The organism is Dankookia rubra (assembly GCF_004355005.1).
Taxonomy (GTDB): domain Bacteria; phylum Pseudomonadota; class Alphaproteobacteria; order Acetobacterales; family Acetobacteraceae; genus Paracraurococcus; species Paracraurococcus ruber_A.
Window position 1 is genome coordinate 218836 of sequence record NZ_SMSJ01000004.1, and the last position, 55688, is coordinate 274523.

The window sequence follows — 55688 nt, forward strand, 5'->3', positions numbered from 1 at the left end:
CGTCTCCCCGGTCGCCACCACCCTGGCAATGGTGCCGAGGCCGGCGCCAACCCTGGGGCTCGCGGTGTTCACCCAGGCGGGCAGCGGACCGTCGAACATGCCGGGGTCGAGTTCCCAGGGTTCCCGGTTCACGTCGCAGAAGACCCGCGGGAAGGTCGCCGCCAGCAGCGGCGCGCCCAGCTCAGGCGCGGCCGCAAAAAGTTCGTCGACGAAGCCGTCCTCCGACCGTCGCAGGGCGACCGGGTCCAGCCGCGCCGCGGCGACGAAATCCGGCGGATAGGCGCGGCCCGAATGCGGTGAGGCGAAGACCAGCGGCGCGGTCCGCCGCGCCGGCCGCGTCAGCGAATAGGGTAGCGGCTCCGCGGCGCAGGGCGGGGCGGGGGTGATTTCCAGGGGAAGGTCCATCGGCACGCCGGATCAAGCCACAGGCTGCGGCCCGTGTCATCAACCCGCATCATTCACATCAATAAGGCGGTTGTTGGAGGCTTGCCGACCCCGCACCGCCGGGTTAGATACGCGGCCCCGGGCGATGGGCGCATAGCTCAGCGGTAGAGCACTACCTTGACACGGTAGGGGTCACAGGTTCAATCCCTGTTGCGCCCACCATCGCCTCCGGGCTTTCCCGCACATCCACGGCTTTTACGCGGTTGGGACGCGCGTCGGCGCGGGGATTGCCCCCGCGCCGCGCCCTGCTCAGGGCCGCTCGTTCGAAAAGACGATTGTCCCGCTGGCGGAGAACATCCCGCCGACACCGTGGCAGACCGAGACCTTTGCCCCCGGCACCTGGGCCGGCGCGGCGCCGCGCATCTGCCGCACGCTCTCCTGCAGGGCGAACATGCCGTACATGCCGGTATGGGTGTAGGACAGGCCGCCGCCGGTGGTGTTCAGCGGCAGCTTGCCGCCCGGCCGGGTATTGCCCTCGCGGATGAAGCCCGCCGCCTCGCCCGGCTTGCAGAATCCGAGGTCTTCCAGCCCGTACAGCGGCAGGTGCGCGAAGGCGTCGTAGATCATCATATGGTCCACGTCCTTGCGGTCGATCCCCGCAGCCTCGATGGCAGTGGGCCCCGCGACGCGGAAGGCGCGGGATGAGGTGAAGTCCTCCATCTGCGAGACCATGTTGCTCTCGACCGATTCGCCGGTGCCGAGGATGTAGACCGGCTTGGTCGGGAAGTCCTTGGCGCGGTCGGCCTTGGTCAGGATCAGCGCGCCGCCGCCATCCGTCACCAGGCAGCACTGCAGGATGCGGAAGGGATAGGCGATCATCCGGCTGTTCAGCACGTCGTCGACCGTGATCGGGTCGCGGAACATGGCGCGCGGGTTCTTGCCGGCCCATTCGCGCTGCACCACCGCGACCGTCGCCAGGTCCTCATGCGTCACGCCGTACTTCTTCATGTAGCGCAGCACGGGGATGGGGAAGAGCGTCGGCGGGCCGAAGGGGCCGTAGGGCATCTCGAACTGGCCGTTCAGCCCTTCGGGCTCGGCCGGCCGGGGCGTCGCGTTGATGCGCGACTTGCCGCTCTCGCCATGGGTGATGAGGATCGTGTTGGCATAGCCGGCATGGATCGCCGCCGCCGCGTGGCGGACATGCAGCATGAAGGAACAGCCGCCCACGCCGGTGCCATCGACCCATTTCGGGGTGATGCCGAGGTAGTGGGCGATCTGCTGCGGCATCATCGGCCCGACGCAGGCAACGCCGTCGATGTCGGCGGGCTTCAGCCCGGTCTCGGCCATCGCGTTCAGCGCCGCATCCGCATGCAGCATGATCTGGGACATGCCCGGGATGGCGCCGAGCTGCGTGGTTTCCGCAGCGCCGACGATGGCGATCTCACCGCGACCGAGCATCAGACGCCTCCCTTCGCGGGACGGAACAGGGGCAGCGTGATGTCGTCGTCCATCGGCGTGAAGGCGACCTGGAGCGGCATGTCGAGGACCAAGGCCTCGGGCGTCTGCTCGCAGTCCACGATGTTCGTCATCATGCGCGGGCCTTCCTCGAGCTCGACAACCGCGATCGCGTAAGGCGGCGTGAAGCCGGGCACGGGACGGTGGTGGATGACATAGCTGTGCAGCGTGGCGCGGCCCGAGGCCTCGAAGACCGTGACGTTGCGCGTGCCGGTATAGGGACTGAAGGGGCGGGGCGGGAAATACGCCTTTCCGGTATCGCCGCAGCGCTGCAGCAGCAGCTTCCCGTCCTTGGTGCCGTCCCAGAAATGCTTGGTTTCTGGCGTCGGCTTCGGCTTCGCCCTGCCGGGTGCGAGCATGCCCGTTTCCTCCTTGGTTTCCAACGGAGGAAGCCTGCCACGGCGCGCGCGGCAGGGCGAGGGGGGCGGCGCAGGAATGCCCCGCCCCGGGCCGCCGCTACATCGCCGGGTACCAGCCGTCGTTGATCATCGCGTAGCCATCGCCGCGGCGGACCAGGTGCAGGAAGCCGGGAAAGTGCATGTGCATCCCCGCCACCGCCTGGCCGTCCGTGGCCACCATGTCGAAGACCCGGCGCCGCGTCGCCGCGGCCTGACCTGGGTCGATGTCGAAGGCCATGGTCACTTCCGGGCGGGGGATCTGGATCTCCGGCACGTGGATGATGTCGCCCCAGATCAGCAGGCTCTCCTTGCCCGAGTTCACCATGTAGCCGCTGTGCCCCGGGGTGTGGCCGGGGAAGGGCATTGCGGTGACGCCGGGAAAGACCTCGCCGCCGGTATGGGTCCGGGTGCGGGACTTGTAGGGCGCGACCTGCGTCCGCCCGGCCATGAAGTTGCGCGCGCGGCTCATCTCGTCCGCCTTCGCCATCGCCGCGTCGTCGTGCCAGAAGGCCAGCTCAGCCTCGTGCATCACCAGCTCGGCATTCGGGAAGAGCGGCCGGCCCGCGGCATCCGCGAGGCCGTTCGAGTGGTCGGGGTGCATATGCGTCAGCAGCACCGTATCGATCTCGGCCGGTGCGACGCCGATCGCCGCCAGGTTCTCGAACAGCTTGCCGCCGGTCGCTGCCATCGCGGTGCCGCAGCCGGTGTCGATCAGCGCGGTGCGGCCGCCGCTGCGGATGACGAAGGTGTTCACCGCAGTGCGGCGCGGCACCGGGCGGAAGCTGTCGCGCAGCAGCTGCGCCGCCTCCGCTTCCGGGATGTTCTGGATAACGGCCATGGAGCCATCGAGGTAGCCGTCGCTGACGGTGCAGACGGTGATGTCGCCGATCCGGCGGTGATGCACCGCCGGCACCTGCTTCTCCGGAATTGCCATGGCCGTTTCCCCTTGCTTCGTCGGGGGAGCCTAGGCCAGCCCGGCCGGCACCGCCTACCCCCGCCGGACCTGCGCCAGGAACTCCCCGGCCCGGCCGCGCAGCGTCGCCGCATGGCCGGTCAGGTCATTCGCCGCATGCAGCAGGGCGCCAGAGGCCTCCCCCGTTTCCTGCGCCGCGCGCTGCACGTCGCCGATCCGGTGGTTCACCGCCCCGGTGCCCTCGGCCACCTGGGCGGCGCTGCGGGCGATCTCGCGGGTTGCGGTACCCTGTTGCTCGACCGCCGCGGCGATGGCGCCGGTGACCTCGTTCATCCGCTCGACGGTGCCGCCGATGCCGCGCAGCGCCGACACCGCTTCCCCGGTCGCCGCCTGGATGGCGTGGATCTGCGCGCCGATCTCCTCGGTCGCGCGGGCGGTCTGGCTGGCCAGGGTCTTCACCTCGCTCGCCACCACGGCGAAGCCCTTGCCGGCCTCCCCGGCGCGGGCCGCCTCGATCGTCGCGTTCAGCGCCAGCAGGTTGGTCTGCCCGGCGATGTCGCCGATCAGCCGCACCACGTCGCCGATCCGCTGCGCCGCCCGGGCCAAGCCCTGCACCGTGCCGTCGGTGGCCCGCGCCGCTTCGGCCGCCTCCCGCGCCACCGCGGCGCCGTCGGCCACCTGGCGGGTGATCTCGGCGACGCTCGCCGCCAGTTCCTCGGCGCTGGCCGCCACGGCCTGCACGTCAGCCCCGGCCCGGCCGCTCGCCTCCGCCACCACGCCGGCTTCCCGGCCGCTGGTCGCGGCGGTGCCGGACAGCGCCTGGGCCGCGCCGTGCACCTGCGCGGCGGCGGCGGCCACCGCCTCCACCACCCCGCCGATCTCCGCTTCGAAGCTGTCGGCCAGCCTGGCCTGCGCGGTCGCCAGCGACCAGGTGAGCATGGCGGAGACGTAGCGCCCCTGCGCATCCCGGATGGCGCAGACATGCAGGTCGAATACCTCCTCCCCCACCCGGATGCGGCTGCGGTGCGGCAGGCGCGACGGGTCGGACAGCAGGGCGCGCTGGTGTTCCGACTGGCCGTGCAGCACGTCGATGCTCTGGCCGACCAGCGCCTCCGCCTTGACCGGCAGCACGTGTTCGATCCGCCGCAGCAGGTCAATGCTGAAGGGATTGCAATATGTGATGCGGAAGTCGTCCTGCGGGTCGGCGGTCATGATGCCGTTCGACATCTGCTCCAGCATCTGCTGCTGCGCGAAGGCCTGCCGCACGGTGCCGCGCAGCGCCTCCAGCGCCCCGGCAATGGCGCCGATCTCGTCCCGCCGGTCGCGGTCGGGCACCGGGGTTTCGGCATTGCCGCCGGCGATGGTGCGAATGGTCCCCGCCAGGCGCCGCAGCGGCGTGCCGATTGCCCGCGCGGTCAGCCAGCCGGAGGCGACCAGGATCAGCGCCACCGCCAAGCCGATCCAGAGCACCGCCGCAGCGACCCGCTCGGCCGCCGCGGCGCTCGCCGCGATCCGCGCCGCGGCCAGGTCGCCGAGCCGCTCCCTCGCCTCGACCAGCGCCGCTTCCAGCCGCTGGCGCGCCGGGGTGCTGTGCTCTGTCCGCGCCTTCTGCATCGCCTCGGCCAGCCGCACCACCTCGAGCGCCGCCGTCGCGGTGCCCTCGGCGATGTCGGTGATGCGCTTCAGGTCGGCCGCGCCCGGCCCCTTGTCGGTGACCCCGGCCAGGGCGCGGGCATGCACCCGCAGCTGCGCCGAAGCCCGGCGAACCCGGCGCGCCTGGGCCTCGTCACCGGTGGCGAGGTAGCGCTGGCTGCCCAGCCGGATATCGCCCACCGCCTGGTGAAAGGTCATCAGCCGCTGCCGCGCCTCCTCCCGCTGCGCCTCGGGCACGTCGATCTCGACCATGCTCGAGACCGCCTCGAAAGCCTGGTCGTATTCGCCGATGCGCGGAAAGAGGCCGGTGTCGCGCTGGACGATCAGGTCCCGCCGGAAGCGCGCCTGATCGCCAATCGAGGCCGCGTAACCGGCCAATTCGCGCCGGGCGAGGTCCAGCGCCCCGGCCACCGCGGGATCGTCGGCGCGCTCCGCCGCCGCCCGCAGCCGGTCGCCCGCCCGGCCGACCTCCTGCTGCATCCTGGCCGCCAGCGCATCGACCGCCGACGTCGCCTGGGACAGCTGCACGTCGCGCAGCGCCATGGCGGCGCGGGCCACGTGCAGCGCGGCCTCGTGCGCCGCGGCCTGGGCCTGCACCGCCTGGCGCTCGGCCTGCTGCTGCGCCCCGGCCGCCGCCAGCTGCCCCTGGACCAGCAGGACCAGCCCGCCCAGCAGCAGGATGGCCAATATGGCGCTTGCCGCGAGCTTGCGGCCGACCGACAGGTTGCGGAACAGGCGCATGATGGGTCCTCCTGCCCGGGACCCTGCACCGGCCGGGGTTAAGCCGGCGCAAACGCTCCCCTCTCGACAGCACGCGACCGCCGCGCCACCGTCCGCGCCAAGACTGGTCGGGAACCGGGACGATGCTGTTCGACTTCGAGACACTGTCCGCTCAGGACCGCTACAAGCTGGTGGTATCCTCCGTCGTGCCGCGGCCGATCGCCTGGGTTGTGACGCAGGACGCGGCCGGCACGGTCAATGCCGCGCCCTATTCCTTCTTCAACGCCTTCTCCGACGATCCCGTGGTGATCGGCTTCGGCGCCGGGCCGCGTCCCGCCGGCGCGCTGAAGGACACCGCGGACAATATCCGCCAGACCGGCGAGTTCGTGGTGAACCTGGTGCCCGAGAGCGCCATCCACGGCATGAATGCCACCGCCATCGACTTCCCCCCGGGGGTGGACGAGCTGGCCGAAGCGGGGCTGAGCAAGACCGCCTCCAGCAAGGTCAAGCCGCCGCGCATCACCGAAAGCCCGGTCGCGCTGGAATGCGTGACCTTCCAACTGATCCCCGCGGGGCACCACACCATCGTGCTCGGCCGGGTCATCGCCATGCACATCAACGACGACTGCATGCTGGACGCCGCGAAGTTCTACGTCGACACGCCGAAGCTCGGCCTGGTCGGCCGCATGCACGGCCGCGGCTGGTATACCCGCACCACGGACCGGATCGAGGTGCCGCGGATCTCGGTCGCGGAGTGGGAGGCGAAGAAGGCGGCCGAATAGCCCCGCCCGACTCGGGACGGGCCCGGGCGGTTGCGCGTGGCGGCGCCGCCGGGTCAGCGGGTTCGCGGCTCCGGGTGGTTCCGCCCTGCAGCGATCTGCTTTAAGGGGCATTTGAGAACCTTTCGCAAATGACCCCTGCCCCTTCCGTTATCGCCGCCGAGCGCCTTGCCGCGGCCCCGCCGCGCGCCCGTCCTCCCCGCGCCGGCTGGTCCCAACTGGCCCTGCCGCTGGCCGGCCTGGTCGCGGCGCCGTTGCTGGCGGTGCTGGTCTCGGCCGCGGTGCCGGCGGGTGCGGTCTGGCACCACATCGTCAGCACCACCCTGCCGGAGATGCTGGCGAATTCCGCCCTGCTCTTCCTGCTGGTCGGCCTGATGACGGCAACCGCCGGCGCGGTCTCGGCCTGGCTGGTCACCGCCTGCAGATTTCCCGGCCGCGGGGCGCTGGAAGTGGCGCTGCTGCTGCCGATGGCGATGCCGGCCTATGTCTGCGGCTATGCCTATACCTGGCTGCTGGACGTCGCCGGCCCGGTGCAGACGATGCTCCGCAGCGTCACCGGCCTGCGCTGGGGCCAGTACTGGTTTCCCGAGATCCGCAGCCTGCCGGGCGCCGCGCTGATGCTGGCGATGGTGCTCTACCCCTACGTCTACCTGCTCTGCCGCAACGCCTTCCAGCAGCAGAGCGTCTGCCTGCTCGAAGCCTCTCGCACCCTCGGCCATTCGCTGGGATCCTGCTTCCTCCGCCTTGCCTTGCCCATGGCCCGGCCGGCGATCGTCGCCGGGATGGCCCTCGCCCTGATGGAGACCTTGGCGGATTTCGGCACGGTGCAGCATTTCGCGGTCCGCACCTTCACCACCGGAATCTACGAGGCCTGGTTCGGACTCGGCGACCGCGGCGCCGCCAGCCAGCTGGCCGCCTGCCTGATGGGTCTGGTGGCGCTGCTGCTGGCGCTGGAACAGGTCAGCCGCGGTGGCCGCCGCTTCCACCCGACCACCAACCGGAACCCCGTGCTGCGGCCGGTGGCGCTGCGGGGCTGGAAGGCCGCCGGCGCCTTCGTCCTCTGCGCCCTGCCGGTCGGGCTCGGCTTCCTGCTGCCGGCCGGCACCCTGCTGGTGCTGATGCTGCAGGTCGGCGACCCGCTGGAGCCCGCCCGCTTCCTGCCTTTCGCCCGCAACAGCGTGGTGCTGGCCGGGCTCGCCGCGGCCGCCGCGGTCACCCTCGCCGGCTTCCTCGCCTGGGCGGCCCGGCTGCACCCGCAGGCGCCGCAACGCCTGGCGGTGAGGGTCGCCGGGCTCGGCTATGCCATCCCCGGCTCGGTCATCGCGGTCGGCACGCTGGTGCCGCTCGGCCTCTTCGACAATGCGCTCGACGGCTGGATGCGGGCGCGGTTCGGCGTTTCCACCGGGCTGCTGCTCTCGGGCGGGGTATTGGCACTGGTCTTCGCCTACCTGGTCCGGTTCCTGGCGGTGGCGCTCTCGGCGGTCGAATCCGGGCTCGGGCAAGTGAAGCCATCGCTGCGGCATGCGGCGCGGGTGCTAGGCGCCTCGCCGGCCGGGGCGGTCTGGCGGGTGGAGCTGCCGCTGGCCCGCGGCAGCCTCTTCACCGCCTTCCTGCTGGTCTTTGTCGATACGATGAAGGAATTGCCGGCGACGCTGATCGTCCGGCCGTTCGATTTCGATACGCTGGCGGTCAGGGTCCATGGGCTCGCCGCGGACGAAAGGCTGGCGGAGGCCAGCACCGCCGCCCTGCTCATCGTCGTAACCGGCCTGCTGCCTGTGCTCGCCCTGACCAGGGCGATGCGGCGGGCCTGACGAGGACCCGAATGTACTTGACGAGGAATATGTAACGACGTTCACACTATTGTGGGTTGGCAGCGCAACGCCTCGCAACGCTCCCGGCCATGCGGCATTAGTCAAATTCCCGATCCGAACCGGGCGGCCGCCGTCCATTGCGAACCGGGCCCGCTCCCCCTCCCCTTGATCGAACGGCCGTTCCCGATGCCCAGCTTCGCCGCGCTCTTCGACACGGAGGCCCTGGCGCCGCACGGGGTCTGCCTGCTCTGGCGGCCCGAGTTGCTCTGGCTGCACGTGATCTCGGATGCGGTGACTGGCCTTGCCTATTGGTCCATTCCGGTGGTGCTGACCATCATCGCGCTGCGCCGGCGCGACATGATCTATCCTTGGGCGCTCGAGCTCTTCGCGGTGTTCATCCTGGCCTGCGGCGCCACCCATTTCCTGTCCATCTGGACGTTGTGGCGCCCGGATTACGGCTTGCAGGGCGCCGTCAAGGCGGTCACCGCCGTCGTCTCCCTGGTGACCGCCATCGCGCTCTGGCCGCTGCTGCCGAGGCTGCTCGCCCTGCCCTCCAGCGCCTCGCTGGCCAATGCCAATGCCCGGCTGACCCGCGAGGTTGCCGAGCGGCGCGAGGCCGAGCAGCGCGCCCGCGGCAGCGAGGCGCGGCTGGCCGGCTTCTTTGCCCACCAGGCGGATGCGCTCTTCGTTGTCCGGGCCGGGCGCGATGCGGCCGGCGATACGTCTGCGGGCGGCTTCGCCTTCGAGACGGTGAACCCCGCCTTCTGCCGCATGTTCGCGGTCACCCGGGAACGGATCGAGGGCGCCGGGCCGGACCGGCTGCTGGCGAGCGAGGGGGCCGCGCAGCTCGACCGCGAATTCGCCGAATGCTTCCGCACCGGCCAGCCACGCAGCTGGGAAAGTGCCACCACCGGCCCCGACGGCACCCAGCACTGGCACACCGTGCTGGTGCCGCTGCCCGCCGATGCGGATGGCGTGGTGCGGCTGCTCGGCAGCCTGCGCGACGTGACCGAGTTGCGCCGGCTGCAACTCGACCTAGTCGAGACCGCGCGCCGCGCCACCATCGGCGCCATGTGCGCCGGGGTGGCGCATGAGATGAGCCAGCCGGTCAACATCATCGGGCTCTGGGCCGACCGCGCCCGCAGCACGCTGGATGCCGGCCATGTCCGGCCGCGCCGGGCGATGGAGGTGGTGCTCGACCAGACCCGGCGGCTCGGCGCGCTGCTGGAGCGGATGCGCGACCTGGCGCGCAACCCGATCCCGGGGGACGAGCCCTTCGACGCCGCCGCCGCGGTCTCCGCCGCAGTCGAGGTCGCCCGCCGCGCCTGGGCGCTCGACCGGATCGAGGTGGTGCTGGAGCCGCACGCCGAGGCGCCGGTGCGCGGCCGGCCGGCCCAACTGGAACAGGCGGTGCTGCACCTGCTGGAGAATGCCCGCGACGCCGTGCTGCAGCGCCGGCAGCGGGAGGCGGAGGCGCCGGCCCGCATCACCGTGTCCATCATCGGCAACGCGATTCCGGACAGCGTCACCATCGCAGTGCGCGACACCGGCGGCGGGGTGCCGACGACCATGGCCGGCCACATGCTGGAACCCTTCGTCACCTCCAAGGATCCCGGCCAGGGCACCGGGCTCGGCCTGCCGCTGGCAGTGGGCATCGCCCGCGGCATGGGCGGCCGATTGGCCTGGGCCAATGCCGCCGAGGACCGGCCGGATTCGGGTGCGGTCTTCCGGCTGATCCTGCCCCTGGCGATCCCCGGTCCGGCGGCAGGCACGACGGCATGAGCATGGGCGCGGGCCTTAGCGTGCTGATGGCCGAGGACGAGTGGCTGGCCGCCGAGGTGCTGGCCGAGGCGCTGGCGGATGCCGGCTTCACCGTGCTGACCGCGCCCGATGGGCTGGCGGCGCTGGAAATGGCCGCCGGCGGCACGCGCTTCGACCTGCTGCTGACCGATCTGCGGATGCCGCGGATGGACGGGCGGGAGCTGATCGCCCGGCTGCGTGCCGAGCGACCGGACCTGCCGGTCGTGGTGATGACCGGTTTCCCGCCGCCGGACGGCGCAGACGCGCTGCATGGCGGCAAGGCGCCGCTGCGGCTGCTGACCAAGCCGGTCGAGATCGCCCCGCTGGTCGCGGCGCTGCGGGCGGTCGCCGGATTGACCTGAGCCGGCCCGAACCGGCGCGCCGCTGCCGCGCTTGGCTCGCTTGCACCCGCCGGCGTCCCAGGCCAGGGCGGGACCCGAAGCGGGAGCGGGCGTGGCGGCACGGTGGAATTCCTGGAGCGATCGGGCTGCGCGGCGGGCGGGATTGCTGCTCGCGGTGCTGGCCATGCTGCCGGGCTGCGGCGCCCTGCTGCCGCGCCCGATCGGCATCGACCAGCGGCTGGCGGCGCTGCCGCAGCGCGGCCTGGCACTGCAGGCGCCGGTCAGCATCCGCTGGAACGACCACCTGGTCCCCTGGATCGAAGCCGGCAGCGATGCCGACCTCGCCTATGCGCTCGGCCTGGTGCATGGCCACCTGCGCGGGGCGCAGGTCGCGCTGCTGCGGATGGTCAGCCGCGGCCGGCTGGCCGAGATCGCCGGACCATTGGCGACCGATATCGACCACGCGCTTCGCATCCTCGACTTCGGCCGGGCCGCGCCGGCGATCGAGGCGGCTTGGCCGGCGGAGACGCGCGCCTTCGTCGGCCGCTTCGTCGAGGGGCTGAACCACGCCGTGCTGCACGGGCCAAGGCCGCGCGAGTTCAGCCTGCTCGGTCTGCGGCCGGAGCCCTTCACCACCGCCGACATCCTGACGATCGGCCGGCTGGCCGGGGCGGACATCAACTGGCTGTCCTACTTCTCCCTGCTCGCGGAGCGCGGCAGGCCGGGGTTCGGCTGCCGTTGGCAGCGCACGCTGGAGGCCGGCACGGGCACCGCCGGGCCGGCCAATCCCGGGCAGGCGGCGCTCGGCGCGATCTTCGCCGGCCTGTCGCGGGCTGGCAGCAATGCGGTGGCGATCGCGCCGTCGCGCAGCGCCTCGGGCGCGGCGATGCTGGCCTCCGACCCGCATCTCGGCCTGTCGCTGCCCAATCTCTGGATGCTGGTGGGCATGAAGTCGCCCTCCTTCCACCTGGTTGGTATGATGGTGCCGGGCCTGCCGATCATCGGGCTCGGGCGGAACCCGGAGGTCGCCTGGGGCGGCACCAACCTGCGGGCGGCGTCGTCAGACCTGTTCGACGTCTCGCGCCTGCCGCCCGAGGCCTTCGCGGAGCGGCAGGTCACCATTCGGCAGCGGCTCTGGTTCAGCGCGACGCGGCGGGTTCGGGTGACGCCGCAGGGGCCTGTGGTGACGGATGCTGCCGTTGTGCCGGGCCGGCCGGGCGAGCCGATCGCCCTGCGCTGGGCCGGGCAGGAGCCGGCGGACGAGATCACCGCCCTGCTGCGCGCCGCCCGCGCCCGCAGCGGGGCGGAGTTCCGCGCCAGCTTCGCCGGCTTCGCCGTCTCGCCGCAAAACATGCTCTATGCCGACCGGGCCGGGCAGATTGGCCGGGTGACGGCAGCGGTGCTGCCGTCGCGGGCCGGCTTCCCCGCCGGCGACCCGGTGTTGGATGCCGGCGACCCCGCGGCGACGGCGCCCTGGCGAAGGCTGTGGGATGCGAGGGACCTGCCGCGGCTGGAGGACCCGGCGGATGGCGTGCTGGCCTCGGCCAACGAGAACCCGGCGCTCTGGGCAAAGGATGCGCCGCCGATCGGTTATTTCTTCTCCGATGGCGACCGGGTGGCACGGCTGCGGGCCATGGCGCTGGCCAAGCCGAAGCTGACGCCGGCGGACCTCGCGGCGATGCAGGTGGATACCGTGGCGCCCGAGGCAGCGGCGCTGGCGGCGGGGCTGCTGGTAAGGCTGGACGCGCTGCGCGGCGGTGCGCCGAAGCCCGAGATGCTGGCGCCGCTCCGCGGCTGGGACGGCGACTATGCCGCGGATAGTCGCGCGGCGCTGGTCTTCGAGTTGCTGCTGGCGCCACTGGCGCCCGCCCTGCAGCCGGAGGCCGGCGGGCGTGGGCCGGAGTCGAGCTGGAACTTCCTCACCACCTTCCTGCTGCGCGACCTGGATGCGCTCCCGCCGGCACGGCGCGAGGCAGTGCTGCGCGACGCTGTCGCCACCGCCGCGCCGCGCGCCGCCCGCTACCGGACCTGGGGCGAGGTCCACCGCCTGCGCGCGGCGCATTGGCTGGTGAACCTGCCGCTGCTCGGCCGCGCCTTCGTGCTGGACAGCTTCCCCGTCGGAGGCTCGCGCGAGACGCCGATGAAATCGGGCCATGGGCTTGTTGCCGGGCCGCACGAGGTGAGCTTCGGCTCCATGGCACGGCAGGTCTCCGACATGGCCGACCCGGACGCCAATTGGTTCACCTTGTTCGGCGGCCAGGATGGCTGGCTCGGCAGCGCCGCCTTCGCCGATCAGGTGCCGCTCTGGCGCGAGCGCCGCGGCATCCGCCTGCCGCTGCGCCCGGCGACGGTCGCCGCCGAGTTCCCCCGCGTCACGGTGCTGCGCCCATGACCGGAAGAGGGGTTTCGAAGGGAGGCTCCGCACCCTTCGCGGGGTCCGGGGCTGCGCTCCGGGATGCTGCCGTCCCCTTCGACGCGACCCCCCTGCTCCGCGCCGCCGCTGCGCTCCGGCTTCGCCGGGTCGAGCGCCTCGACCCGGCCGCAACCCAGGCCGCGCTGCTCCGCCGCCTGCTGCGCCGCGCGGCGGGTACGCATTTCGGCCGGGCGCATGGCTTCGGGGGGATCCGCGAGGTGGCGAACTACCAGTCCCGCGTCCCGCTGCGCCGCTACGAGGATTTCTGGCGCGATTGGTGGCAGCCGGCCTTCCCGCGGCTCGACAGCGTCACCTGGCCGGGGCCGGTGCCCTATCTCGCGCTCTCCTCCGGCACCACGTCCGGCAGCACCAAATACATCCCGGTCACCCGTCCGATGGTGCGGGCCAACCGCGGCGCGGCGGTAGACGTGCTGGCCTGGCACCTGCGCCACCATCCGCGCAGCCGGGTCTTCGGCGGGCTGTCATTCATGCTCGGCGGTTCGACCGCGCTGGACCGCGTCGCGCCGGGCGTGCGTCAGGGCGACCTCTCGGGCATTGCCGCGGCCGAGGTGCCGCGGCTGCTCCGGCCCTGGGGCTTCCCGCCGCCCGACCTGGCGCTGATCGCCGACTGGGACCGCAAGCTGGAGGTGCTGGCCGAGCGCACGCCGGCGGCGGCGGTGCGGATGCTGTCGGGCACGCCGTCCTGGCTGCTGCTGCTGCTGGAGCGGCTGGCGGCGCGGCTCGGGATGCCGCCGCTGCCGGGACTGGAGTTGCTGGTGCATGGCGGCATTGCTTGGGCGCCCTACCGCGACCGTCTCGCGCCCTTCCTGCCGGCGGGCTGCGCGACGCGGGAGGTCTACCCGGCCAGCGAGGGCTTCTGCGCCATCGCCGACCGCGGCGAGGGCGAGGGTCTGCGGCTGCTGCTGGACCGCGGCGTATTTTGGGAGTTCGTTCCCGTGCGCGAGCTCGATTCGCCGAGCCCGACACGGCACTGGGCGGCGACGATCGAGACCGGGACCGACTATGCGGTGATCGTCACTAGCTGCGCGGGGCTCTGGAGCTACGTGCTGGGCGACACCGTCCGCTTCGTCGAGCGCGCGCCGCCGCGGCTGCTGGTCACGGGGCGTACCTCCTACGGCCTCTCGGCCTTCGGCGAGCACCTGACAGGAGAGGAGATCGATCGGGCGCTGCTGCAGGCTGCGGGCGCGCTCGGGCTCGGCATCGCCGAATACACCGTGGGGCCGGTCTTCGGCGCGACGCGCGGCCGCCATCGCTGGCTGGTCGAGCCGGCGGCGGCGGCCGATCCAGGCCACGGCGCGCGGCTGGCGCGCGCCCTGGACGCGGCGCTGATCCTGGCGAATGACGACTATGCCGTGCACCGCCGCGGCGGGCAGCTCGACACGCCTGAGGTCACGCTGTTGCCGCCTGGCGCCTTCGCGCGATGGATGCGGGCGCAGGGCAAGCTCGGCGGCCAGCACAAGGTTCCGCGGGTGCTGGCCGACCCGGCGCGCTTCGCCGCGGCGGCGAAAGGATTAGGCGGCTAGTCCTTGCCGCCCCCGGCCTGCTCCGGCGCCGAGGCGCTGTTGAGCTGGATGTAGTTCTGGATGCCGATCAGCTTGATTAGGTCGAACTGCCGCTCGAGGAAGTCGACATGCTCCTCCTCGTTGTCGAGGATGCGGCGGAACAGGTCGCGGGAGACGTAGTCGCGCACGCCTTCCATGTAGGCGATGCCCTCCCGCAGGTCCGACATCGCCTTCTCCTCGAGGCGCAGGTCGCATTGCAGGACTTCCTCGACCGTCTGCCCGACCAGCACCTGGTCCAGCCGCTGCAGGTTCGGCAACCCGCCGAGGAAGAGGATGCGCTCGATCAGCCAGTCGGCGTGGTGCATCTCCTCGATCGACTCGTCGTATTCGTGCTTGCCGAGCTTGGTGACGCCCCAATGCCGCAGGATGCGGGCATGCAGGAAGTACTGGTTGATGGCAGTCAGCTCGTTGGTGAGCTGGGTGTTCAGGAACTCGACGACCTTGGGGTCGGACTTCATCACTCGTCTCCCGGCGCGGCATGCATGCAGCGCCTCCACTGCCGGGCTTTACCACGCCAGGCACCTCACGATCAGGGGAGGCCGGCCGGATTGGCCGCCGGCGCGTCCTGCGCCTCGCGGATCATCGACAGGATCATCCGGGTGCAGGTGCCGCACTGCGCCTTGCAGTCGCAGGCGGCGTAGACGTCGCGCGGGCGCCGGGCGCCCTGCGCCACCGCCTCGTTCAGCTTCGTGTCGGTCAGCGCGTTGCAGAGGCAGACGATCACGGTCGCGGCTCCCCTCAGCGCCAGCCGGCACGCTGCAGCAGCTGCAGCGCCGGGGCGGCATTGGCATTGGTCTTGTCGGCATCCACCGGCTCGGCGCGGAAGCGGCCCATCGCCTCCAGCGCCGGGTGCAGCGGCGCGTCCGGCACCGCCGGGTATTCCATGTTGCCCAGGGCCAGCATCGCCTGGGCATGGTCGCCGGTGAGGAAGTCGAGGAAGCGCGCGGCGCTCGCCTTGTTCGGCGCGGTCTTCACCAGGCCGGCGCCGGAGATGTTCACGTGGGTGCCGCGGTCGCCCTCCCCCTGGTTCGGGAAGATGACGCCGATCCGCTTGAACAGCGCCTGGTCGTCCGGCTTCTGCGAGGCGCCGAAGGCGGCGAGGTAGTAGGTATTGGCCAGCGCCAGGGTGCATTGCCCGGCGGGGATGGCGCGGAACTGGTCGCGGTCGCCGCCCTGCGGCGGGCGGGCCAGGTTGGCGGCGATGCCGCGGGCCCAGGCCTCGGTCTTCTCCGGCCCGTCGGCCGCCAGAACCGAGGCGGCAAGGCTGATGTTGTAGGGATGGTTGGAGGAGCGCACGCAGAGCCCGGCGCCGGCCGGGCCGGCCAAGTCCTCGTAGCGCGTCAGGCCTTGTGGCGCGCCCTTCTCCTTGTCGTACATGACGACGCGGGCGCGCTGGGAGATGGCGAACCAGAGTCCCTCCTGCGAGCGCAGCGCCGCGGGTATGCGCTTCCCGACCGCATCCGATCGATAGGGCTGCAGGATGCCGGCGCCGGCGGCGCGGGCCAGGCGCGCGGCGTCCACGGTGATGAAGACGTCGGCCGGGCTATTGGCACCCTCGGACCGGATCCGCTCGATCAGCTGGTCGGCATCGCCCTCGATCAGCCGGACCCGGATGCCGGTTTCCTTGGTGAAGGCCTCGTAGAGCGTCCGGTCGCTGTCGTAGTGGCGGGAGGAATAGAGGTTGACCTCCTCGGCCCGGGCTTGCGCAGCGACGGCGGTGGGAAGCAGGCCGATCACGGCGAGCAGGCCGAGCAAACGGCGCTTCGGACGGGCGGTCATGACGTCACTCCGGGCGGGTCGACGTCGCTGATACAGATAATAAGAACCATTCGCAAGTGCCTCGCGCCGCATCGCGCCTGAAGCTTGCCCATTCGGGTGGGCGCTGCGCCTTGCGCTGGCGCAATTGCGAGGCGATCGCGGCAAAAGGTCCGGCAGGGGCCGTCGGCCGGCCGCTTGACGGCGCGGAAGCCCGGTCGGGAAGCGAAAGGATATGCCCCCCCCCGAACCCCTGCTGCTTCGGAAATGGGCATTCGCCGCGTGGCGAGTGCCCACTCCGAACAATGGTGAGGACCCGGGGAGAATACCTTCTCCCCGGCTTGTCTAGACCTCGCCGCGCGCCATGCGACCGGCAATGTGCTCCGCTTGGCGGATCGCCAGCGCCACGATCGTCAGCGTCGGGTTGCAGGCGGCCCCGGACGTGAACTGGCTGCCGTCCGAAACATAGAGGTTGGGCAGGTCATGCGCCTTGCCCCACTTGTCCACCACGCCGTCCCTCGCGTTCGCGCTCATGCGGTTGGTGCCGAGGTTGTGGGTGCTGGGGTAAGGCGTGGTCTCGAAGGTGCGGGTGGCGCCCACGGCTTCGTACAGCGCGCGACCCTGCTGATAGGCATGGTCGCGCATCGCCAAATCGTTCCTGTGGTCGTCGAAGTGCACGGAGGCGACCGGCATCCCGTTCCTGTCCTTCACCTTGGAATCCAGGGTGATTCGGTTGCGCTCCTGCGGCAGGTCCTCGCCGACGATCCAGAGGCCCGCCATCCGGTCATAAGCATCCATCGCCGAGGTAAAGCCGCGGCCCCAGGCGCCGGGTTCCAGGAACGCCGCCATGAACGGCACGCCGAGCGACAGCGTCTCCAGTTCGTACCCACCGGCGAAGCCGCGCTTCGGGTCGTGCCGCGATTCGTCGCGGATGATGCCGGCCATCGTCGTGCCGCGATACATGTGCACCGGTCGGTCGAAGACCGCGTAGACGCTGCCGGTGGTGTGCCGCATGTAGTTGCGCCCAACCTGGCCGGAGGAATTGGCCATGCCGTCGGGGAATTTGGCCGAGGCGCTGTTCAGCAGCAGGCGGGGACTCTCGATGCTGTTGCCGGCGACCGAGACGACGCGGGCGCGCTGGCGCTGCTGCCGCCCCTCTGCATCGGCATAGACCACGCCGGTCGCCCGGCCCGCGGCGTCGTGCTCGATGCGGATCGCCATGCTGTTCGGCCGCACCTCGAGCCGCCCGGTCTCCTCGCCGGCCGGGATCTCGGTGTAGAGCGTGCTCCACTTCGCCCCCATCTTGCAGCCCTGGAAGCAGAAGCCGAGCTGGTGGCAGGAGGCGCGGTCGGCCCGGGGCTCCGAGTTGATCGCCATGTTGCCGGTGTGGAATTCCTTGTAGCCGAGCTTCTTCGCCCCGGCCGCCAGCACCTTGTAGTTGTTGTTGCCAGGCAGGCGCGGGATGCCGTTCGTCCCGGTCACGCCCATCTTGTCCTCGGCCCGGGCGTAGTAGGGCTCGAGCTCGGCCAGGGTGATCGGCCAGTCCGCGAGGTTGGCGCCCTCGATCGCGCCGTAATGGGTGCGCGTCCTGAACTCGTGCTCGGCGAAGCGCAGCGAGGCGCCGGCCCAATGCGTGGTGCTGCCGCCGACCGCCTTGACGATCCAGGCCGGCAGGTTGGGGAAGTCCTTCGCCACGCGCCAGGACCCGCCCGTCGTGCGGGTGTCGGACCAGGCGAGCTGGGTGAAGCTGGCCCATTCGTCGTTGACGAAATCGGCGATTTCATGCCGGCCGCCGGCCTCCAGCACCACCACCTTGGCGCCGCGCTGCGCGAGCTCGTTGCCGAGCGTGCCGCCGCCCGCGCCGGAGCCGATGATGACGACGACGCTGTCGTCGTTCAGGTCGAATGTCGTCATGGTCAGGCCTCCGGCAGCCAGTCGATGTCGTCGAATCCGCGACGGATGTAGCCGCCGTGCTCGTAGCTCGAGCCCTCGTAGCCGAGCTTCGGCCAGACCTCCTTCTGGTTGTAGAGCGAGACGACGAGGTCGCCGCGGAGCTTCTGGAAGAAGGCCGATTTCTCGACCGCCTGCAGCACCTGCACGCGCTGCTCCTCGGAGCCCACGCGGATGTAGTCGCGGCCGAAGCGCTTCTTCGCCTCGGCATCCAGCTGCGCCGCGCCTTCCTCGAGCAGCGACTTCAGCGCAGCATCCTTCGCCGCTTGGTCGTCATAGGGCAGCACCGCCGCGATGTAGTAGCGGTCGGCCAGCTGGTCATGCGGGTAGATGTCGCGCGCGGCGCGGGCCAGCACGGTCATGGTGTTCGGCTTCACCGCCTTCAGGTCCGCGGCCCAGGCGGCATTCGGCGCGATGGTCATGCCGGCCGCCACGGCGGCAGCCGCTGCCGGGGCGGTGGCGGCGCCGCGCAGGAAGACACGGCGGCGCACCGTGGTGCGCTTGTCGACTTCCCTCATTCCTGGTTCCTCCCTTCGATCTTGTTCTAGTTGAAGCGGCCGAAGCGCTGCAGCACCTCGGTCTTGTAGCCGTCCGGGTCGGTGATGAAGAAGAACTTTGCCATCGGCTTGCCGCCATGCGTCATTTCGCGCATCGGGCCGCACTCGATGTCGGCGGCGGACATGCGGGCATGCTCGGCCGCGAGATCCTCGACCAGCACGGCGAAATGGCCGTAGCCGTTGCCGAGCTCGTAGGGCTCGGCCCGATCGTGGTTGATCGTCAGCTCGAGTTCGAAGGGGCCTTCGGGCGCGCGCAGGTAGACCAGGGTGAAGCTGTCGAAGGCAAGGCGGTCATGGACCTCCAGCCCCAGCGCGCGGCGGTAGAAATCAACCGAGCGTGCCTCGTCGAGCACGCGGATCATCGAGTGGATCGGCTTGGCCATGGTGGCTCCCCGCTATGATGGGGAAAGCCTTGCCCGCGCCGCGCGGCGCGCGGGTAGTAGCGGGCTACTGCGGCGACGGAATCACGCGGCTTCCGGGACCCGCGCCGCCACTTCCTCGGCATGGCGGTCCTGGTTCTCCAGCCAGTGCAGGCAGGTGACCCGCAGCAGCGAGGCGAAATTGCCGACCTCGCCGCGGCGCTCCATCACCTCGTCATGCAGCGCCGCCAGGAAGCGGGCCACCGAGGTTCCCTCCGCCACGGCGATCCGTTCCAGGACCCGCCAGAAGGCCGCTTCCAGGCGGATGCTGGTACAGTGGCCGTGCAGGCGGACCGCGCGGCTCTCGCCGGCATAGGTCGCCGGGTCCTGCGAGACGAAGATGTTGCACATGCACATTATCCTCCCGGCCCGGGGGAAGCCCCCCGGGTCGATGTCGGATGGCTAGCCTGCCGGCTGTAACCCACGCAAGAACTTCGCGCGCGCCGCGGCGCCCGCCATCAGGAAGGACTGGTCGTTGCCGGACAGCAGGAACCGCGCGCCGAGGCCGATATAGGCCGAGGCGTGCACCTCGTCGTAGACCCCGCCCATGCCGAGCGTCTTGCCGTGCGCCTTGCAGGCCTTCGCCACGGCCTCATAGGCCGCCTTCACCCGCGGATGGCCGATCTGACCGCTGATGCCCATGCTGGCCGTCAGATCGCTGGTGCCGATCATCAACGCGTCGATCCCCGGCACGGCAGCGATGCTGTCGGCCGCCTCCACCGCTTCCGGCGTTTCGATCATGACGCAGACCAGGATCGCCTCGTTCAGCTCGGCCTGCGCCTCGGCGTTCGAGGGCGGCAGCATGTTGTAGGCGAAGGGCGGGCCGCCCCAGCTGCGGGTGCCGACCGGCGGGAAGCGATAGGCGGCCGCCACGGCCTTGGCCTCCTCGGCGGTGTCGACATGCGGCACCACGACGCCCATCGCGCCGTTGTCGAGCGCGCGGGTGCCCTCGAACAGCGCGTCCTTGCAGCAGCGCACCACCGGCGTGACGCCCTGGTTCAGCGCGGCGATGGCGATCTGCGTCGCCTCTTGCACCGACATCGCGCCGTGCTCCATGTCGATGAAAAGCCAGTCGAAGCCGGCCGCGGCGGCGATCATGCCGGTGCCGCTGGTGCGCAGGTGGTGCACGCCGAAGCCGAGCGCGAGCTCGTCCTTCGCCAGGCGCTGCTTCAGGCGGTTGGGCGGGAGTGGCATTGGCGTTTCCCCGTTTGCTTGGACGGGGGGCAGCGCACCATGCACGCTCCCGCGGGTCAATCCGGCGAAGCCGGCTAGAGCCGCTCGACCGCCGGCGGCTGCGCGCCGAACCAGCTCCTCCGCAGCATCGCCCGGGCGATGGCGGCGCCCTCGGCATCGCCGCGCATCTCGGCCGCCTGCAGCAGCCCCGCCGCCGCCCAGGCATTGTTCGGCACCCGCTTCAGCGCGGCGCGGAAGGCCGCCTCCGCCTCGGCCGGCTTGCCCTGCGCCAGCAGCGCGGCACCGAGCGACTGGTGCACCGGGTAGTACCAGAAGGGCGGCTCCATGTAGGGCAGCGTGTCCTGGACGGCGGCGGCCTCGGCGAAGAGCGTCGCCGCCGTGGCCTGGTCACCGGCCGCCTGGGCGATGCGGGCATTGACCACGCGCATGGCGATGCCGAGCACGTCCGGCGCCGGGACGCCCTGCGCCGGCAGCGCCTGGATGGCGGGCAGCGCCGCCAGCTCGCCAATCGCCGCCGCCTCGCCGCGCGCCTCGCCGGCGCGGCCTGACTGGGCAAACGCCACGCCCCTGGCGTAGTGCCAATGCGCGCGGATATAGGGGAATTCCTCGGCCGGTGGCGGCAGCGCCAGGATCGTCTCCGGCGCGCTGAACCTGGCATGCGCGACGAAGGGGGCCGAGACCACCGGCTGGGTCAGGCCGGGGAAGGCGCGCTTGGCGTCGTCCGAGACGATCGCCGCCAGCCGCGTCGCCGCCTCCACCGCGCGCGGCCCGTCGCCGCCCATCATGGACGACACCATGACGAAGTGGACGTTGTGCGCGAAATAGCCCTGGGCATAGAGCGCGCTCGCCCCGCCGCGGGCGATCTGCGCCTCGTCCGCCGCCACGGCGCCGAGATTGGCCTCGAGGCTGTCACGCCACTGTCCCAGCCGGTACCAGATATGCGCGGGCATGTGCACGATGTGCCCCGCTCCCGGCATCAACGCCGCGAGGCGTGCCGCATGCGGCGCCGCCCGCTCCGGATGGTCAGAGGCCTCAACCGTGTGGATGTAGAGGTGGATGGCACCGGGATGCAGCGGGTTGGCGGCGATGGCCGAGGGGCGCGTGCCGAGCACGCCTTCCAGCAGCGTCAGGGTCTCCGCCGTCGCGCCCTTCGGCTTGCGGCCGGCATCCTCCCAATAGTCCCAGGGGCTGAGGTTCATCAGCGCATCGGCGGTCAGCATTGCGATTTCCGGGTCGGCCGGCCAGCGCGCCTGCACCTTGCGCATCGCATCGGCGAAGGCCTGGTCGAGCAGCTTGCGCTCCGTCTTCGGGTCGGCCGCGTAGCGCTGCGACAGCGCCTCTATCAGCGCCGCGCGCAGGTCGCCTGCATGCGGCGCCAACTGGCGCGCACGTTCCAGCGCGGCGAAGGCGCGGCGGCCGGCATCCTCCTCCATGATGAAGTTGATGTGCGGGCCGAGCACCCAGGCTTCGCCCCAAAGGCACATGGCGCAATCGGGGTCGGCGGCCTGGGCCATGCGGAAGGCACGCGCGGCCTCGGCATGGTTGAAGCCCCAGGCGTAGCGATAGCCCTGGTCGAACCAGGCCTGCGCCTCCGCATTCGTGGTGCCGGCCGGCCAGGTCAGGGTGCCGAGCCCGGGGTTCGGCACCGGCGGCGCGTCGCTGGTCGGTGCCGCGGCGCCGCGCGGCAGGTCGGGGACGTGGCCGCCGAGCTCGGTGCGGCGCGGCAGCGCGGCCCGGGTGCTCTCGGCCTGGGCTAGGGCAGGATTGATGCGGAAATGGTCGTGCTGCTGCGCCCCGGGCACGGCATGGACGTCATGCTCCGCCTCTGCTCGGGCCGCCATGGGCATTGCGAGGGCGACGGTTGCGAGCAGCAGGGCGCGGCAGGGGCTGAGATGCGGCTTCGACAGCATGATGTCCTCCCCGGCGGTGTATACGGCGAGGCTGGATGCCGCGCGCGATGCACCGCGATGCGCGGCCGCACACCTGCATCGCCAATCTCAGCAGGAGGCGGCATTCCTTGCGGCCGCGCCGGAAGCCTATCCGATCCGGGGCGACAGGCAGTGCACGGCCACGTGATCAGCCGTCCGTCGCATCGTCGGTGGGCGCGCGGCGCTCCACGTAGCCCATCAGGTTCTCCAGGCGATCCGCCTCGCTTGCCGGCTTGTCGGTGCGGATGCGGGCGATGCGCGGGAAGCGCAGCGCGACGCCCGACTTGTGCCGGGTGGAGAGCTGCGCGGCGTCGAAGATCACCTCCAGTACCAGCGCCTTCTCCACCTCCCGCACCGGGCCGAAGCGCCCCGTGGTGTGGTTGCGGATCCACTTGTCGAGCCAGCCGAGCTCCTCGTCCGTATAGCCGGAATAGGCCTTGCCCACCGGCACCAGCTCCTCGCCCCCTGCCCCATCGGGCCGCCACAGGCCAAAGGTGTAGTCGCTGTAGAAGCTACTGCGCTTGCCGTGCCCGCGCTGCGCGTACATCAGCACCGCGTCGATGCTCAGCGGGTCGCGCTTCCACTTCCACCACAGCCCCTTCTGCCGTCCGGCGACATAGGGGCTGTCGGCGCGCTTCAGCATCAGCCCCTCGATGGAAGCGGCGCGCGCGCCGTCACGCACCTCGGAAAGCTGCACGACGGAGGCGAAGGCGATCTGCGCCGAAAGGTCCATCCGCGCCGGCGCGATGCGGGCGACCCAGTCCTCCAGCCGCGCGCGTCGGACGTCGAAGGGCAGCGGGCGCAGGTCCTCGCCGGCTTCGAACAGCAGGTCGTAGAGCCGGACGCCGACCGGATAATCGGCCTGCATCCTCGCCGTCACCCCCTTGCGGTTCAGCCGCTGCTGCAGGTCGGCGAAGGGCGCCACGGCCCCGTCGCGGATCACCAGCAGCTCGCCGTCCAGCACGGCGTGGAAGTTCATCGCCGCGATGATCTCGGGGAAGGCGCCGGAGACATCCTCGCCGCCGCGCGACCATAGCCGGCGCCCACCCGGCCCGGCGGTGAGCTGGACGCGTATGCCGTCCCATTTCCACTCGGCGCGCCATTCCGCCGGCCTCAGCGCCGCGACGTCGGCGTCCTCCAGCGGATGCGCCAGCATCAGCGGGCGGAAGACCGGTGCCTCCTGCGGGTCGGGCTTTTCCGCCGCGCCCTCCAGCCAGCGGAACAGCGGCAGGTAGGGCGGGGCGACGCCATGCCAGACCTCCTCGATCTCCTCCACGGGCTGGCCGGACCATTCGGCGAGCGCGACGCGCGCCAGCCGGCCGGAGACGCCGACGCGCAGGCCGCCGGTGACCAGCTTGATCAGCGCCAGCCGGCCGCTCGAATCCAGCGTGTCGAGCCAGCCCGCGATCAGCAAAGGCAGCTCGGCCTTCGGCGTCAGCTCCAGTGCCTCCACCACCTCGGACAAGGCCGGCGGCGGAGCGTTGACGCCTTCGCGCTGCGGCCAGATCAGCGCCACCGTCTCGGCGAAGTCGCCGACATAGTCATGCGAAAGCGCCAGCAGCACCGGATCGGTCCGCGCCGCCACCAGGTCGCGGATCAGCGCCGGCTTCGCGGCGGTGAAGACCAGCTCCTCCGTCAGCGCCGCCAGCCCGACCCCACGGTCGGGGTCGGGCTGCGTCGCGAACCAGTCGCGCAGCAGCGCCAGCTTGGCGTTGCGGCCCGGGGTGAAGACCAGCCGCTCCAGCAGCGCGGCGAAGGCGGGGACACTCACGCCGCGGCCTCGGGCTGCGGCGCGTCGTCCTCCTCGTCGCCCAGCCCCACTAGGTGCAGCGCCCGGCCGCGGATGCCGCGCAGCGCCATGGCATGCACCAGCGCGTCGTCGCGGCCATGCGTCACCCAGACCTCGGGCGCGCCGACCTCGTCGATCGTGCGGTTCAGGTCGTCCCAGTCGGCATGGTCGGAAATCACCAGCGGCAGCTCGACGCCGCGCGTCTTCGCCCGCTGCCGCACCCGCATCCAGCCGCTGGCCACCGCCACCACCGGCTCCGCCAACCGCCGCGCCCAACGGTCCTGCACCGCGGAAGGCGGCGCCAGCACGATCGCCCCCTTCAGCGCCGCCTTGTTGGCGACCGTCGCCGGCGCCAGCGGGCCGAGCGGCACGCCGAGCGTTTCGTACAGTGTGCAGAGCGTCGCCAGCGCGCCATGCAGGTGGATCGGCGCCTCCCACCCCGCTTCCCGCAGCAGCCGGATTAGCCGCTGGCACTTGCCCAAGGCATAACAGCCGACGACATGCGTGCGGTCCGGGAAGAGCGCCAGGCTCTTCAGCAGCTTGGCCGTCTCCTCCTCCGGCGGCGGATGGCGGAAGACCGGCAGGGCGAAGGTTGCCTCGGTGACGAAGACGTCGCAGTTCACCGGCTCAAAGGGCGCGCAGGTCGTGTCGCGCTGGCGCTTGTAGTCGCCGGACACCACGGCGCGGCTTCCCTGCCAGTCCAGCACCACCTGGGCCGAGCCCAGCACATGGCCCGCCGGCACCAGGCGGATGGCGACGCCGTTCTGCACCAGGGTCTCACCCGGGCGGATCGGCTGCTGCACCGTGCCGGCCCCCGCCTCCCCCATCCGGGCGCGCATGATGGCCAGCGTTGCCGGCGTCGCCAGCACCGCTTCGTGGCCGGGGCGGGCATGGTCGGCGTGGCCATGGGTGATGACGGCGCGATCCACAGGCCGCTGCGGGTCGATGAAGAACCCGCCTGGTTCGCAGTATAGCCCCTGCGGCGTGACGCGAAGCCAGGATTCTGGATGCGGAGGCATGGATAAGGCGGAATCCCCGGCTGCTTCGCCACGCGGCGTCACTGCCCGCCGCTTGGCCCGTCCCAAAATGTGACCGACCGCACGCCAGACAAGCACGATCCTCGAATTCCACGGAACCGCGCGCTGTGTCATGCGTCAGCGAGGATCGGGTACGCAACGGCGCAGGCGACGAATCGGGGAGCGTGTGCCGCATGGCGGCTGAGGATGCCGGGCCGGATGGGTTGGAGGCATTGGGGGACGAGGCGCAGTTCCGCGCGCTCGCCGACCACGCGCCGGTGCTCATCTGGCGCGCCGACCTGTCGATGGGCTGCGACTTCTTCAACAAGCCCTGGCTGGAATTCACCGGCCGTTCGCTCGAGCAGGAGCTCGGCCTCGGCTGGTTCGATGGTGTCCATCCTGACGACCGCGACCGCTGCATGCAGACCTACACCGAGGCCTTCGCGGCCCGGCGGGCCTTTTCCATGGACTATCGCCTGCGCCGGCATGACGGCGCCTGGCGCTGGCTGCTGGACAAGGGCCAGCCCTTCGAGGTGGCCGGCCAGTTCGCCGGCTACATCGGCAGCTGCGTCGACTACACCGACACGCGCCAAGCGCTGGAGGACTTCCGCCTAGCGCTGGAGGAGCGGGAGAACCTGCTGTCCGAGCTGCACCACCGGGTGAAGAACAACGCTCAGGCCACGACCTCCTTCCTCAGCCTGCAGGCCAGCCGGGCGAGCGACCCTTCGGTCGCCGCGGCGCTGCGCGGGGCGGCAATGCGGGTGATGCTGGCGACCCTGGTGCAGGATCGCATGTTCCGCGTGGCGCCCGATGCCGGGGTCGATCTGGGGCCGGAGCTCGAGACCACCGCCCGCACCGCGCTGGAGGTCAATGGCAGGCCGGGCCTGACGCTCGAGCTGCACCTGGAGGATCAGTTGTCGCTGCCGGTGGCGCAGGCGACGCCGCTGGCGCTGATCGTCAGCGAGCTGGTGGTCAATGCCGCCCGGCACGCATTTCCCGGTGGCGGGCCAGGGACGGTCAGCCTGACGGTCCGCCGAGCCGGGCCAGGGCTCGGCGAGGTGGTGATTGCGGATGACGGCATCGGTTTGCCGGAGATTCCCCGCCGGAACACGCCGCAGGGTTGCCTCGGCCTGCACCTGATCCCCCGGCTGGCGCGGCAGGCCCATGCGACGTTGAAGTTCGACGGCACCAATGGCGTCGAGGCCACCCTGCGTTTCGCCTGCAGATAGGCAAAAGGGCCGCTTCACGCCGCGTGCCGGCGCCGCCATATTGCCGGCCGGATGGGAACATTGCCGGAACCTTTTGCCGCCTGGTTCGCCGGGCGCGGCTGGACGCCCCGGGCGCACCAGATTGCCCTGTGGCGCGCGGCGGAGGCGGGGCGATCCGCCCTGCTGGTGGCCCCGACCGGCGGCGGCAAGACCCTGGCAGGGTTCCTGCCCAGCCTGATGGACTTGGCGGCGCGGCCGCGCCCTGGCCTGCATACCCTTTATGTCTCCCCGTTGAAGGCGCTGGCGGTCGACATCGCCCGCAACCTCATGGCCCCGGTCGATGATCTGTCGCTGCCCATCCGGATCGAGACCCGCACCGGCGACACCCCGCAGAACCGGCGGACCAGGCAGCGGGAGGATCCGCCGAACATCCTGCTGACCACGCCGGAGAGCCTGCTGCTGCTGCTGGCGAACCCCGAGGCGAGCGAGTTTTTCGCCGGGCTCGGCGCGGTGGTGGTGGACGAGATCCACGCGCTGGCAGGCAGCAAGCGGGGCGACCAGCTGGCGCTCGGCCTGGCGCGGCTCGGGCGCTTGGCGCCGGCGGCGCGGCGGGTCGGGCTGTCCGCCACGGTGGCGCATCCGGAGCCGCTGCGCGCCTTCCTCTCGCCCAGCGGCGACCCCGCCGATGTCCGGCTGGTGCAGGTCCGCGGCGGCGCCGCGCCGCAGCTGTCCGTGCAGCTGCCGGAGGGGCGGCTGCCCTGGGGCGGCCATATGGGCCTCGCCTCCGCCCCCGACATCTACCGCCGCATCCGCGAAGCTGAGGTCACCATCGTCTTCGTCAACACCCGCGCCCAGGCGGAGCTGGTCTTCCAGGCGCTGTGGCGGCTGAACGACGCGGTGCTGCCAATCGCCCTCCATCACGGCAGCCTGACCGTCGAGCAGCGCCGCAAGGTGGAAGCGGCGATGAGCGACGGGAAGCTGCGCGCGGTGGTCGCCACCGCGTCGCTCGACCTCGGCATCGACTGGGGCGCGGTGGACCAGGTGATCCAGGTCGGCGCACCGAAGGGCGTCGCCCGGCTGCTGCAGCGGGTCGGCCGCGCCAACCACCGGATGGACGAGCCCTCCCAGGCCGTGCTGGTGCCGGCCAACCGCTTCGAGGTGATCGAATGCACCGCGGCGATCCAGGCGGTGCGGCACGAGGAGCTGGACGGCGACCCGCCGCGGCCAGGCGGGCTCGACGTGCTGGCGCAGCACCTGCTGGCCATGGCCTGCGCCGGGCCCTTCCACCCGGACGACCTCTTCGCCGAGGTCACCCGCGCCGCGCCCTATGCCGCGCTGACCCGCCGCGATTTCGACGACACGCTGCGCTTCGTCGAGGACGGCGGCTATGCGCTGCGCGTCTATGAGCGCTTCCGTAAGCTGTTCCGCGATGCGGAAGGCCTGGTGCATGTGCGGGACCAGCGCGTCGCGCGGCAGCTCAGGATGAACCTCGGCACCATCGTCGAGACGCCGATGGTCAAGGTGCGCCTACGCGGCGGCCCGGTGCTGGGCGAGGTCGAGGAATGGTTCGTCTCGACCCTCGAGCCCGGCGACAACTTCATGTTCGCGGGGCAGGCGCTGCGCTTCGAGGCGCTGGACGCGATGAGCGCCGTCGTCTCGCGTGGCGGCGAGTGCGAGCTGCGCGTCCCGACCTATGCCGGCGCGCGCCTGCCGCTCTCCACCTGGCTGGCCGCCCGGGTGCGGGAGATCCTGCACGACCCGCGGAAATGGCGCCTGCTGCCCGACCCCGTGCGCGACTGGCTGCGGCTACAGCAGAAGCGCTCGGCGCTGCCCGATCGCGACGGGCTGCTGGTCGAGACATTCCCGCGCGGCGGCCGCTGGTTCATGGTCGCCTATTGCTTCGAGGGGCGGCTCGCACACCAGACGCTGGGAATGCTGGTGACCAAGCGCATGGAGCGCATGGGCTATGCGCCGATCGGCTATCTGGCCACCGACTATGTCATCGCCACCTGGTCGGCCTTCGAGCCGGCCGAGGTGGAACCCCTGTTCGAGGAGGACATCCTCGGCGAGGACCTCGAGGAATGGATGGCCGAGAGCTCCATGCTCCGCCGCACCTTCCGCAACATCGCCACCATTGCCGGGCTGATCGAGAAGAACCATCCCGGGCAGGAGAAATCCGGCCGCCAGATGACCATGAACTCCGACCTGATCTACGACGTGCTGCGCAAGCACGAACCCGACCACGTGCTGCTGCGCGCGACGCGGCAGGAGGCCGCGGGCGGCCTGACCGACGTCGCCCGCATCGGCTTGGTTCTGGCCCGCGCGAAGGGCCGCATCCGCCATATGCGGCTCGACCGCGTCTCTCCCCTCGCGGTCCCGGCGCTGATCGAGGAAGGCCGCGAATGGGTCGCCGGCGGCGCCGAGGATGCGCTGCTGGCCGAGGCGGCCGCGCTGGTGGACGACGTCACCGATGGCGACGAGGTCTTCGCCGGCCTGCTGGCCGATGTCACCGAGGGCGTGCGGGTGCGTGCCGGCGTGGTGGACAAGCCGCGCCACAAGCGCCCGGACAAGCCCCGCTACAACCGCTTCGTCCGCAGCGCCCCGAAGAGCGTGACTGGCGCATGACCCCCGCCCCGCTGCACGTGGCCGGGGAGCGGCTGATGCTCGACCCCGCCGGGCTGCTCGCCTGGCCGGCGCGGAAGACCCTGGTGGTCGGCGACCTGCACCTGGAGAAGGGCAGCCACTTCGCCCAAGGCGGCCGCATGGTGCCGCCCTACGACACCCGGGAGACGCTGCACAAATTGCAACTGGCGCTGCGCCGCTGGCGGCCGGCCCGGCTGGTCGCGCTCGGCGACAGCTTCCACGATGCCGGCGGCTCCGGTCGCATGGCGGCGGAGGATGCGGCGCTGCTGCACCGGCTGCTGGCGGGGATCGAGATGGTCTGGGTGCTCGGCAACCACGACCCCGTCCCGCCCACCGGCCTGCCCGGCACGGCGGTCGAGGAATTGCAGGACGGCAAGCTGGTCTTCCGGCACGAGGCGCGGCGCGGCCCGGTGAAGCCGACCGAGATCTCCGGCCATTTCCATCCCAAGGCCACCATGCCGACCCGCTGCGGCGGCGTGACCCGGCCCTGCTTCATCGCCGATGCCTGGCGCGTCATGCTGCCGGCCTTCGGCGCCTATACCGGCGGGCTCGATGCCGGCGACCCGGCGATCGCCGGTCTCTTCCCGCGCGGGGCACGGGTGTTCCTGCTGGGCAGCGACCGCTGCTACAGCATGCCGGTCGCGCCGGGCCGGGCTAAGCGGCCGGCGGCGGGCAACGAGGCCGCGGGTACCGCCGCCGGGTGACCGCAGGGCCGCGCCGGCCCATTCGGGTCGGCGCGACGCGGGACCCCTGCGGGGCAACCTGCCGCCGCACCGCCGGCGGAGTGTCGCGTTTCGCGCCGGGCACCCTACATAGGCGCGATGGACAGCCCCGCCTTGCTCTGGTTCCGCCAGGACCTGCGCCTCGCCGACAACCCAGCGCTGCAGGCGGTCGCCGACCGGCCGTTGCTGCCGGTCTTTGTGCTGGACGATGCCGCGGCCGGGCGCTGGGCGCCGGGCGCTGCCTCCCGCTGGTGGCTGCGGCAATCGCTCGAGGCGCTGGGGCGCGACCTCGCCGCGCGCGGCACGCCGCTGCTGCTGGTGCGCGGCCGCGCCGAGATCGTCATCCCGGCGCTCGCCGCCGCGATCGGCGCGCCCGAGGTCTTGGCCGGGCGGCTCTACCAGCCCTGGGCGCGGGAGCGCGACCGCCGGGTGGCCGAGGCGCTGGAAGTCGCCGGCCGCCGGCTGCGCCTCCTCACCTCCTCCCTGCTGCGGGACCCGGCCCGGGTGATGAGCGGCAGCGGCAGGCCCTATGCCGTCTACACGCCCTTCGCTAAGGCGGTGGCGGCGATGGGCGAGCCGGACTTCCCCATCCTGCCGCCGGCCCGGCTGCGCCCGGTCGCCGCGCCGCCGCCGGGAGATACGCTCGACAGCCTGGCGCTCTACCCGGTGGCCGGCGAGCCTGATTGGGCGGCGGATTTTCCGGCGCTCTGGACCCCGGGCGAGGCCGGCGCGCAGGCCCGCCTCGCCCGCTTTGTGGCCGGGCCGGTCAGCGGCTATGCGGCGCAGCGCAATGATCCCGGCACCGAGGGCACCTCCGGCCTCTCGCCGCACCTCCACTGGGGCGAACTCTCGCCGCGCCAGGTCTGGCACGCGGTGCGCCAGGCGCAGCCGGGCGAGCTTTCGCAGCCCTGGCCATTCCTGTCGGAGATCCTCTGGCGGGAATTCTCCTATCACCTGCTCTGGCACCGGCCGGAGATGCCCGACCGGGCGCTGCGCGAGCGTTTCGCCGGCTTTCCCTGGCAGCCGGATGCCGCCCTGCTGCGCGCTTGGCAGCGCGGGCGGACCGGCTACCCGATCGTCGATGCCGGCATGCGGCAGCTCTGGCATTACGGCTGGATGCACAACCGGGTCCGCATGATCGCCGCATCCCTCCTAGTGAAGCACCTGCTGCAGCCTTGGCAGGCCGGCGCCGCCTGGTTCTGGGACACGCTGGTGGATGCCGACCTCGCTTCCAACAGCGCCTCCTGGCAATGGATCGCCGGCAGCGGCAGCGATGCGGCGCCCTATTTCCGCGTCTTCAACCCCGTGCTGCAGGGCGAGAAATTCGACCCGGCCGGCCGCTATGTCCGCCGCTTCGTGCCGGAACTCGCGGCGCTGCCGGGCAAGTGGCTGCACCAGCCCTGGAAGGCACCGGCCGAGGTGCTGCGCGGCGCCGGCGTCATCCTCGGCCGCGACTATCCGGGCCCTGTCATCGCCCATGCCGCGGGCCGCGCGCGGGCCCTCGCGGCCTTCGCCGCGCTCCGCGCCGGCGGCCACGGCCTGGGCGACACCACAGGGGACAGCATGGACCCCGCGGCATGATCGATGCCGCCACCGCCGACCTGCGCCGGCGCGGCTTCGCCGGGCTGCGCGTGGTGGGCGACGTGCACGGCGACGCGGTGGGGTTCGCCCATGCCGTCGCGGGGGCGGAGGCGGCGCAGCTTTTCCTGCTGCAGCTCGGCGACCTGACCGACCATGGGCCGGACAGCCCGGCGGTGCTGCGGCTGACGTTCGGCCTGTTGGATACACGGCGCGGCCGTTTCCTGCTGGGCAACCACGACCACAAGCTGCGCCGCGCCCTGCTGGGACAGCGGGTGCATTTCGCCGCCGAGGGCCTAGGGCGGACGCTGGCGCAGCTGCGGGACGCACCGGATGGCGAGGCGCTGGCGCAGCGCGCCATCGCCGAGATCGCCGTGGCGCCGGCCTGGCTCCGGCTGGGCGACTGGCTCTTCGTCCATGCCGGCTGGCATCCCGCCATGCTGGCCGGGCCCCCGCCGCACGATGCCGGGACCCGCAAGCCGGACCCGCTGCTGTCGCGCGCGATGTTTGGCCAGGTCACCGGCCGGCTGCAGGCGGACGGCTATCCGGAACGGCTGGACACCTGGGTGGACCGGATTCCGGCCGGGATGGTGGTCTATTGCGGGCATGACCGGCGCTCGCCCGATGGCCGCCCTTTCGTGCTGGAGGGCGAGGGCGGCGGCCGCGCGATCTTCCTCGACACCGGCGCCGGCAAGGGCGGCCACCTGTCCTGGATCGATCTTCGCTTCTAGAGCAGATGGCAGGTGGGCGTGACCGCCCGGGCGTCTGACTCTGCTCTGAAAACGAAGACCCATGGCGGTGCCGCGTTCACATTCGAACGCACACCGCCATAGCCGCCTCAGCCGTCGCGGCGGATGATGAAGCCGTTCGCCACGCGCTCCATGCCGAGCTTCGGGTACCAGGTCATCGGATCCGGCGCCGAAAGCAGCAGCAGCATGCAGCCCGGCCCGATGATCCGCTTGGTTTCGGCGATCAGCGCGCGACCGACGCCCTTTCCCTGGAAGGCCGGATCGACGCAAAGGTCCGACAGGTAGCAGCCATAGGCGAAGTCGGTGAAGGACCGCGCCACCCCGGCCAGCCGGCCCGAAGCGTCCCGCGCGGTCACCACGAGGTTCGATCCGGCGACCATCGCGGCCATGCGCGCCGCGTCGTCCACCGGCCGCGCCAGGCCCGAAGCCCGCACCACGGCGGTGAATTCCGCTGGGTCGAGGCGGCCTTCCTCCCGCGCGAAGGCCATGCCGGCTGGCGGCACCGCCAGCGCCGCCCAGGCGGCGTGGCCGGCGAGGACCGCGGTCTCGTTCATGTCCCCCATCATGCCCAGAGCGCCCGGTTCAGCAGCAGCCCGGCCAGCGCCTCGCCGATCGCCGCCAGCAGCGCTTCGCCCTTCTCGGTCGTTGCCGGGCGGGCGTCGCCTATGACGCCGGTTTTCGATATCGCGCGGAAGGACCGGCGCAGCGCAAGGCCGGGCGGCTGGCCCGCGACGCGGGTCGACATCGGCCCATGCGCCTCCGGCAGGCGGTCCATGCGCACGCTGTCGGGGCGCAGCGCGAGCATCATCGAGGTTTCGGCCTCGCAGGCATGCATCAGGCCGGGCTGCTTCTCGAGGATCGGCGCGATCACCTCGGGCACCATGTGCCAATAGGTGCCGGCGGCGACCTTGATGCCGAATTCGATGGTGAATTCGGAAGCCGCGACCATCACCGCCTCGCTGTTGCCGCCATGACCGTTGAGCAGCATCACGCGCCTGAAGCCGTTCCGCGCCGCCGACTTCACCACCCCGCGCAGGACGCCCGAGAAGCTTCCGAAGTCGAGCGTCACCGTGCCGCCGAACTCCATGTGGTGCTCGGCGAGGCCGGTCCAGACGCAGGGCGTGACCACCACCGGCGCGCCGGCGGCGGCGATGCCCGCCGCGGTGCGGGCGGCGACGCCGGTCGCCAGGATGATGTCGACGCCGGTCGCCATGTGCGGCCCGTGCTGCTCCAGCGAGGCGACGGGGATGATCACCAGCGCGTCCTCCGCGGCGCGGGCGCGAAGCTCCTCGGCCGTCAGCCGCATCCATTCCGTCTCAATGGCCATCGCCCGCTCTCCTCGCCGCTCGGCGCAGCCTGCCAGGAATCCGGGCGCCGGTCAGCCCGGCGCCGCCGGGTCCAGCTCCGGCCCGGCGAGGAAGGCCGCCGCGCTGTCCCGCAGCGCCTGCCGCTTCGCCGGGTCCATCTTCCGCAGGGTTTGCAGCGGCATCGCCAGACGCGGGTTGTTGGCGAAGCGGCGCTCGTGCCGGGCGAGGAAGTCCCAGTAGAGCGCGTTGAAGGGGCAGGCCCCGGGCCCGGTCGACTGCTTCACGTCATAGGCGCAGCCGCGGCAGTAGTCCGACATGCGGTTGATGTAGGCGCCGCTTGCCGCATAGGGCTTGCTCCCCATGACGCCGCCATCGGCATGGATCGCCATGCCGTGGGTGTTCGGCAGCTCCACCCATTCATAGGCATCGGCATAGACCGTCAGGTACCATTCGTTCACCGCGGCCGGATCGAGGCCCGCTAGCAGCGCGAAATTCCCTGTCACCATCAGCCGCTGGATATGGTGGGCATAGGCCAGGTCGCGGGTCTGCCGCACCGCCTGCGCCACGCAGTTCATCCGCGTCTCGCCCGACCACCAGGACCAGGGCAGCGGCCGGGTCGCTTCCAAGGCGTTCAGCCCGGCATAGTCGGGCATCTTCAGCCAGTAGACGCCCCGGACGAACTCCCGCCAGCCGAGGATCTGCCGGATGAACCCCTCCACCGCGTTCAGCGGCGCCCGGCCCTCGCGCCAGGCCGCCTCGGCCGCCTCGCAGCAGGCGCGCGGCGAGAGCAGCCCGGCATTCAGGCTGGTCGAGAGCAGGGCGTGGAACAGCACCGGCTCGCCCGTCGCCATGGCGTCCTGGTAGTCGCCGAAGCGCGGCAGCCGGGCCGTGATGAAATCCGCCAGCGCCGCCTCCGCCTCCCGCGCCGTGACCGGCCAGGCGAAGGCCTCGAGCGTGCCGAAATGGCCGGGGAAGCGCGTCTCGACCAGCGCCATGACCTCCCGCGTGATGGCATCTGGCGGGAAGCGGCGGGGGGCGGGCGGCACCAGGCCGGGCTCGAGCTTCCTCCGGTTCTCGGCGTCGTAGTTCCAGGCGCCGCCGGCGGGGGCCTCGCCCTCCATCAGCAGGCCGGTGGCGCGGCGCATCTCGCGGTAGAAGAATTCCATCCGCAGCTGCTTCTTGCCTTGCGCCCAACGGCGGAACCAGCCGAGGTCCGAAAGGAAGCGGTCGTCGTCGCGGATCTCGACCGGCAGGCCTGTCGCCTCCTCCCAGCCGCGCATGTCGGCCAGCACGCGCCACTCGCCGGGGACGGTGCAGACGATGCCCTCGGGCGCATGACGTGCGACTGCCCGCGCCACCTCCCCGGCCAGCGTCCCGGTATTCTCCGGGTCGTCGAGCCTGATGTGGTCCACCCGCACGCCGCGCACCGCCAGCGCCCGGGCGAAATGCCGCATCACCGACAGGACCAGCACGATCTTCTGCTTGTGGTGCCGGACATAGGTGCACTCGCCCATCACCTCGGCCAGCAGCACCACGTCCCGCGCCGGGTCGAGGTCGCGCAGCGAGGCCAGCCCGCGCGAGCACTGGTCGCCGAGCACGACGCGCAGGACACCATGGCTGGAAGCGGGCATCAGGCGCGCTCGTAGACCACGGTACTGCCGTCCTCGGCCTTGGTCTTCCAGCCGATCCAGGTGCCGTCGGCGGCATAGGTCGCCTCCGACTCCTCGTCGCCGCTCGCCCGCCACAGCGTGGCGCCGCCGGGCAGCGCGCTGCGGGTCCAGCGCAGCGCCTCCGGCTTGCCGGTATCGTTGGCGAAGAGCGGCCGGTCGAGCCGCCGGTTGTCCCACCACGACAGCGGCGCCGCTTCGGCGGCCAGGCGGAAGCGGCCGGCGCTGCCCTGCACCAGGATGGCGCCCTCGGCCGCCGCCGCCCGCATCTCCGTCACGCTGCCGTTGCGGTCGAGCCGCGAGGTGGCAGCGGCCAGCCGGTCGCCGGCCCAGGCCTCCTCGAAGCGGTGGGTGAAGCGGAAGACGGTGACGCCCAGCAGCTTCACCGCAATGTCGACCTCGGTGCGCGCGATCAGGCCCGTCGCGGTCTCGGCGACGATGACGCGATGGGTACCGATGTCGCTCCCCTGCCGCAGCACCCGGAAGCGCAGCTCCGCCGGCAGCGCCACGGCCGGGGGACAGGCGAGCGCCATCGGCCCGGCGAGCAGAACGCGGCGGGAAAGCCCTTCCGGGGCTGGGCGGGAGAAGGGCATGCGGCGGCGGCACTCCGGTGGCGAGGGGCCGAAGATAGGCCGTGCCTCCGGAACAGGAAGGGGCGCCGGCAGCGGCAGGGCCGGCGATGGGGGCAGGACAAGCCCGGCCGGCCGTGCCAACATGGCGCCGATGCGACAGCTCCTGCTGCTGCGGCACGCGAAGTCCTCCTGGGACGATCCGGCCCTTTCCGACCACGCCCGGCCGCTCAATGCGCGCGGCCGCCGGGCCGCTGCCGCCATCGCCCAGGCAATGCGGGAGCTCGGGCTGGCCCCCGACATCGTGCTGGTCTCCTCCGCCCGGCGCACCTTGCAGACCCTCGAATCGCTTACCCCCTTCGACGACCCGGCGCTGGTCGAGCCGATGGACGCGCTCTACCTGGCGCCCTGGCGTGGCATACTGGCGGCGATCCAGGAGGTGCCGGAGACCGCCCGCAGCCTGCTGGTGATCGGCCACAACCCGGGGCTGCACGAACTCGCCATGGCGCTGGCCGGGATCGACGAAGGGCTCGCTGCCATGGGCCGTGGCGGCCTCACGGCACGCCGGCTGTCGGAGGGCTACCCGACCGGCGCCCTGGTCGAGTTCAGCATCGCCAGCCCCTGGCACCTGCTTGAGCCGGGGGGTGGGCGACTGATACGATTCATCCAGCCCCGCGACCTGCTGGCGGCGGATACCACGGAGACGATCGGCTGATCAGCCTCGACAGCGCCGGGGTGGAGACCCCGCCCGGGCCGGATGCCGACGCCGGGACGGCTGGGCTGCGTCTGGCGCTGGAATTCGCGCTCGACCCTGCGGCGGCCGGGCGACTGTCCCGCCACCCCGTCGTCGCCGGCGCCCGCGGCGGCCGCACGCGCGGCACGGCGGAGGAGCTGATCTGGCTGGACAGCGCCGATGGCAGCCTGGCCGGTCGCGGTCTGGCGCTCGAGCAATCGCAGCGCGGGCTGCGGCGGATGCTGCGGATCGTGCCGGAGCCGGCCCAGCCCTGGCTCCCCGGCAGCCCGGAGGAGATGGTGAAGGCGCCGGAGAAGCTGCCGGACCAGGCGGAGGGGCCGATGGTGCCGATCGCCGCCTTCAGCGGCCGGCGCAGCCTGATGCCCCTGGCGACGCCTGAAGGCCCGGTCCAGGCGGTGCTGCTGACCGGCAAGCTGCGCGCCGTGGCGGATGAGGCACCGGCCGCCCGGCTGCTGCTGGAAGGCGCGCCGGAGGCGGTGCTCGGCCTCGCCACCCGGCTGGCCGAGGACCTGCCGCTGCTGCCGCCGCGGGCCGCTCTGGCCGAGGAGGGCCGCGCCCTGGCCCGCGGCGAGGCGCCGCGCGCCCGCCGCCGCGGCCCGCCCGACCTCGCGGATGCCGCCACGGTCGAGGAGGCGCTGCTCGGCGCCATCGGCCACCTGCTGGAGGTGATGCTGCACCAAGCCCCCGCCTGCCGCCCGGGAAGCGGGCCGGGCTGGGGCCCGGAAGGCGTGCACCAGATGCGGGTCGGGTTGCGCCGGCTGCGCTCGGTCCTGAAGGTCTTCCGCCCTGCGGCCGGCTGCCCGGCGTTGCAGGAATTCGATGCGGGGCTGAAGGCACTGGCCGACCGGCTCGGCCCGGCGCGCGACTGGGACGTCTTCCTCGGCGGACTCGGCGCCAAGGTGGCCGAGGCACTGCCGGGCGACAAGCGGATCGCCGCCCTGCTGAAGGCGGCCGAGGCGAAGCGCCAGGCCGCCTACGCGGCGCTGCGGGCGGAGCTGGACGGCTCCGGCTTCCGCCGCCTGGTGCTGGCCGGCCTCGGCCTGCTGCTGCAGCGGCCCTGGCGGCAGGAGGCCGAGGCTGACCGGCTTGCCCGGCTGGAGGAAAGCCTGCCGGACTTCGCCGCCGCGCTGCTCGACAAGCGCTGGCACAAGCTGTGTTCCGAAGGCGAGGATATCGAGGCACATTCGGCCGAGGCGCTGCACGAGGTGCGGCTGGAGGCCAAGCGGCTGCGCTACGCGACGGAGCTCTTCGCCCCGCTCTGGCCGGGCAAGGCGACCAGGCGGTTCCAGAAACGGCTCTCGGCGTTGCAGGAGGAACTCGGCATCGCCAACGACACCGCGGTGGCGCGCAGCCTGGTCGCCTCGCTCGGCGGCGGCGTGCCGGCCTGGGCAATCGGCGCGGTGGAGGGCTTCGCCACCGCCCGGGTGGCCGATGCGCGCGACCGGGCGATCGGGGCCTGGGACGATCTGATGCTTGCAGAACCTTCCTGGACCAAGCTCTGAACCATCCCTGAACCGCGCTCCGAAGTTCGGTCGCGATGACGCGAGCCAAGGCTTGCGGAGTCCGTGTCGGACACGATACGTCTCCGGCATGCGCATCCGCCGCATCTTCCGCCGCAGCCCCGCCGCCCGCCTGCGGACGCCGATGGCCATCGCAACCATGATCGGGCTTTCCGGCCTGCTGCTCTCGGCGGCGGTGCCGCGCGACCTGCTCGGCTCCGCCCCGCCGCAGCCTATGCTGGTCGCCGCCGCGGGCGAGATCCGCGTCCTGGACGGCGCGACGCTGCGGCTCGGCGACCAGGTGCTGCAGTTGCAGGCGGTGCAGGTGCCGGCCCGCGGCCAGGCGAGCTGCCGCGACGCGGCGGGCCGGACTATGGACTGCGGCGCTGCTTCGGCCGAGGCCCTGGCCGGGCTTGTCGCCGGGCGCGACCTCGCCTGCCGGATCGGCGGCGTGGACCGGCACGGTCGGGTGCTCGGCACCTGCGAGGCGGGCGGGGTCGAGCTGGGGGCCGCGCTGGTCGCCGCTGGCTGGGCGCTGGCGGCCGACAGCGCGACGCCTGGCCTGGCCACCAGCGAGGCGATCGCCCGACAGGGCGGCCGCGGGCTGTGGTCGGCGGCGCGGCCGGCCGCCGCTGCCTGGCGACGCGGCTCCTGAACCGGCGGGGCCGTGCGGCGTTCCCGCTTCGTGCCAAGACGCGTTGCCAATCTATGGCCCGCGCCGATATCTTGCACCGCACCACGCAGCGGCCCCGTCGTGAGGCGCTGCATTCCTCGAGGACGCATACGCCATGAGCAGCTCGGCAACCGGAGCGGCCAAGCCGACCATCACCGTCACGCTGGATGGGTCGAACCGCAGCACGAGCCTGCCGGTGCTGTCCGGCACCATCGGCCCGGACGTGGTCGATATCCGCAAGCTTTACGGTGACCTCGGCGTCTTCACCTTCGACCCAGGCTACGGCGCGACCGCGAGCTGCGACAGCAAGATCACCTATATCGACGGTGACCAAGGTGTCCTGCTCTATCGCGGCTACCCGATCGAGCAACTGGCCGAGCAGTCCGACTTCATCGAGGTCTCCTACCTGCTGCTCTACGGCAACCTGCCGTCCCCGGCCCAGCTGGAGGAATTCCGCAAGGGCGTCACCTACCACACCATGGTGCACGAGCAGCTGAGGCGGTTCTTCGACGGCTTCCGTCGCGATGCCCACCCGATGGCGGTGATCTGCGGCGTGGTCGGCGCGCTGGCCGCCTTCTACCACGACAACCTCGACATCAACGACCCGAAGGCGCGGGAGATCGCCTGCTTCCGGCTGATCGCCAAGATCCCGACCATCGCGGCCTGGGCCTACAAGTACTCGATCGGCCAGCCCTTCATGTATCCGCGCAACGACCTGAGCTATGCGGAGAACTTCCTCTACATGCTCAACGCCGTGCCGGCGGAGCCCTGGAAGCCGAATCCGATCCTGTCGCGTGCCATGGACCGCATCCTGATCCTGCACGCGGACCACGAGCAGAACGCCTCGACCTCCACGGTCCGGCTGGCCGGCTCGACCGGCGCCAATCCCTTCGCCTGCATCGCCGCCGGCATCGCCGCGCTTTGGGGTCCGGCGCATGGCGGTGCCAACGAGGCCGTGCTGAAGATGCTGGGCGAGATCGGCACGCCGGAGAACATCCCGCAGTTCATCTCCGAGGTGAAGGACAAGAACTCCCACACCAAGCTCATGGGCTTCGGCCACCGGGTCTACAAGAACTTCGACCCGCGCGCCAAGATCATGAAGGAGACCTGCCACGAGGTGCTGGCCGAACTCGGCATCAAGGACGAGCCGCTGCTCGACATGGCGATGGAGATGGAGCGGATCGCGCTGTCCGACGACTATTTCATCCAGCGCAAGCTGTACCCGAACGTCGATTTCTACTCGGGCATCATCCTCAAGGCGATGGGCATCCCGACCAGCATGTTCACCGTGCTCTTTGCGGTCGCCCGCACTGTCGGCTGGGTGAGCCAATGGAAGGAAATGATCGAGGACCCCTCGCAGCGTATCGGCCGGCCGCGGCAGATCTACACCGGCTCGGTCCAGCGCGACTACGTGCCGGTCACCCGCCGCGGCTGAACCGGCCGCCGGCTTTCGCCGACCGACCCGCCGGAGCGATCCGGCGGGTTTTTCATGCTCGACTTAAGAAAACTTATAATATTGTTCGAAACAATGAGTATGGCTCGCGCCGGAGTGATTGCAAATTTTCTGCACGACTACACGCCTAGCGTGAATAAGGCTTGATTACACTCGTTCGTGACCTCAGCATTACGCTTGTTGATATATAGAACCTCCAGGAATGCTCCACATGAGCGAGGCTTTGGCCGCGGCCTGTCACGTGGCTCTCGACCGTAAGGTCCGGAGCCAATTGCGGAAATGGCCCCAGCGCCCACCCGGCGTCGTTCCCAGCACCAAGCAGCCGGGCACCTGGCTGCGGGGTCGCCCCGGTGACGCCGATGGTCCCGCCCACCCCTTTCTGAAGCTGCCGGGCTCCGACCGCCTGCGTACCCTGCCGGACGGCATGTGGCTGCATTTCAGCCCCTCGGCGGTCGACCCCTATGTCGACATCCTTTGCATCGAGGCCTGTTCCTCGCTGCAGAACCTGCTCGACAAGCGCTCCCGCTTCGCGCCCTCGACCTCCTCGCTGCTGGCGGTCTGCCCGGTGCCCTGGCTGCTGGCGCCGGTGCAGCCGAACGATCCGACGCCGCGCTGGCGCCTGGTGCTGATGCTGAAGGAGGAACCGGTGCAGCCGCTGACCCTGCCAGTGCGCGACATTCGCGTCGTCTTCGGCCTGAAGAGCCGCCATTACGAAGGCTTCGCCCGCAGCCAGGTGGCGCATCCGCACGAATTCTTCTGCCCGATGGAAGCCCTGACCGCCGAGCGCGGGCATGAGGACCCGGAGATGCGGGCGATGATGTCGCGTGCGACGGCCAGCGCCAACTTCATGCGGCTGCCCTGATCGGGCAGACTGCGCCCGGGCAGACAGGGGGTGCTGTGGTGGTCGAAAAGTTGCTGGGCGTGCTAGGCGGCATGGGGCCGCTGGCCAGCGCGCAATTCATGGTGCGGCTGACCCTGCTGACCCCGGCAGAGCAGGACCAGGAGCACATCCCCACCGTGCTCTGGTCGGACCCGCGGGTGCCGCCCCGCACCGCGGCCCGGCTGGCCGGCGGGGCGGACCCGCTGCCAGCCATGCTGCGCGGCATCCGCGGGCTGGAAGCCGCCGGCTGCGGTGCCATCGCCATCCCCTGCAACACCGCCCATGGCTGGTATGGGTCGATGCGGGACGCGACCTCGTTGCCGATCCTGCACATCGTCGATGCCGCCGCTGCCGACCTGGCCCGGCAGGGCGTGGCGCCCGGCCGGATCGGGCTGATGGGCACCGCGGCGACGCTGGCGATGCGCCTCTACCAAAACAAGCTGGAAGGCGCCGGCTGGGACTGCCTGGTGCCGGATGAGGCGGAGATGCGGCGGCTGGTCACGCCGGCGATCGACCTGGTCAAGGCCAACCGGGTGGCGGAGGCCTATCCGCCGCTGGCCGAGGTCGCGCGGGGCTTGGCAGCGCGCGGCGCCCGGGCGGTGGTGCTCGGCTGCACCGAGATCCCGCTCGGCCTCGCCGCCGGGCCGGCCCTGCCCTTCCCGATCATCGACACGATTGACGCCCTCGCGCGGACCTCGATCGCCTGGGCGCTCGATTAGCTCAGTCGCACTCGCAGCCCGGCGTCGGACCGGATTCGCCGCGGACCACGTGGTGGTCGATCCATTCGGCGACCAGGCGGCGGGCTTCCTGCACCGAGGCTTCCGGGTGGTGGACCCGGTAGAGCGTGGTGCAGGCGCGGAAGGCGGAGAGGTCGTTGGTCCCCGTCACCCGCAGCTCGCGGTACGCCGTCACCACCGCGCGCTCGCAGCGGCGGACGATGGTGCTGACGGGGATGATGGCCTGACCCATTCCTGTACCCTCCGGCTGCGAGCCAGTTGAGAATCACTCGCAACCACGAGCAACTCTAGCGACACCCGCCGGCCGGTTCAAGGGCTGCGGGCGCGGGGCGGCTCCGCGACAGGAATACCGCTGGCGTGTCCCCTCCCCTGCCGTCAGGCGCGGCCGATCGCCTCGGCCAATGCCTTGCCGACATCGACCGTGCCGGCCTGGCCGCCCATGTCCCGGGTGCGCGGGCCGCCGTCGCGCAGCATCGACTCGATCGTGTTCACGATCGCATCGGCGGCCGCCTTCTCCCCCAGGTGCTCCAGCATCATGGCGCCGGACCAGATCTGGCCGATCGGGTTGGCGATCCACTTGCCCGCGATGTCAGGGGCCGAGCCGTGCACCGGCTCGAACATCGAGGGGAAGGCCTTCTCCGGGTTGATGTTGGCGCTCGCCGCGATGCCGATCGACCCCGCCACCGCCGGGCCGAGGTCGGAGAGGATGTCGCCGAACAGGTTGGAGCCGACCACCACGTCGAACCAGTCGGGGTGCTGGACGAAATGGGCGCAGAGGATGTCGATGTGGAACTGGTCGGTCTGCACCTCCGGATAGCGCTTGCCCATCTCGGCGAAGCGCTCGTCCCAGTAGGGCATGGTGAAGGTGATGCCGTTCGACTTGGTCGCGCTGGTCAGCTTCTTCCGCTTGCGGGTCATCGCCAGCTCGAAGGCATACTTCATCACCCGGTCGGTGCCGATGCGCGTCAGGATGCTCTGCTGGGAGACGAACTCGCGGTCCGTGCCCGGGAACATCCGGCCGCCGACGCTGCTGTACTCGCCCTCGGTGTTCTCCCGCACGACGTAGAAGTCGATATCCTCCGGGCGGCGGTCGGCCAGCGGGGTGCGCGACCCGGGCAGCAGCTTGCAGGGGCGCAGGTTGACGTACTGGTCGAAGCCGCGGCGGATGGGGATCAGCAGGCCCCAGAGCGAGACATGGTCCGGCACGCCAGGCCAGCCGACGGCACCGAGGAAGACGCTGTCGCTGTCCTTCAGCCGGTCGAGCCCGTCATCCGGCATCATCTTGCCGGTCTGGGCATAGGTCTCGCAGGACCAGTCGTAATGGGTCAGCTCGAGCTCGAAGCCGAAGCGGCGGGCGGCGGCGTCCAGCACGCGCAGCCCCTCGGGCGTCGTCTCCTTGCCGATGCCGTCGCCGGGGATGACGGCAATGCGGTACTTTCGCGCCATGGGCGTGCCCTCCGATCAGGGGGCGCAACCTGAAGGCCGCGTCGCGCCCCGGCAAGCCCCCGCGGGGCGGATGCGCCGCGCCCGGGCTGTGCTATGCCCCCGCCTCGCCCCTGCCCGACCGGGACCCGCCATGCCCCCCTCCGCCGCCGACCTCGCCCGCTTCGCCGATTTCGTCCTGCGGGACGCCGCCATCCCGGAATTGCCGAACCACTATCGCGGCAAGGTGCGGGAGAATTACGACCTGCCGGACGGCAGGCGGGTGATCGTGGCGACCGACCGGCTCAGCGCCTTCGACCGCATCCTCACGGCCGTGCCGCTGAAGGGCCAGGTGCTGACCCAGCTCGCCCGCTACTGGTTCGAGCGGACAGCCGACCTCTGCCCCAACCACGTCATCGAATACCCCGACCCCAACGTGCTGGTCTGCCGGCGGCTGGAGATCATGCCGGTCGAGGTGGTGGTGCGGGACTACCTGGCCGGCACGACCTCGACCGCCATCCTGACCATGTACAAGGCGGGACGGCGGGAGATGTACGGCCACCGCTTCCCGGACGGGATGCAGCCGAACCAGAAGCTGCCGCAGACCATCCTGACGCCCACCAGCAAGGCCTTCGACGTCGGCCATGACGAGGAGATGACCCCGGCGCAGATTGTGGACGGCAAGCTCCTGACCCAGGCGCAGTGGGACGAGGTGAGCGGCCTCGCCCTGAACCTCTTCGCCCGGGGGCGGGAGATGGCGGCGGCGCGCGGCCTGATCCTGGTCGACACCAAGTATGAATTCGGTTTCGACAAGGACGGCCGGATCGTCCTGGCCGACGAGATCCACACCCCGGATTCCAGCCGCTACTGGTTCGCCGGCAGCTATCCCGAGCGTTTCGGGGCCGGCCAGGCGCCGCAGAGCTTCGACAAGGATTTCGTCCGCTCCTGGGTCGTCGCCCGCTGCGACCCCTACAAGGACGAGGTCCCGGAGATCCCGGCCGAGGTGAATCTCGAGGCCGCACGGATCTATATCGAGGCCTTCGAGACCATCACCGGCACGAGCTTCCCGCTGCCCGACCCCGGCAGGCCGGTACTGGACCGCATCCGGGCGAACCTCCGCGCCTATTTCTGACGCAGCCGCCAGGCGCCGGCCAGCAGCGGCACGGCCAGCGCCGCGACCCCGGCCCAGACCGCCGGGCGCAGGCCAAAGCTGACGTCGAGATTGGCCAGCAGGATGCGCTCCGCCGGCAGGTTGGTCGCCGCCGCGTACCAGGCGTACTCGATCAACGCCGCCGCCAGCACGGTGAAGGGCGCCAGCATCACCAGCACCGGCAGCCGGCCGCGCCAGCCCGCCGGCAGCGCCCGCCAGGCCAGCAGCCAGGCGAGGAAGCCGGCCGCCATCACCGCCTCCCAGACCACGGTTTTCGACTGCATGTAGAAATGCAGCACGCCGAGCGCGGCGATCGGGAAGGCGAGGCTGTGCAGCCGCTTCCAGCGCGGCCCGAGCGCCCGGATCCAGCCATCAGTCGAGGTCCAGCCGAGCGCCGCCAGCCCCAGCAGGGCGACGAAGCCGATGGTCAGGTAGATCCGCCGAACGATCTCGGAGGCGACCTTCCAAAGGCCGAAATTCTCGTGCCCGGCATAGAGCACCAGGTGCAGCACGGCATAGGCCAGCGTGGTCAGCCCCAGCAGGCGGCGCAGCGCCAGGATGCGCGGCTCGGCCAGGATCTTGCCCAGCGGCGTCACCGCGAGCGTCACCAGCAGCAGCCGGATGGTCCAGAGGCCGATCTCCTTCAGCGCCGCCTTCCAGGGCTCCGGCCCCAGCAGGCCGAGCGCCACCTCCCCTGCCACCCAGGCGGCCGGCAGCATCAGCAGGGCGAAGACCACGGCGCGCAGCGCGGAAAACCGCCCGGCGCGGTCCTGCCAGGGCCAGGTGAAGGGGCGGGCCCGGCCGGCGGGCAGCGGAAAGGCGGTGCGAAGGATGGCCTGCATCATGCCGGTCATTTCGTCGCGGCCGCCGCTTCGGTAACCCCCGGACCGATCACAGCCAGCCGCGCGTGCGGATCTCGGCCGCCACACGCGCCGCCTCGTCCAATCTCGGGCGGTCGAAGGGCGTCGGCGCCGCCGCCAGCATCTTGGCCTGGCCGGCGGCGATCAGCCCGCCATGCAGCCGCAGGTGCCGCAGGCCGAGCCCGCCCGGATCGGCGATGAAGACCGGCACCGTGGTCGCCAGGGCCTCCGACAGCATCGAGACGCTGTCGCCGCTGACCACCACCGCATCGGCCCAGGCGAGGAAGCCGGCATAGGGGTTCGGCCCGGCATCGCCCCAGCGGTGCAGCCGGTGCGGCACGCCGGCGAGCGAGGCGGCCAGGGCCTCGGTCGCCGCGCCCCCGGTGCGGCGGCTGGCGGTGGCCAGCACGCTGCCGGCGAAGCCGGCGACCTCGGCGCCGATCGCGGCGGCGCGGGTCGGGTCCATTCCCTCCGCCCGCACCGGCCCGCCGACCAGCAGGGCGATACGCGGCGCGGTCAGGTCGGCCAGCGCGACCCAGTCCCGCCGCGCGACCTCGAGCCGCGCCGGGCTCATCCGGTGGCAGGCGCCGAGGATGGGGAGGATGTTCGCGGCCTCCTTCGGCCGGTCGTGCCGGCCGAGAACCAGCAGGTCGAACTCCGCTGCGCCAAAGCCCGGCCGCATGCAATGCACGAGCCTTGCCCCGCGGCGGCCGAGCCACCGGGCCACCGGGGCCGCACGCCGCCCGGCCGAAATTACGAGTCGCGGCCAGGGTGGCCGGAACGCGGCCCGCGCGGCGGGGGTCAGGCCGCCGAGGCTCGGCCAGGGCCAGGGCAGGCCCGCCATGCCGCCCCAGGCCAGCGGCACAGTGCGGAACGGCACGCCAAGACGCTCGGCAATTCCCAGCGCCTGGGCCGCGGTGCCGGCGCGCGGATCCGCCAGGGTCCAGACGGCCGCTTCCGCCGTCATGGACGCCGCACCCCGCGGGGGTTACGAGACGGCGACACGACGCCGGCAGGGATATGCGCCATGGCCATGCAACACGCTTCCGACTGGGACCGGGACGCCGCGCTGACGACCGCGCGAATCCTGCTGGAGATCAAGGCCGTCAATTTCCGCCCGGAGGAGCCCTACACCTTCACGAGCGGCTGGAAGAGCCCGGTTTATATCGACTGCCGCAAAATCATCTACTTCCCGCGTGCCCGTAACAAGATCTGTGACCTCGGCTTCGAGAAAATCGGCCGTCACGTCGGCTATGAGACCATCGACGTCGTGGCGGGCGGCGAGACCGCTGGCATCCCCTTCGCCGCCTGGATCGCCGACCGCATGGCGACTCCGATGGCCTATGTGCGAAAGAAGCCGAAGGGCTTCGGCCGCGGCGCGCAGATCGAGGGCGACGTGCCGGAGGGCAAGAACACCCTGCTGGTCGAGGACCTGACGACCGATGGCGGGTCGAAGATCCGCTTTGCCCAGGCGCTGCGCGACGCCGGCGCTACCTGCGACCACACCTTCGTCGTCTTCTACTACGGCGTCTTCCCCGGCAGCTTCGAGCAGATGAAGGGCATGGGGCTGAACCTGCACCACCTCTGCACCTGGTGGGACGTGCTGGAGGTCTGCCGCGAGCGCCCCTATTTCGCCGAGAGCGCGCTGAAGGAAGTGCGCAAATTCCTCGAGAACCCGGTGGTCTGGTCGAAGGCGCATGGCGGGATCGGCTCGGTCGAGGAAGCGCGGGCGGTTCGCGACGGGGCGGAGAAGGAATAAGGCCGGCGACCGGCCGGGGCGGCAACGCGCCGGAGGTCGATCGCCGGACCAGCGGCGCGGCCACCGGCGGGATTTGCGCCGACCGGCGCTACCCTGCCGGGCGGCACGGCGCCACCATGTCCCTAGCCCGCCTGGAGCCCGTGCATGGCCGCCCGTTGCCTCCCCGCCCTCGTCGCCGCGCTGATCCTTGCCGCGCCCGCCCTCGCCCAGCCGCAGCGCGAGACGCTGACCATCGGCATCACCCAGTTCCCCAGCACCTTCCACCCCAATATCGACGCCATGGCGGCGAAGTCCTACGTGCTCGGCTTCGCCCGCCGGCCCGTCACCGCCTATGGCGTCGACTGGCAGCTGACCTGCCTGCTCTGCGAGACGCTGCCGACGCTGGAGAACGGCCTCGCGGCGCGGGAGACGACGCCGGAGGGCAAGCCCGGCCTCCGCGCCACCTACAGGCTGCGCGCCGATGCGCGCTGGGGCGACGGCATGCCGGTTTCGGCCGAGGATCTCCGCTTCGCCTGGGAGGCCGGGCGGAACGGCGAGACCGGGTTTGGCGGGGCGGAGTTCTACCGCTCGGCCTATGAACTCGTCGTCGAGGATGCGCGCACGGTCACGTTGCGCTTCGACAAGGTGACCTTCGATTTCGCCTCGCTCGGCGACTTCCAGCCGCTGCCGGCGCATGTCGAGCGGCCGCGCTGGGCGCAGGAGCCGCGGACCTACCGCCAGCGCACCGCCTATGACACCGAGACGGCGAACCCCGCGCTCTGGCACGGCCCCTACCGGGTCACCGCGGTGCAGCCCGGCGCCGGGGTGACGCTGGAGCGCAACCCGGCTTGGCAGGGCGCCGCCCCCGCCTTCCGCCGCATCCAGGTCCGCACCATCGAGAACACCGCGGCGCTCGAGGCGCAGCTGCTGGCCGGCCAAGTCGACATGGTCGCCGGCGAGCTCGGCCTGCCGGTCGAGCAGGCGGCGGCGTTGGAGCGCCGCGCCGCCGGGCGATTCGAGGTCGCTTACAAGCCGGGCCTGATCTACGAGCATCTCGATCTCCGGCTCGACAACCCCGTGCTGGCCGATCTGCGGGTGCGGCAGGCGCTGCTTCTCGCCATCGACCGGGCGCAGATCGTGGCCCGGCTGTTCGAGGGACGGCAGACCGTCGCGCATGGCAGCGTCAACCCGCTCGACCCGATGCACGACGACGCCGCGCCGCAATGGCCCTTCGATCCGGCTCGCGCCGCCGCGTTGCTGGAGGCTGCCGGCTGGACGCGCGGCCCCGACGGCATCCGTCGCAACGCCGCTGGCGGGCGGCTGCAGGTCGAGCTGATGACCACCGCCGGCAACCGGGCGCGGGAGGCGGTCCAGCAGGTCCTCCAAGGCATGTGGCGCCAGGCCGGGATCGAGGCGCGGATCAGGAACGAGCCACCGCGGGTCTTCTTCGCCGAGACCCTGTCGAAGCGGAAGTTCCAGGGCGCCGCGCTGTTCGCCTGGATCAGTGCGCCGGAGAGCGTGCCGCGCAGCAACCTGCATTCCGAGGAGATCCCGAGCGAGGCGCGCAACTGGTCCGGCCAGAACTATCCGGGCTACCGCAACCCGGAGATGGACGCGCTGCTGGAGGCGATCCCGCAGGAGCTGGACCGCGAGAAGCGCCGCGTGTTGTGGTCCCGGCTGCAGGCGATCTATGCGGCGGACCTGCCGGCCCTGCCGCTGTGGTTCCGGGCGGACGCGCATGTCTGGCCGCAATGGCTGGAGAATGTCCGGCCGACCGGGCACCTGAACCCGACCTCGCTCTGGGTGGAGGAGTGGCGGGTGAAGTAAGGAAGGCCGGGGAGAAGGTATTCTCCCCGGACCCTTCATCTATTGCTGGGAGTCGGCACTCGCTGCGCGGCGGATGCCAAGCCCACAAAAAGGAAGGGTGGGGTCCGGGGAGGAAACACCCTTCTCTCCCCGACCCTCCTGTCAGAACCGCGTCGTCAGCGCGAAGCGCGCGGCGAACGGCGCGCCCGGCGTGATGTTGTTGTTGCTGTTGGCCACGGGGTAGTACTTCACGCCGAACAGGTTCTCGAAGTTGGCCTGCAGCGCCACGCGCTCCGTCAGGCTCCAGAACAGCGCCGCGTCGAATCGGGTAAAGGCCGGGATCCGCACCGCATTGTCGGTCGCGGCGTAGTAGCCGGACTGGTGCACCACGCCGAGCCCGGCGCCGAGCTGCGGCAGGAAGTCATAACGGTTCCAGAGCGAGACGGTGTTGTGGGAGACGAAGGGCACGTTGTTGCCCTTTCGGATGGTCGCCGACTGGTCACTGGTGATCTCAGAGTTCTGGATCGCCCAGCCGCCCAGCACGCTCCACTTGTCGGTGACACGGCCGCGCCCGCCGAGCTCGAAACCCTGGGTGCGGGTGCCGTCCACCAGGATGGACCGGGTGATGTCGTTCGGATCGGTCACCGCGACATTGGTACGGTCGAGGTTGTAGAGCGCGGCGGTGACGGCGAAGTCGGGCCGCACGTCCCACTTGGCGCCGATCTCGTAGTTGGTGAACTGCTCCGGCTTCAGCGACTGGTTCGCCAGGGTCAGGGAGGCAAGCTGCTCACCGGCCCGCGGCAGGTAGGTGTTGCTGAAGCTGGCGTAGAAGGAGACCGGCTCGAAGGCCTGCCAGACCAGGCCGATGCGCGGCGAGACCTTGTTGTCGGTCACGTCGAAGCCCTGTCCGGTGCGGTTGTTGGTGAAATCTGTGTTGAAGTGGTCGAAGCGCAGCCCGCCGATCAGCTGCACCGTCGGCAGCAGCTGCATCTGGTCCTGCAGGTAGACGGCCGCCGTGGTGGCGACGCCGCTGTTGTTGGCGTCGGTCGCGCTCTGGCGGAAGGTCACCGGCACGTTGATCCGCGTCGCGCCGAGCGAGGTCGTGTAGCTCGTGGCATTCGCCCCGACCGAGGTGAAGTAGCCGGTATTGCGGAAATTCTCGGTCTCCTGGCGCGCCAACTCGACGCCCGCCAGCAGCTTGTGCCGGAAGGGACCGGTCGTCACGTCGAAGACGAAGTCGGTCTGGTTGATCAGGTTCGTCCGGTGGGTCGCGTTGTTGTAGGCGTTGATCGCCACCGTGCTGCCATTTGCGGAGACCGCGCCGGGAAAGACGTTCTGGTAGAACTTATCGTAGTCGGCGAAGCGGAAGTTGTTTCGCAGCAGAACGCCGTTGTCGAAGCGGTGCTCGACCCCGAGGTTCAGCGCGTTGACCTGCGCATTCACCGGGCTGCGGCCCGGATCGCCGAAGAAGGTGCCGCGCCCGGTCTCGAGCGGCCGGCCGTTGAAGGACGGGATGCCGCGATCCGCCACGCGCTCGTCGCGGAAGTACTCGTAGGAGGCGCGGATGACGGTCTGGTCGCCGATGCGGTAGGCGAAGGTGGGGTTGATGCCGTAGCGCTTGAGGTTGACGCCGTCGCGGTAGCTGTCGCTCTCCTCGTACATGCCCAGCACGCGGAAGGCGGCATTCTCGTTGATCGCCTGGCCGAGGTCGAAGCTGCCGCGCCACTGGCCGAATGACCCCGCCTGCAGCCGCACCTCCCGCCGCTGCTCCCAATCGGCCTGCTTGGTCACGCGGTTGATGACGCCGCCGGTGCCGCCGCGGCCGAAGATCATCGCATTCGGGCCGAGCAGCACCTCCACCCGGTCGATGTTGTAGAGGTCGCGGTAGTACTGCACGTCGTCGCGCAAGCCGTCGACGTAGAGATCGGACGTGGTGGACTGGCCGCGCAGCACCGGGGTGTCGCGGTTGCCCTCCCCCTGCGCATAGCCGGCGCCCGGGACGTAGCGTAGGACGTCACCGAGATTCTGCGCCGAGATGTCGCGGATCGCCTGCTGGGTGATGACCGTCACGCTCTGCGGCACGTCGCGCAGCGGCGTGTCGGTCTTGGTAGCCGAGGTTGTGCGCTGCGTGGCGTAGCCTGAAGTCACGGCCGACGCGGCGTTCACGCCGATCTCCGGCAGCGCGATGGCACCGGCATCGGCCGGCGGAGTCTGGGCCAGGGCAGCGCCCGGAAGCGCCAGGGCGAGCGCCAGCAGTGGCGGCATGGCGGTCCGGCGCTGCCCGGCGCTGGCGCCCTGGTTCGATCCTGGCTGGTGTCCTGGCATGCTGGTCATCCCGCTACGCTGCTGGTAATGCGAATCATTCGCATTTGCAGGATGTAGAGCCCAGCCGGTCGAAACTGGCAAGGGCCTACCGGCGCGTAAGGTTGCCTTCACCCCCGCGTCATACCGCTTGGCCACTACACGAAACCGTATTTGCGAGTGACTCTCATTCGCGCTATGCCGGCTTCCATGCCAAGCCGCTTCCTCCCCCGGCCCCGCCGCGGCCGAACCGCCGCCTTCTCGCGATGACGCTCCGCCGCACGCTCCTGCTCGGGCACCGCTGGATTGGGCTGGTCCTTGGCCTGATCCTAGCGCTGCTCGGCGCGACCGGCAGCATCCTGTCCTGGCAGCGGGAGATCGACGCGGCGCTGCACCCCGCGCTGTTCCGCCCGGGCGGCCCGCCCGACCCGGTGTTGTCCTTCGCCGCGATCCAGCGCTTGGCCGAAGCCGGGGGCCGCCAGGTCGGCACCATCCGACCGCCGGACGCGGTCTGGCCGGTTTGGGTCGTCGCCCCGCCGCGCGGCGCGCGTGGAGCCATGACCGCCTATCTGGACCCTGCCACCGGCGCGCTGCTCGGCGAACGCGATGCCCGTGCCGGCTTCATCGGCGTGACGCGGGAACTGCACGACACGCTGCTGCTGCGCGACCATGGCGGGCGGGAGGTGGTGGGCTGGCTCGGCGTGCTCACCCTTGGCTTTTGCGTCAGCGGCATCTGGCTGTGGTGGCCGCGTGGCGGCGGTCTGGGCCGGGCGCTGGTCACCCTGCGCCGGCGCCCGGCGCTGCTGCTCAATCTCGACCTGCACCGGATCACCGGGATCTGGTTGGCGGTGGTGCTGGCGGTGGTTGCCGGCTCCGGCGTCGCCATCGTCTTCCCCGGCTGGTTCCGCCCCTTGCTCGGCGTCGCCCCGCCGCCGCCGCGGGAGGCGCCCGCGCGGGACGCCAGCCCATCGCGGCAGGCGGCCCCGCGCAACGCCTCCATGCCGGATGCGGATGCCATCGTCGCGGCGGCGCTGCGGCACCTGCCGGGCCAGGTCGTGACCGGCCTGATGCCGCCCGCCCGCCCGCGCCAGCCCTGGATCGTCACCCTGCGCCCGGGTAACTCGGATGCCGAGCTCCGCGTCCGCACCAGCCTGACGCTCGATGCCGCCACCGGCGCGGTGCTGGAGGAGCGCGGCCCGCGTACCCGCGGCACCGCCGAGGACGCGTTGGCGCTGCAGCGCTGGCTGCATGGCGGCGCCGCGCTCGGCCTGCCCGGCCGCGCCATGGTCTTCCTGTCCGGGCTCGCCATGCCGCTGCTCTTCGGCACCGGCCTCGCCGCCTGGCTGCTCCGCCGCCGCAACCGCCAGCGCGCCCGCCAGCCCGCCCCCTTCCCCGGGAAAACCGCATGACCCCCATCGCCCCCGATCTCTCGCCCATCACGCTGGTGCTGCAGGCCGACCCGGTCGTGCAGGGCGTGATGGCGCTGCTGCTGCTCGCCTCGCTCGCCTGCTGGGCCATCATCATCGAGAAGGCCGTGACGCTGCGCGGCCTGGCGCGGCAGGCGCGGCTGCTGGCGGAGGAGCGGCCGGATGCCGCGCCGCCCGCGGGCGAGGGCCTTGCTGCGGCGACGCTGCGTGCGGGCCAGGCCGAATGGCGCGAGGGGCGCGATCCCGCCGAGACCGCCGGCGAGTTCCGCGGCCGGCTGGAACACGCCATGCGCGCCGCCATCGCCGCGACCCTCCGCCAGGCGGAGCCCGGCCTGCCGCTGCTGGCGACCATAGGCTCGGTCAGCCCCTTCGTCGGGTTGTTCGGCACGGTCTGGGGCATCATGCACAGCTTCGCCGGGATCGCCGCGCGGCAGGACACCAGCCTGGCGACCGTGGCGCCGGGCATCGCCGAGGCGCTGTTCGCCACCGCCATCGGCTTGGTCGCCGCCATCCCGGCGACCATCGCCTACAACCGCTGCACCACCAGGCTGCACCGGATCCGGCAGGAGGCATTGGCCGCCGCCGGCGCGCTGGCGCTGCGGCTGTCGCGCCGCCCGGCCCGCCTCGCCGCGGCGGCGGAGTAGCGGGCATGGCGATGCACCTCTCCGGCGGCGAGGATGGCGACGAAGCCCGTCCCGTCGCCGAGATCAACGTCACGCCGCTGGTCGACGTGATGCTGGTGCTGCTGGTGATCTTCATGGTGACCGCGCCGATGCTGACCGCCGGCATCCAGGTCGACCTGCCGCGCGCCGCCGCCGCCCGCCTGACGCCGCCCGAGCCGCCGCTCGAGCTCGGCCTGACGCGGGAAGGCGGGCTCTTCCTCGGCAAGGAGCCGGTCGAGGAGCCGGCGCTGGAGCCGCGGCTGGTCGAGTTGCATGCCGCCTCGCCCGACCGCGCCCTGCACCTGCGCGCCGATCGCGGCATCGAATACGGCGAGGTGCTGCGGGTCATGGCCATGGTGCAGCGGGCGGGCATCCAGCGCGTCGCGCTGGTCTCGCAACCCGCGGCGGTGCCCTGAGCCATGCCGCAGGCGATCCCCCATCCGATGCTGCTGGCCGGTGCGCCGGCCGCGCCGAACCACGCCCCGGGCCGGACCCTGGCCTGGGCCGGCTCGGCCGGGCTGCACCTGGCGGCCGGCCTGGTCCTGCTGTTCGGCATGCCGGCGTCGTCGCCCGCGCCCATGCCGGTGATGCTGCTGGAGATGCCGGCGCCAGAGCCGGTCGCCGCCGTGCCGGAGCCCGCGCCCGTCGAGCCGGCGATGGCGGAGTCCGCGCCGGCGCCCGCCGAGCCGCCACCGCCTGAGCCGCCGGTCACCGAGGCGCCGCCCGAACCTCAGCCGCCGGTCGCCGAGGCGATGCCGGAGCCAGTGCCGGTGCCGGTGCCGGAACCCTCTCCGGCATTGGCCGAAACCGCGCTGGCCGAATTGCCGATGCCGCCGCCCCTGCCCCGTCCCCCGGCGCCACCGCATCGCCCGCCCCCGCCACGACAGGTCGCCGCATCCTCGCAGCCCGCCGCGCCCACCGCCGCCCCGCCGGCCGCGGCTCCGGTCGCCCCGGCCCCCGCCGCGGCGCCGCCGGCCAGCTACGTCGCCCGTCTCTTCGCCGCGCTCGAGCGGCACAAGACCTACCCGCAGGAAGCCCGCTACCGCCGCGCGCAGGGGGTCGCGATGCTGCATTTCCGCATGCGGCGCGACGGCACGGTCATCGGCTACCGCCTTGACCGCAGCGCCGGCGATGCCGCGCTCGACGCCGCGGTGCTGGCGATGATCGAGCGCGCCTCGCCGCTGCCCGCCGCCCCGGCGGAACTCACCGGCGAGTCGATCGAGCTCACCGTGCCGGTCCGCTTCGCCCTGCGCTGAGGCCGGCGCCCGTCGCACACGCGCGTGATGCGGGCCGGGCCCGGAACGGGGCTAGCATCGCGCCGGCCCCACCGCCCGGCCGCGCTCGCCGGCCTTCCGCCCATCCGCGGTGGGGCAAGGAGTGATCGATGCCGACAGCCGCCGCGCAGCATCCCTATCTCGACCTTTTCTCCTTCGCGCTGGTGCCCCGCATGAAGACCGGGCCGGACCACGCGAAGGATCCGCCGCCGCCGCATCTGCTGCCGCTGGCCAGTGCCTCGCCGGAGGCGAAGCAGGTGCTGGAGCTGCTGCTCGGCGCCGATCACGACATCCGCGACGACCACGACCAGGCCGCCGGCATCAACCTGGCGCTGGCCGAGACGCGGATCCGCCTGGCGGTCAGCCATGGCGACAAGTCGCCGGCGCTGCAGACCGCGCTGACCCGCATCGCCCAGGCGCGGGAGGAGATGGCGAAGCACGACACCCGCCGCGCCTGCGCCGCGCTGGCGGATGCGGTCCGCGCGGTGATGGCGCCGCACTGAACCGGTGGGGGGCGGCGGATCAGCCGCCGCCTGGCCCGCCGACCGCGCCGCCGCCGTTTCGCACCAGCCCGATCAGCGTGGAGCGGGGCGGGACCCCGGCCTGGAATTCCGGCCATCGGGTCGCCGGCCGGTCGAAATTGCCTCCCGGTTCCGCGCCGGGATGGCGGACGGCGGTGAACAGCACCTCCCCGTCCGGGGTCAGCGCCGCGCCGCCGATCGAGGCGGCGCGGGGCGCCCCATAGATCGGCAACGGCACCCCGCGGCCCGGCCCGTCCAGGTCGCAGGCATACAACCCCTCCGCCTGCGGCCCGACCCGGCCGCCGCGATCGGTGCCGATCCAGGCGCGGCCGCGCGTATCCACCGTGACCGTGTCCGGGTTCTCCGGCCAGGCGCTGCCCCGCGGCAGGCCGGCGCGGCCGTAGCGGGCTTCGGCGCTGCGCGGATCGCCGGCAGCAAACAGCAGCACGGCCCCGGCAGTCGCGGCGCCGTCGTCGCCCTCCGCCGCGGTCAGCTCGATCACGTGTCCGGCCGGGCGGGCGGGGCTGCCGTGGCAGGCGAGCAGCAGCCGCGGCCTGGTCGGGTCGAGCCCGAGGCCGGAGGGTGTGTCGAGCGGGCTGCCGCCAGCCTTCGCCGCCGTGGCGACCGGGTCCGGCACGCCAGCCGGCAAGGGCAGCCAGGTGAAGCGGTCGCCGTCCAGCCGGGCGACCGAGAGGCTGCCGGAATCCAGCACGTCTTCTCCGGTCGCCGGCCCGGCCGAGAGGAAGCGGAACAGGAAGCCGCCGACCCGGCGATCCGTCAGGTAGACCACGGCGCGGCCGTCGCGGGACAGCGTCGCCGCCACGTCGCCATGGGCGAAACGGCCGAGGGCGGTGCGCTTCACCGGCACCGATTGTGGGTCGAAGGGGTCGAGCTCGACCACCCAGCCGAAGCCGGCGGCATTGGCGAAGCGCGGGTCGAGATTGCCCAGGCGGGCCAGCCAGGGGCCCGGGTCGCCCTCCGCCAGCAGCAGCGTGCCCCAGGGCGTGACGCAGCCGCCGGCGAGCCCCAGCACCCCGCGGATGCTGCCGCCGCCCCCCGTCGGGCCGCTGACGCGGCAGAGCGTGCCGCCGCCGAGCCGGCGGCTCTGGAAGCCGCCATCCACCACCACCCAGCCGCGGCCGCGCTTCTCGAGGTTTAGCAGGGAGGCGC

General features: G+C 71.7%; 51 protein-coding genes and 1 tRNA gene (2 of these 52 only partly in view). 26 read left to right on the forward strand and 26 right to left on the reverse strand.

The features are described 5' to 3' along the window. On the reverse strand, positions 1-405 hold the 5' end (the start) of the coding sequence (locus E2C06_RS05485; protein WP_133287574.1) for an N-formylglutamate amidohydrolase. Its footprint begins 480 nt before the window's first position; 405 of the gene's 885 nt are visible here — the first part of the coding sequence; the start codon lies at positions 403-405; the stop codon falls past the left edge of the window. Between the two features lie 126 nt (positions 406-531). Between E2C06_RS05485 and E2C06_RS05490 the strand changes: the two genes are divergently transcribed. Continuing rightward, positions 532-606: transfer RNA gene (locus E2C06_RS05490), tRNA-Val, on the forward strand. Between the two features lie 87 nt (positions 607-693). On the opposite strand, the gene E2C06_RS05495 is transcribed toward E2C06_RS05490, so the two are convergent. From E2C06_RS05495 to E2C06_RS05510, 4 genes are all read right to left on the reverse strand, one after another. Then, positions 694-1842: a thiolase C-terminal domain-containing protein gene (locus E2C06_RS05495; RefSeq protein ID WP_133287575.1), complete on the reverse strand. Its 1149-nt coding sequence runs from the start codon at positions 1840-1842 to the stop codon at positions 694-696. Then, positions 1842-2258: a Zn-ribbon domain-containing OB-fold protein gene (locus E2C06_RS05500; RefSeq protein ID WP_133287576.1), complete on the reverse strand. Its 417-nt coding sequence runs from the start codon at positions 2256-2258 to the stop codon at positions 1842-1844. Before E2C06_RS05500 ends, E2C06_RS05495 begins: the two co-directional genes overlap by 1 nt. 97 nt (positions 2259-2355) lie before the next feature. Next, the gene (locus tag E2C06_RS05505; protein WP_133287577.1) at positions 2356-3231 is read right to left on the reverse strand and encodes an MBL fold metallo-hydrolase; all 876 of its coding nucleotides are present in this window, start codon (positions 3229-3231) and stop codon (positions 2356-2358) included. 54 nt (positions 3232-3285) lie between these two features. Beyond that, a complete protein-coding gene (locus E2C06_RS05510; protein WP_133287578.1) occupies positions 3286-5604 on the reverse strand; it encodes a methyl-accepting chemotaxis protein in 2319 nt (772 codons plus the stop codon). 122 nt (positions 5605-5726) lie between these two features. On the opposite strand from E2C06_RS05510, the gene E2C06_RS05515 reads away from it, so the two are divergent. From E2C06_RS05515 to E2C06_RS05540, 6 genes are all read left to right on the forward strand, one after another. Next, positions 5727-6365, forward strand: a complete 639-nt coding sequence (locus E2C06_RS05515) for a flavin reductase family protein (protein ID WP_133287579.1) — start codon at positions 5727-5729, stop codon at positions 6363-6365. Positions 6366-6493: 128 nt separating this feature from the next. After that, positions 6494-8173, forward strand: a complete 1680-nt coding sequence (locus E2C06_RS05520) for an ABC transporter permease (protein ID WP_133287580.1) — start codon at positions 6494-6496, stop codon at positions 8171-8173. Positions 8174-8359: 186 nt separating this feature from the next. Next, positions 8360-9955 carry a sensor histidine kinase gene (locus E2C06_RS05525; protein WP_133287581.1) on the forward strand — a complete coding sequence of 532 codons (1596 nt, stop codon included), beginning with the start codon at positions 8360-8362 and terminating at the stop codon, positions 9953-9955. Beyond that, complete coding sequence (locus E2C06_RS05530; RefSeq protein ID WP_133287582.1) at positions 9952-10335, forward strand: response regulator; 384 nt, start codon at positions 9952-9954, stop codon at positions 10333-10335. The genes E2C06_RS05525 and E2C06_RS05530 overlap by 4 nt, the downstream gene beginning before the upstream one ends. Positions 10336-10426: 91 nt before the next feature. Continuing rightward, positions 10427-12706 carry a penicillin acylase family protein gene (locus E2C06_RS05535; protein ID WP_206664442.1) on the forward strand — a complete coding sequence of 760 codons (2280 nt, stop codon included), beginning with the start codon at positions 10427-10429 and terminating at the stop codon, positions 12704-12706. Next, entirely contained in the window at positions 12703-14271 is a 1569-nt protein-coding gene (locus tag E2C06_RS05540; protein ID WP_133287583.1) for a GH3 family domain-containing protein, read from the forward strand. Before E2C06_RS05535 ends, E2C06_RS05540 begins: the two co-directional genes overlap by 4 nt. Here E2C06_RS05540 and bfr read toward each other — a convergent pair. The 11 genes from bfr to E2C06_RS05595 all read right to left on the reverse strand — a co-directional run bounded on the left by bfr (position 14268) and on the right by E2C06_RS05595 (position 24921). After that, on the reverse strand, positions 14268-14768 hold the full coding sequence (bfr, locus tag E2C06_RS05545; protein WP_133287584.1) for a bacterioferritin: 501 nt from the start codon (positions 14766-14768) through the stop codon (positions 14268-14270). The two genes, E2C06_RS05540 and bfr, sit on opposite strands and share 4 nt — an antisense overlap. Positions 14769-14839: 71 nt before the next feature. Further along, on the reverse strand, positions 14840-15034 hold the full coding sequence (locus E2C06_RS05550) for a (2Fe-2S)-binding protein (protein WP_133287585.1): 195 nt from the start codon (positions 15032-15034) through the stop codon (positions 14840-14842). Between the two features lie 14 nt (positions 15035-15048). Beyond that, entirely contained in the window at positions 15049-16089 is a 1041-nt protein-coding gene (locus E2C06_RS05555) for an extracellular solute-binding protein (protein ID WP_133287586.1), read from the reverse strand. Positions 16090-16410: 321 nt separating this feature from the next. Further along, positions 16411-17979, reverse strand: a complete 1569-nt coding sequence (locus E2C06_RS05560) for a GMC family oxidoreductase (protein WP_133287587.1) — start codon at positions 17977-17979, stop codon at positions 16411-16413. 2 nt (positions 17980-17981) lie between these two features. Beyond that, complete coding sequence (locus E2C06_RS05565) at positions 17982-18533, reverse strand: gluconate 2-dehydrogenase subunit 3 family protein (RefSeq protein ID WP_133287588.1); 552 nt, start codon at positions 18531-18533, stop codon at positions 17982-17984. 26 nt (positions 18534-18559) lie between these two features. Beyond that, positions 18560-18955 carry a VOC family protein gene (locus E2C06_RS05570; RefSeq protein WP_133287589.1) on the reverse strand — a complete coding sequence of 132 codons (396 nt, stop codon included), beginning with the start codon at positions 18953-18955 and terminating at the stop codon, positions 18560-18562. Between the two features lie 81 nt (positions 18956-19036). Next, complete coding sequence (locus tag E2C06_RS05575) at positions 19037-19342, reverse strand: ribbon-helix-helix domain-containing protein (RefSeq protein WP_133287590.1); 306 nt, start codon at positions 19340-19342, stop codon at positions 19037-19039. Positions 19343-19393: 51 nt separating this feature from the next. Further along, positions 19394-20185, reverse strand: coding sequence for an HpcH/HpaI aldolase family protein (locus E2C06_RS05580; RefSeq protein ID WP_133287591.1), 792 nt, complete (start codon positions 20183-20185; stop codon positions 19394-19396). 74 nt (positions 20186-20259) lie between these two features. Beyond that, a complete protein-coding gene (locus E2C06_RS05585; RefSeq protein ID WP_206664443.1) occupies positions 20260-22095 on the reverse strand; it encodes a tetratricopeptide repeat protein in 1836 nt (611 codons plus the stop codon). Positions 22096-22261: 166 nt separating this feature from the next. Next, positions 22262-23884: a cisplatin damage response ATP-dependent DNA ligase gene (locus E2C06_RS05590; RefSeq protein WP_133287592.1), complete on the reverse strand. Its 1623-nt coding sequence runs from the start codon at positions 23882-23884 to the stop codon at positions 22262-22264. Next, positions 23881-24921: a ligase-associated DNA damage response exonuclease gene (locus tag E2C06_RS05595; protein WP_133287593.1), complete on the reverse strand. Its 1041-nt coding sequence runs from the start codon at positions 24919-24921 to the stop codon at positions 23881-23883. The genes E2C06_RS05590 and E2C06_RS05595 overlap by 4 nt, the downstream gene beginning before the upstream one ends. A gap of 191 nt (positions 24922-25112) precedes the next feature. Here E2C06_RS05595 and E2C06_RS05600 point away from each other — a divergent pair, with 191 nt between their 5' ends. The 5 genes from E2C06_RS05600 to E2C06_RS05620 all read left to right on the forward strand — a co-directional run bounded on the left by E2C06_RS05600 (position 25113) and on the right by E2C06_RS05620 (position 31800). Continuing rightward, positions 25113-26147, forward strand: coding sequence for a sensor histidine kinase (locus E2C06_RS05600; protein ID WP_133287594.1), 1035 nt, complete (start codon positions 25113-25115; stop codon positions 26145-26147). Between the two features lie 51 nt (positions 26148-26198). Continuing rightward, a complete protein-coding gene (locus E2C06_RS05605) occupies positions 26199-28751 on the forward strand; it encodes a ligase-associated DNA damage response DEXH box helicase (RefSeq protein WP_133287595.1) in 2553 nt (850 codons plus the stop codon). Further along, on the forward strand, positions 28748-29473 hold the full coding sequence (gene pdeM / locus E2C06_RS05610) for a ligase-associated DNA damage response endonuclease PdeM (protein ID WP_133287596.1): 726 nt from the start codon (positions 28748-28750) through the stop codon (positions 29471-29473). The genes E2C06_RS05605 and pdeM overlap by 4 nt, the downstream gene beginning before the upstream one ends. A 117-nt stretch (positions 29474-29590) precedes the next feature. Beyond that, positions 29591-31072, forward strand: a complete 1482-nt coding sequence (locus E2C06_RS05615; protein ID WP_133287597.1) for a cryptochrome/photolyase family protein — start codon at positions 29591-29593, stop codon at positions 31070-31072. Beyond that, positions 31069-31800, forward strand: a complete 732-nt coding sequence (locus E2C06_RS05620; RefSeq protein ID WP_133287598.1) for a metallophosphoesterase — start codon at positions 31069-31071, stop codon at positions 31798-31800. The genes E2C06_RS05615 and E2C06_RS05620 overlap by 4 nt, the downstream gene beginning before the upstream one ends. A gap of 107 nt (positions 31801-31907) precedes the next feature. Here E2C06_RS05620 and E2C06_RS05625 read toward each other — a convergent pair whose 3' ends face one another. Genes E2C06_RS05625 through E2C06_RS05640 form a run of 4 tightly spaced genes read right to left on the reverse strand, consistent with a single transcriptional unit; the run spans position 31908 to position 35385 of the window. After that, entirely contained in the window at positions 31908-32372 is a 465-nt protein-coding gene (locus E2C06_RS05625; RefSeq protein WP_206664444.1) for a GNAT family N-acetyltransferase, read from the reverse strand. 8 nt (positions 32373-32380) lie between these two features. Further along, positions 32381-33145 (reverse strand): creatininase family protein, encoded by a 765-nt coding sequence (locus E2C06_RS05630; protein ID WP_133287599.1) that lies wholly within the window; start codon positions 33143-33145, stop codon positions 32381-32383. 51 nt (positions 33146-33196) lie between these two features. Beyond that, positions 33197-34756 carry a cryptochrome/photolyase family protein gene (locus E2C06_RS05635; protein ID WP_133287600.1) on the reverse strand — a complete coding sequence of 520 codons (1560 nt, stop codon included), beginning with the start codon at positions 34754-34756 and terminating at the stop codon, positions 33197-33199. Beyond that, a complete protein-coding gene (locus E2C06_RS05640; RefSeq protein ID WP_133287601.1) occupies positions 34756-35385 on the reverse strand; it encodes a DUF6134 family protein in 630 nt (209 codons plus the stop codon). Before E2C06_RS05640 ends, E2C06_RS05635 begins: the two co-directional genes overlap by 1 nt. 130 nt (positions 35386-35515) lie before the next feature. On the opposite strand from E2C06_RS05640, the gene E2C06_RS05645 reads away from it, so the two are divergent. The 6 genes from E2C06_RS05645 (at position 35516) to cuyB (ending at position 41339) form a co-directional block, all read left to right on the forward strand. Then, positions 35516-36076 (forward strand): SixA phosphatase family protein, encoded by a 561-nt coding sequence (locus E2C06_RS05645; RefSeq protein ID WP_133287602.1) that lies wholly within the window; start codon positions 35516-35518, stop codon positions 36074-36076. 20 nt (positions 36077-36096) lie between these two features. After that, a complete protein-coding gene (locus tag E2C06_RS05650; RefSeq protein ID WP_133287603.1) occupies positions 36097-37617 on the forward strand; it encodes a CYTH and CHAD domain-containing protein in 1521 nt (506 codons plus the stop codon). 88 nt (positions 37618-37705) lie between these two features. Then, positions 37706-38269, forward strand: a complete 564-nt coding sequence (locus E2C06_RS05655) for a thermonuclease family protein (protein WP_133287604.1) — start codon at positions 37706-37708, stop codon at positions 38267-38269. Positions 38270-38402: 133 nt separating this feature from the next. Further along, the gene (gene gltA / locus E2C06_RS05660) at positions 38403-39722 is read left to right on the forward strand and encodes a citrate synthase (protein ID WP_133287605.1); all 1320 of its coding nucleotides are present in this window, start codon (positions 38403-38405) and stop codon (positions 39720-39722) included. A gap of 229 nt (positions 39723-39951) precedes the next feature. Further along, positions 39952-40602: a hypothetical protein gene (locus tag E2C06_RS05665; RefSeq protein WP_133287606.1), complete on the forward strand. Its 651-nt coding sequence runs from the start codon at positions 39952-39954 to the stop codon at positions 40600-40602. Positions 40603-40640: 38 nt separating this feature from the next. Further along, the gene (gene cuyB / locus E2C06_RS05670; protein ID WP_133287607.1) at positions 40641-41339 is read left to right on the forward strand and encodes a cysteate racemase; all 699 of its coding nucleotides are present in this window, start codon (positions 40641-40643) and stop codon (positions 41337-41339) included. A 1-nt stretch (position 41340) separates the two neighbouring features. Here the strand turns inward: cuyB and E2C06_RS05675 are convergent, their stop codons facing one another. After that, positions 41341-41589, reverse strand: a complete 249-nt coding sequence (locus E2C06_RS05675) for a hypothetical protein (RefSeq protein ID WP_133287608.1) — start codon at positions 41587-41589, stop codon at positions 41341-41343. Positions 41590-41732: 143 nt separating this feature from the next. Beyond that, the gene (locus tag E2C06_RS05680; RefSeq protein WP_133287609.1) at positions 41733-42803 is read right to left on the reverse strand and encodes a tartrate dehydrogenase; all 1071 of its coding nucleotides are present in this window, start codon (positions 42801-42803) and stop codon (positions 41733-41735) included. Between the two features lie 130 nt (positions 42804-42933). Here E2C06_RS05680 and E2C06_RS05685 point away from each other — a divergent pair, with 130 nt between their 5' ends. Further along, positions 42934-43911, forward strand: a complete 978-nt coding sequence (locus tag E2C06_RS05685; RefSeq protein WP_133287610.1) for a phosphoribosylaminoimidazolesuccinocarboxamide synthase — start codon at positions 42934-42936, stop codon at positions 43909-43911. Here E2C06_RS05685 and E2C06_RS05690 read toward each other — a convergent pair. Both E2C06_RS05690 and E2C06_RS05695 read right to left on the reverse strand, forming a co-directional pair. After that, a complete protein-coding gene (locus tag E2C06_RS05690) occupies positions 43902-44774 on the reverse strand; it encodes a protein-methionine-sulfoxide reductase heme-binding subunit MsrQ (protein ID WP_241671131.1) in 873 nt (290 codons plus the stop codon). The two genes, E2C06_RS05685 and E2C06_RS05690, sit on opposite strands and share 10 nt — an antisense overlap. A gap of 46 nt (positions 44775-44820) precedes the next feature. Next, positions 44821-45756: a mitochondrial fission ELM1 family protein gene (locus E2C06_RS05695; protein WP_133287611.1), complete on the reverse strand. Its 936-nt coding sequence runs from the start codon at positions 45754-45756 to the stop codon at positions 44821-44823. Between the two features lie 60 nt (positions 45757-45816). On the opposite strand from E2C06_RS05695, the gene E2C06_RS05700 reads away from it, so the two are divergent. Both E2C06_RS05700 and E2C06_RS05705 read left to right on the forward strand, forming a co-directional pair. After that, positions 45817-46548, forward strand: a complete 732-nt coding sequence (locus E2C06_RS05700) for an orotate phosphoribosyltransferase (RefSeq protein WP_133287612.1) — start codon at positions 45817-45819, stop codon at positions 46546-46548. A gap of 144 nt (positions 46549-46692) precedes the next feature. After that, a complete protein-coding gene (locus E2C06_RS05705) occupies positions 46693-48354 on the forward strand; it encodes a peptide ABC transporter substrate-binding protein (RefSeq protein WP_133287613.1) in 1662 nt (553 codons plus the stop codon). A 141-nt stretch (positions 48355-48495) separates the two neighbouring features. On the opposite strand, the gene E2C06_RS05710 is transcribed toward E2C06_RS05705, so the two are convergent. Further along, positions 48496-50658, reverse strand: coding sequence for a TonB-dependent receptor (locus E2C06_RS05710; RefSeq protein ID WP_206664445.1), 2163 nt, complete (start codon positions 50656-50658; stop codon positions 48496-48498). A 242-nt stretch (positions 50659-50900) separates the two neighbouring features. Here E2C06_RS05710 and E2C06_RS05715 point away from each other — a divergent pair, with 242 nt between their 5' ends. The 5 genes from E2C06_RS05715 (at position 50901) to E2C06_RS05735 (ending at position 54500) form a co-directional block, all read left to right on the forward strand. Continuing rightward, on the forward strand, positions 50901-52043 hold the full coding sequence (locus E2C06_RS05715; RefSeq protein WP_133287615.1) for a PepSY-associated TM helix domain-containing protein: 1143 nt from the start codon (positions 50901-50903) through the stop codon (positions 52041-52043). Then, a complete protein-coding gene (locus tag E2C06_RS05720; protein ID WP_133287616.1) occupies positions 52040-52705 on the forward strand; it encodes a MotA/TolQ/ExbB proton channel family protein in 666 nt (221 codons plus the stop codon). The genes E2C06_RS05715 and E2C06_RS05720 overlap by 4 nt, the downstream gene beginning before the upstream one ends. Positions 52706-52710: 5 nt before the next feature. Beyond that, positions 52711-53139, forward strand: coding sequence for a biopolymer transporter ExbD (locus E2C06_RS05725; RefSeq protein ID WP_133287617.1), 429 nt, complete (start codon positions 52711-52713; stop codon positions 53137-53139). Between the two features lie 3 nt (positions 53140-53142). Next, the gene (locus E2C06_RS05730) at positions 53143-53979 is read left to right on the forward strand and encodes a TonB family protein (RefSeq protein WP_133287618.1); all 837 of its coding nucleotides are present in this window, start codon (positions 53143-53145) and stop codon (positions 53977-53979) included. A 128-nt stretch (positions 53980-54107) separates the two neighbouring features. Beyond that, the gene (locus E2C06_RS05735) at positions 54108-54500 is read left to right on the forward strand and encodes a hypothetical protein (RefSeq protein ID WP_133287619.1); all 393 of its coding nucleotides are present in this window, start codon (positions 54108-54110) and stop codon (positions 54498-54500) included. A gap of 19 nt (positions 54501-54519) precedes the next feature. Here E2C06_RS05735 and E2C06_RS05740 read toward each other — a convergent pair whose 3' ends face one another. Continuing rightward, positions 54520-55688 carry the 3' portion of a PhoX family protein gene (locus E2C06_RS05740; protein ID WP_165982236.1) on the reverse strand. It continues 388 nt past the right edge of the window, so 1169 of the gene's 1557 nt are visible here — the last part of the coding sequence; the start codon falls outside the window, past its right edge — the gene reads right to left on this strand; its stop codon occupies positions 54520-54522.

Excerpts from the sequence above, each read along its gene's own strand:
- E2C06_RS05520 (WP_133287580.1), top strand. The coding sequence starts at position 6,494 with ATGACCCCTGCCCCTTCCGTTATCGCCGCCGAGCGCCTTGCCGCGGCC.
- E2C06_RS05605 (WP_133287595.1), top strand. The coding sequence starts at position 26,199 with ATGGGAACATTGCCGGAACCTTTTGCCGCCTGGTTCGCCGGGCGCGGC.
- E2C06_RS05625 (WP_206664444.1), bottom strand. The coding sequence starts at position 32,372 with ATGAACGAGACCGCGGTCCTCGCCGGCCACGCCGCCTGGGCGGCGCTG.
- E2C06_RS05700 (WP_133287612.1), top strand. The coding sequence starts at position 45,817 with ATGGCCATGCAACACGCTTCCGACTGGGACCGGGACGCCGCGCTGACG.
- E2C06_RS05600 (WP_133287594.1), top strand. The coding sequence starts at position 25,113 with ATGGCGGCTGAGGATGCCGGGCCGGATGGGTTGGAGGCATTGGGGGAC.
- E2C06_RS05615 (WP_133287597.1), top strand. The coding sequence starts at position 29,591 with ATGGACAGCCCCGCCTTGCTCTGGTTCCGCCAGGACCTGCGCCTCGCC.
- E2C06_RS05720 (WP_133287616.1), top strand. The coding sequence starts at position 52,040 with ATGACCCCCATCGCCCCCGATCTCTCGCCCATCACGCTGGTGCTGCAG.
- E2C06_RS05735 (WP_133287619.1), top strand. The coding sequence starts at position 54,108 with ATGCCGACAGCCGCCGCGCAGCATCCCTATCTCGACCTTTTCTCCTTC.
- E2C06_RS05595 (WP_133287593.1), bottom strand. The coding sequence starts at position 24,921 with ATGCCTCCGCATCCAGAATCCTGGCTTCGCGTCACGCCGCAGGGGCTA.
- E2C06_RS05565 (WP_133287588.1), bottom strand. The coding sequence starts at position 18,533 with ATGAGGGAAGTCGACAAGCGCACCACGGTGCGCCGCCGTGTCTTCCTG.
- E2C06_RS05730 (WP_133287618.1), top strand. The coding sequence starts at position 53,143 with ATGCCGCAGGCGATCCCCCATCCGATGCTGCTGGCCGGTGCGCCGGCC.
- E2C06_RS05530 (WP_133287582.1), top strand. The coding sequence starts at position 9,952 with ATGAGCATGGGCGCGGGCCTTAGCGTGCTGATGGCCGAGGACGAGTGG.
- E2C06_RS05645 (WP_133287602.1), top strand. The coding sequence starts at position 35,516 with ATGCGACAGCTCCTGCTGCTGCGGCACGCGAAGTCCTCCTGGGACGAT.
- E2C06_RS05655 (WP_133287604.1), top strand. The coding sequence starts at position 37,706 with ATGCGCATCCGCCGCATCTTCCGCCGCAGCCCCGCCGCCCGCCTGCGG.
- E2C06_RS05675 (WP_133287608.1), bottom strand. The coding sequence starts at position 41,589 with ATGGGTCAGGCCATCATCCCCGTCAGCACCATCGTCCGCCGCTGCGAG.
- E2C06_RS05680 (WP_133287609.1), bottom strand. The coding sequence starts at position 42,803 with ATGGCGCGAAAGTACCGCATTGCCGTCATCCCCGGCGACGGCATCGGC.
- E2C06_RS05580 (WP_133287591.1), bottom strand. The coding sequence starts at position 20,185 with ATGCCACTCCCGCCCAACCGCCTGAAGCAGCGCCTGGCGAAGGACGAG.
- E2C06_RS05525 (WP_133287581.1), top strand. The coding sequence starts at position 8,360 with ATGCCCAGCTTCGCCGCGCTCTTCGACACGGAGGCCCTGGCGCCGCAC.
- E2C06_RS05540 (WP_133287583.1), top strand. The coding sequence starts at position 12,703 with ATGACCGGAAGAGGGGTTTCGAAGGGAGGCTCCGCACCCTTCGCGGGG.
- gltA (WP_133287605.1), top strand. The coding sequence starts at position 38,403 with ATGAGCAGCTCGGCAACCGGAGCGGCCAAGCCGACCATCACCGTCACG.
- E2C06_RS05705 (WP_133287613.1), top strand. The coding sequence starts at position 46,693 with ATGGCCGCCCGTTGCCTCCCCGCCCTCGTCGCCGCGCTGATCCTTGCC.
- E2C06_RS05510 (WP_133287578.1), bottom strand. The coding sequence starts at position 5,604 with ATGCGCCTGTTCCGCAACCTGTCGGTCGGCCGCAAGCTCGCGGCAAGC.
- E2C06_RS05665 (WP_133287606.1), top strand. The coding sequence starts at position 39,952 with ATGAGCGAGGCTTTGGCCGCGGCCTGTCACGTGGCTCTCGACCGTAAG.
- E2C06_RS05725 (WP_133287617.1), top strand. The coding sequence starts at position 52,711 with ATGGCGATGCACCTCTCCGGCGGCGAGGATGGCGACGAAGCCCGTCCC.
- E2C06_RS05710 (WP_206664445.1), bottom strand. The coding sequence starts at position 50,658 with ATGCCAGGACACCAGCCAGGATCGAACCAGGGCGCCAGCGCCGGGCAG.
- E2C06_RS05585 (WP_206664443.1), bottom strand. The coding sequence starts at position 22,095 with ATGCTGTCGAAGCCGCATCTCAGCCCCTGCCGCGCCCTGCTGCTCGCA.
- E2C06_RS05620 (WP_133287598.1), top strand. The coding sequence starts at position 31,069 with ATGATCGATGCCGCCACCGCCGACCTGCGCCGGCGCGGCTTCGCCGGG.
- E2C06_RS05515 (WP_133287579.1), top strand. The coding sequence starts at position 5,727 with ATGCTGTTCGACTTCGAGACACTGTCCGCTCAGGACCGCTACAAGCTG.
- E2C06_RS05640 (WP_133287601.1), bottom strand. The coding sequence starts at position 35,385 with ATGCCCTTCTCCCGCCCAGCCCCGGAAGGGCTTTCCCGCCGCGTTCTG.
- E2C06_RS05575 (WP_133287590.1), bottom strand. The coding sequence starts at position 19,342 with ATGTGCAACATCTTCGTCTCGCAGGACCCGGCGACCTATGCCGGCGAG.
- E2C06_RS05495 (WP_133287575.1), bottom strand. The coding sequence starts at position 1,842 with ATGCTCGGTCGCGGTGAGATCGCCATCGTCGGCGCTGCGGAAACCACG.
- E2C06_RS05630 (WP_133287599.1), bottom strand. The coding sequence starts at position 33,145 with ATGGCCATTGAGACGGAATGGATGCGGCTGACGGCCGAGGAGCTTCGC.
- E2C06_RS05560 (WP_133287587.1), bottom strand. The coding sequence starts at position 17,979 with ATGACGACATTCGACCTGAACGACGACAGCGTCGTCGTCATCATCGGC.
- pdeM (WP_133287596.1), top strand. The coding sequence starts at position 28,748 with ATGACCCCCGCCCCGCTGCACGTGGCCGGGGAGCGGCTGATGCTCGAC.
- E2C06_RS05685 (WP_133287610.1), top strand. The coding sequence starts at position 42,934 with ATGCCCCCCTCCGCCGCCGACCTCGCCCGCTTCGCCGATTTCGTCCTG.
- E2C06_RS05635 (WP_133287600.1), bottom strand. The coding sequence starts at position 34,756 with ATGCCCGCTTCCAGCCATGGTGTCCTGCGCGTCGTGCTCGGCGACCAG.
- E2C06_RS05505 (WP_133287577.1), bottom strand. The coding sequence starts at position 3,231 with ATGGCAATTCCGGAGAAGCAGGTGCCGGCGGTGCATCACCGCCGGATC.
- E2C06_RS05695 (WP_133287611.1), bottom strand. The coding sequence starts at position 45,756 with ATGACGGCGGAAGCGGCCGTCTGGACCCTGGCGGATCCGCGCGCCGGC.
- E2C06_RS05500 (WP_133287576.1), bottom strand. The coding sequence starts at position 2,258 with ATGCTCGCACCCGGCAGGGCGAAGCCGAAGCCGACGCCAGAAACCAAG.
- bfr (WP_133287584.1), bottom strand. The coding sequence starts at position 14,768 with ATGAAGTCCGACCCCAAGGTCGTCGAGTTCCTGAACACCCAGCTCACC.
- E2C06_RS05715 (WP_133287615.1), top strand. The coding sequence starts at position 50,901 with ATGACGCTCCGCCGCACGCTCCTGCTCGGGCACCGCTGGATTGGGCTG.
- E2C06_RS05555 (WP_133287586.1), bottom strand. The coding sequence starts at position 16,089 with ATGACCGCCCGTCCGAAGCGCCGTTTGCTCGGCCTGCTCGCCGTGATC.
- E2C06_RS05570 (WP_133287589.1), bottom strand. The coding sequence starts at position 18,955 with ATGGCCAAGCCGATCCACTCGATGATCCGCGTGCTCGACGAGGCACGC.
- E2C06_RS05690 (WP_241671131.1), bottom strand. The coding sequence starts at position 44,774 with ATGATGCAGGCCATCCTTCGCACCGCCTTTCCGCTGCCCGCCGGCCGG.